Consider the following 41003-nt stretch of genomic DNA (forward strand, 5'->3'; position numbering starts at 1 on the left):
CATTCTCACCGAGAGCTTCAACTTCGAGAGCCTGTATGCGGGTGTCGCCGCGGGGGCCATTGCGTGTGCGGTGCTGATGGCCAACAACATCCGCGACATCGAGCAAGACAGGGTGGCGAAGAAGCGCACTCTGGCCGTGCTGCTGGGGCAGCGCGGGTCGCGTATCGCGTTCGTGGTCTTCCTGGCGGTCGCCTATGCGGTGCTGTTGCTGCTTTCGTTCCTGTTTCCGCTGGCGCCGCTGGTGTTCTTCACGCTGCTGCTGGCGCTGCCGGCCTGTCTCATCGTGCTGACCGCGAAGACCCCGAAAGAGCTGATTCTGGCGCTCAAGCTGACCAGCTTCACCGGGCTCCTGTTCGGTGTGGGGCTGGCGTTGGCGCTGGCGTACTAGCCGTCATCAAGCGCAGCAGTTCCTCTCCGGCCAGAATGCCGCGGCTGACCGTGACGGTGAGGTTGTCGGCGACGTAGCCGGCATCGTGCAATTCACCGTGCGCCGGTCTGAATGCCAGATCGGCCTGTTCGAGCATCGGTGCGTCGAGCAGCGAGTCGCCAGCCGCGAGCACCGTCGAGGTGCCGGTGCGACGCCGAACCTCGGCCACTGCCTCGCCTTTGGTCACGCAGTCGGGAACGCAGTAGAGCTTGCGGCCCTGCACGGAGACGGTCCATCCGCGGGCGGCGTTCGCTGCCGTCAGGTCGTCGAGCCAGGCTTCCGGCATGAGGTCACGATCGACGATCGCGTAGACGAAGAGGTCTTCGGCGTTGGCGGTTCTGGCTATCCACGGCGCGGTGGTCGCGTCGCCGAGCAACGCCGTCACCTCGGCGAGGGGCGCGGCCGCGGCGGCCAGGCGTCGGCGTACGGCGGAGCTCCACGCCGCATCCATCGCCCCATCGACAAGCAGGACTCCGCCATTCGTCGTCACGGCATAGCGGGGTTCGGGGCCGGCCAGCCGCACCCGCCGGTACTGGGCGACCGTGCGGGTGGTGACCGGTACGAACTCAGTGGTCGTACGCAGCTGCAGCAGCAGGCTTTCGGATGCCCGGGTCATGAACGAGATCGGCACGCCCTCGTAGAGCTCGCTCACGATCATCCGGGGCGCATCGGCGTCTGCCGTGTCGAGCCAGAACGCTCTGGGCGAGTAGATGAGGGTGCGGTCGAGGTCGCACGCGACCACGGCGCGGGGTGCGCGCGGGCCAGGCTCGTGGTTCACAGGTCGGCTCCCGTGCCGCTGGCGAGCGGGTTGATCAGCCCGACGCAGCTGTACGGCAGATCGGCGACCTCTTCGACCGGCACGCCTCGTTGCGCGGCGAGCAGCAGCACATGTGCGATGTCGTTCTGGGCACCCGACCGCACCAGCACCTTCCATGGCACGCGGCGCAGCAGCACGCGGGTGGTTTCGCCGACGCCCGGCTTCACGAGGTTGATGTTGTCGATGCCGTAGCGGGCGCTGATCTGCTCGACCGCCGCCCAGCCGGCCCACGACGGGGTCGGGCGCTCGCCGGTGGCCGCGTACCCGCCCGCGGCCCGCACGCCAGCCGCGACCTCCTCGGCCACACCCGCGGCGCCGAACTCTGCGCAGACCGCATCAAGAAACGCGTCTGAGACGTCGTTGTCGCGCAACCCGTCGTAGAACTTGGCACCGTGAAAGTCGTTCTCGCCGATCAGCTCTCGATTGAACACCGTTCGCGAGACCAGCCCTGACACCGTCGAATTGAGGCACGCCGACGGAATCAGAAAGTCGTCACGCGTGCCGTAGATCTCCACGCAGTGCCCCGGGTCTGCGAGCACCGCCAGCTCGGTGCCGAACGTCGCACCATCGGTCACGGCGAACAGCTCGAGCGCCGCGCTGAGTTCGCGGGCGATGGCGCCTTTGCCGGTCCAGCCGTCGAGGAACATGACCTGTGCGGGGTTGTGGTGCGCTCTGAGGTAGCGAAGCGCGTTCTGGTCGAGACCCACCCCGCGCACGATACTCATCGTGTAGTGCGGCAGGTCTGCGCCGTGCATCCGTGCCGCCCACCGCTTGATCAGAATGCCGATCGGCGTTCCGGCGCGCGCAAGCGACACCAGTACGGGCTGGCCGTCACGGGCTTCGAGCACCAGTTCGGTCACCACGCCGACGGCCACGGCCAGACGCCGGGCCGACCGCAGCAGCGCCTCCTCGTACAGCTGCTGGTACTCGGGCGAGGGCACGTATTCGACGGGCAGCGTCTCGGCGTAGTTCGTCTTTCCGCTCTGGATGCTCTGCTCCCGTTCAGCGGCCGGAGCCTCCAACCGCGCATCCCCCAGGTCTTTCAGCAGCCACACAACATCGTCGGCGCTGTACGAGCCGAACGCGGGCCCGGTGAGCGGAACAGGAAGGGGCGGGGCGGGGGTGGCTGAGGTCACGGGCGGGCTGTCTCCTCGGAGTGGGCGGGTGCGGGGTCGGCTGCGCGGTGAGGTTCAGCGTCGGATACGGGGTGCAGTGCACTTTCTGGCGACGACGTGAGCAGCGCGACGATCACGTGGTCGCACACCCGGCGGAGCGCCTCGGCCACACCGTCGGCGGCGAGCATCCGGTGTCGGTCGGCCTCAGGTTCGGGCAAAAAGACGATGGTGTCGAACCGCCGGCCCGCGCGTGTGAGGTTGTAGGCGAACCTCGGGCCGAACCCATCGCTGGTCAGGTCGTGGCTCTCAAAGGTGACGGCGCTCGCGATGGCATAGTCGGGCCGGTCGAGCGGTGCGATGGGGGAGCGCGTGGTCGTCGAGAAGTGGATGCTGGACGGACTCGTGACGACGTCGGGCGGGCTCGATGCGAGATGGTCTGCGACGGCGAGGGGGAGCGCAATGAACTCTTCAGAGCCGAGCAGGAGAGTGCGTGTGCCCGCGAGCAGGGGGAGAAGTTTCGCCGCAATGGCCGCGGCTGCGTCGTCGTGCATGCCTGGCCGTGCATCCACGCCGAATCGGGCGTTCTCCAGACTCGCGACCGCCCCGTGGCTCTCACCCGCGGCGTTGAGTACCGTCACTTCTCCGCTTCCGGGCGTCACGGCGCCGGGCGAGAGGGCAGCGAGCACGGCCGCGGCCCGGGCAGAGACGTCGGGCGGCAGCTCGATCGAACCGAAGCCGAGCGCCACGACGGCGATCGAGGTGTGCAGCGACTCGGCGAGGGCATCGAAACGTCGTCGGTCGGCCTCCGAACGCAGGTCGATGAGCGACGCCACGACCCAGCGCGACTGCGGCACGGCCGCGTGCAGTGCCCGAATGGTGTTCACAATGGTGGTGCCCGTGCTCAGCTCGTCGTCGACCAACACCACGGTTCCTCCGGGCTTCAGCCAGTCGGGCCGCGCCGGGTAGAGCTGGTGACTCGTGGCGTGCGAGTGCTCCTCTTCGAACCCCGCGAACGGCACCCGGTCGCCCGCCGCGTGCCGAGTCGAATGGATGTAGTACGCCCCAATCGTCTCGGCAACACGCTGCCCGAGCCCGGTGGCGGTTTCGGCGTACCCGATCGTGGTGACCTCCGGATGCTCGACTCGCGCCTCGGCCACGTCGGCCCTCAGCGACGCCAGCTCCGCGCCATCGTGATTCCCGTCGGCAGGCGGCCGCAGCAGCGCTGACAGCCGGTCGTAGAGCGGCCGCGGCGGCGGGGCGCCGTCGAGTTCGGCGGCGACGAGCAGCCCGAGCAGCTCGGCGGCGACGATGGCGAGCCCTGGCACCGTGGGAACGTGTTTCGCGAGCACGTTCGATACGAGCAGCTGGGCTCGCCGGGGGTTCTGGCGAAGCGCGACTCCGACGAGCAGTTCGACGGGCACGAGGCTCCGCCGGGCATCCGAGACGACCCGGATGCCCACCTCTCGCTCGGCGAACGCGCTCGTCGAGGCGGCGGGTGTCTGGGGCTCGCCGGTCATCGCATACTCGTTTCGAGCAGGTCGACGAAGGTGGTGCTCTCGGCGGCGACACCGAAGGCATCGGCGCGCAGCAGTGTCTTCTCTGCCCAGGCCTGATGGGGCTTCATCTCGTTCATCTTGTTGCGGTAGGGCGACGCGCTCGCTCCACCACCGACGTTACCGGCGATCGACAGGGCGTCGAGGTACTCTTCGTGGCTGACGACGGAGAGGGCGTGCACGACCGGCACGTGCGTCGGGTGGATGACCGTTTTGCCGAGCAGACCGTTGGCTTGGTCGAGCGAGATCTCGCGAATGAGCCCGTCGAGGCCGCCGAGCATGAGGCGTTTGCGGAGCTCGGGCTCGTTCGCGTCGACGAAGGGCGTGAGGCGCAACTGCGGCCGCAGCATGCGCTCAGAGGTGTCGAAGTGCTCCCAGACGGGCCCGGTGATGACGAATCGATCGGAGGGTCGGCCGAGAACGTTCACGATGTCGGCGATCACAGCCGAGACCACTTTGACGTCGTAGACCGTCAGCTCGCGCGAGCGGCGGAGCCCGAACACGCTCGACAGGTCGGTGGCGCCGATGCGCACGGCGAGAATGTCGTCGCGGTGCTTCTGCAGAACGTCGACGATGCCAGAGAGCGCGCACGTGCGGGTCTCGGTGTGCACCATCGACGGCGATTCGAGAATCGGCATGATGCGAAGCCGCCGGCCGCCGCCGGCGCCCGACTGCTCGTACTGCTCGTGGATCTGATGCAGCGCAGCGAAGAACCGGTCGGCGTAGCCCGTATCGTTCTCGAACTTCGGAATCACGAAACCGCTGAGCAGGCCGAGGGCCGGCCCGCAGAGCTCGGCCATGCGAAGCATCTGCTCTGGAGTGCGCACGCGGATGAACAGCAGCGGCAGGTCGGCCGTGGCTGTTTCGTCGGCAGGCCCGTCGCCCGGCCGACGGCCAGTCTGCTCGAGCAGGCTCTGCAGCGCAGTGGCGACGTTCGTCTCGGCAAAGGTCACCGCCGAATCGGCGATCGAGTCTTCGAGGCACAGCACCATGCTGATGCAGCCGCGTGCGGCCTGTTTTCTCACATCGGCGGCGATCGCTGGTCGGTCGCCCGGGCAGTAGAGCGTTGCGCCGAGCGCCGCGGCGAGCAGGTCGGGCGGCGAAGCGATGTGCAGTTGCTGCGGGAGCCGGTGAAAGAGCGTGCCCGCTTCGGCCTCGCTGACCGAGCTGAAATGGCGCACGGCCTACCTCATCCGGGGTTGGCGTGGGTCGACATGGGCGGTCAGCTGGTAGCCGAATTCACGGTGCAGTTCTGCCGGGGTGAGCCCGCGGGCAACCGGCTCGGCGCGGAGTTCGATGAAGGCGTTCACCCGCAGCAGGGTGAGCGCGAGCATCCGGGAGCCGGCTGCAGTGCCGGTCGCTGCGCCTGTCGCCGCGCCTGCGGGCGGTGCGTCGGCTGGCACGGTGAAGCTCGAGCCGTCGAAGAGTTGAATGCCGAGCGGTTCTGATCCGTTGCCCACGAAGAGTGCGCGGCGAAGTTCGTGCAGGTGTCGCAGCGCCACGATCGCGTCGCCGTCGTCGAAGCCGACGAGGGCCCGGTTTCCGCCGGTCATGACGCTGGTGCCCACCGATTCGAGAGCGCTCGACGTCAGGGTGAGCGCGCCGGTCACGCGGGTGCTGCTCTCCCACGCGATGGCGTAGGCGCCGGAGACGATGAGGCTGCCGATGGCCGAGCGCCGGGCATCCAGTCTCAGCACCGGATGCTCGCCACCGAGCTCGCGAACCTCGTCGATCGTCGGGGCGGTGAAGGGTTCTGGCTGGCGCGGTCGGCTGGGGCGCCGGTTGGATGCCAGCGCCGTGGCTGAGCTGACGGGAGCGCCGAGAGACAACCCGCGACTCGGTGAGGCGGTGTCGGTCGACCGCGTCGAAACCGGTTCGGCGGCGGCGTTCTCCGGCCCCGCGGGCGTGACCCGCCGCCGCAGGTAGGGCAGGTCGCGGCGCACGGCCGCGGTGTTCAGCGCCACGGCCTAGAGCTCGATCTGGTAGTCGCGCGCCACCCCGGTGAGGCCGTTGGCGTAGCCCTGGCCGATGGCGCGAAACTTCCAGTCGGCGCGGTGCCGGTACAGCTCACCGAACAGCATCGCGTGTACGGTGCGGTTTTCGGTGAGCGGCACATCGAAGCGCACGAGTTCACGGCCGTCACTGGTCGCCACGCGAACGTAGGCCGAGCGCACGGCCGAGAAGTCGGCGGCGCCCCGAACATCGGGATCGACGTAGACAAGAAATGCGATCTTCTCGACGGCCTCAGGAACGAGCCCGAGGTCGACGTCGATCTCTTCGATGTCTGAGGTGTCGACGAACTGCACAGACCCGTCACGGCTCTCGAGCTGGTTGAAGAAGACAAGATGGTCGTTCGAGAGGGCCTTGTCGCTCGCATCGCACATGATGGCGAGCGGCACGAGCTCGGCGCGTGGCCCACGGCTCGGGATGACCTCCCATCCGAAAGCGACGACCACCTGTTGCAGGCCGGGGTTCTCTGCCGTGAGAGCCGCATTTGCCCCCGGAATGAGCGTCGCCATCAGCGACCGCCCAAGGTGAGGCCCGCATCGGGGGCCTGAAACTTGTCGGCCAGAAACCGGCCGTGGGTCGACAGCTCTTCGATCGCCCCGATGCGCACCTGGTTGAGCATGTCGCGCACGGTTTCTTCGAGGAGGCCGAGCTGTTCGGCAAACAGCCTGGTGGCATCGGAACCGTCAGCCCGATCGCCCTCGGGCAGGGCGAGAAAGGCATGCAGTGGCGTGGGAATGTAGTCGCGAACCATCGCCTCGAGCAGTACCCGTTGCTCGGTCGACGCGCCCTGCGACGCAATCGTGAGGGTGAGGTTCTGCAGCAGGTCGCCGATCTGGCCGAGGCGCGACGACAGCACAGTGGGCAGCTCCCGACCGGCCCGCCGCACCGAGTTTCGCAACTCGGCAAGAGCCCGGGCCGTCTGGCCGTCTTCGCTCTGCTCATACTCGGCGAGGGCGCCAGCAGCGAGCCCGCTCTCTTCTGCGGGCAGGCCGTCGCCGGGCGCGACAATCGCCGTCGGCGAGGGGGCGCCGAACAGCGAATTCACGAAGCGGCCGAACGTCATCGTGTCACCTCAGCGAACTTCCCCCTGCTCGCCCTGCCGGCTGCGTTCGAGGTAGGGCTTCGCGCGCTGGATGCCCGTCTCGAGTGCCGCCACGGTGCCTTCCATGTTCTTGGCTGCCGAGGCGCGGAAGGTGTCGATCGCATCCATCGTCTGAAAGACGTTGTCGAACGCCTTCTGCAGCGTTTCGACGCTCACCCCTGAGGTGCTCGCCTGCTGCTGGATGCGCACGGTCTGGTCTTTCAACATCTCGGAGGTCTTCAGGATCATGTTGTTCGTGGTGGTGTTGATCGCGTCGATCTGGTCGAGCACCATCTTCTGGTTCGCCAGCGCCTGAGCCACGATGACGGCCGTGCGGAGCGCGGCAATGGTGGTGGTGCGGGCGCGATCGACGCCCTTGATCAGCTCGAGGTTGTTCTTGCGGATGAGATCCATGGCGAGGTAGCCCTGCACCGAAACTGCCAGCTGGGTCAAGATGTCCTGGTGGCGCTGCCGAATGGGGAACAGCACGTCGGCTTCGAGCTTCTGCGCCTCGTCGACCTGGCCAGAGGCTCGGCTGGCTGCGATCTTGTCGACGGTCGCGGCATCCAGAGCCTTGGCGAACACAGCGTACTCGCTGAGTGCCTGCATGGTCTCCCAGAGCTGTACTTTCTCCCCGGCGAGCGACGCGTTGTCTTTCAGCAGCTCGTCTTGCCCGGCCATCAGCGACTTGATGATCTTGTCGAGCTGCGTCTGCGCCGACTCGTACTTCTGAAAGTAGCGCGCCAGCTTGTTGCCACCAGGGATGAAGCCGAGAATCTTGCGCCCGACACCCAGGTCGGCCGCGTTCGGCGTGAGCTCTTCGACCGTGGTGCGGAGGTCGCCGAGGGTGTTGGCCACGGTGATCTGCGCGCTGTTGCCGCTGCGCTTCGCGCCCGCCACCGAGGTGGAGGAGCGCTCGAGCATGCGCGACGAGTACACGCCCGACTTCACCATGTCGGCGCCGCCGATCTGGGAGATGCCCTCGACCTTGGTCTGGAACTCAGGGCTGCGAGGGTCGAGGGCGCTGACCTCGGCCACGAACTCCCGCGCCTGGCGGGCGATGTCGCTCTGGCGCTCGGCCGCGACGGGAACCATGCCCGGCGCCTCGTCTGCCTCGACGAGGGCGGGTGCATCCGGTGCCCGCAGCACAAGAGTCGCCTGAGCGACCTCGTTGTCATCGGGCGGGGTGAGAGGTGTACTCATGAGAGCCTTCCTAATCCAGCTGTACGCCGAAGTCGTTCGCGATGCCGGCGAGCCCGGTGGTGTAGCCCTGGCCGACGGCCTTGAACTTCCATTCGGCGCCGTTGCGGTAGACCTCGGCGAAGACCATGGCGGTTTCGGGGGCGGCGTCTTCGCTCAGGTCGAAGCGCACGATCTCCTGGCCGTCTTGGTCGACGACGCGGCAGTATGCGGCGCGAACCTGGCCGAAGTTCTGGCGGCGCTCGTCTGCCTGGTCGATCGACACGGCGATGATGATGCGCTGCACATCGGCCGCGACGCTTCGCAGATCGATGTTGATCTGCTCGTCGTCGCCGTCGCCCTCGCCCGTGCGATTGTCGCCCATGTGCTTGACCGACTCGTCGGGGGTGGCCGGCTGGTTGTAGAAGATGAAGTCGGCGGATGAGCGTACTTTGCCGCTTGCGCCCAGAAGGAGCGCTGACGCGTCGAGGTCGAACTGCTCGCCGCTGGTGGTGCGCGGATCCCAGCCGAGGCCGACCGTGGCGATGGTGAGCCCGGGGCTGGTCTTGGTGAGCGAGAGGTTGTTGCCCTTGGCGAGAGTGAGTCCTGCCATGTGTATCAGTGCTCCTTGTTGTGTGTTTCGATTCAGGGTTTAGCTAGTTCAAAGTTTTAGCTGGTTCAGCGATTTAGCTAGTTCAGCGTTTCAGCTAGTTCAAAGTTTTAGCTGGCTCAAAGCGCTTTGGCTGCGGGCCCCAGCAGGTCCATCACCGAGCGGCCGTTGGCACGCTCGCCGATCGCCTTGAAGCTCCAGCCCGCACCTTCGCGGGAGACCTTCGACATGATCATCGCGGTGTGCGTGCCCGAGTCGGTGAGCTGGTAGCGTGCCACCTCGGGTGCGCCTGCGACAGAGTCGTCGACCACCCGGCTGAAGGCGTTCTCGACCTTGTCGAACGACTGCTGGGTGTAGCTCGAGATGACGAAGACGATCTGCGAGACCGCGGCCGAAACCTTCGAGAGGTCGACCAGGATGGTCTCGTCGTCGCCGTCGCCGGCGCCCGTCAGGTTGTCGCCCGTGTGTGTCGCCGAGCCGTCTTTGCTCGCCAGCTGCTGGAACCAGACGGTGTCGAGCACGCGGCCCGACGCATCGAAGAAGATGGCTGACGCGTCGAGGTCGATCTCCTCTGCGGCTTTCGCCCGGCCGAACAGGCCGCGCTTGACCGGGGCTGCGCTGTCCCAGCCGAGCCCGAGGCGGATTTTCGTGAGGGCCCCGCCACCCTGTTTCGTCAGTGAAAGCGACTGGCCTTTTTGCAAGCTCAGACCCATGATGTGTTCTCCTTGTGTTGTGCATTCGGAGCGTTGAGGTACTCCCCCACGCTAGAGGATACGACGTTATTTTGCGTTCTGGCCGCGCAATTCGTGCGCCTTACCGAGCAGCTCGATCAGCTCGTCGTCTTCGGCCGCTTTCGCGCTGTACTTGGTCGGCAGCGTCTTGATGGCCGCCTCGCGAGCCAGCATGCGGTTGTACGTCTTGTCGCGTGCGGCTGTGTCGTTGTCGAAGTCGTGCTCGACGAACTTCTTCGCCTGGATGCGGGCATCACTGATGACAGTGTTCGCCTTGCCGGCCGGGCTGAAGAGAGAAGCCAGAACGGTGATGGCGAGAACTCCGATGATCACGATCAGCGAGAGCTCGGTGCTGATCTCGAACACCGGAATGTGCTGCCCGCCGTTCAGGAAGGGCAGGTTGTTCTCGTGCAACGCGTGCAGTACCAGCTTCACGCCGATGAAGGCGAGAATCGTGGCGAGACCGTAGCTGAGGAAGATCAGACGGTCGAGTAGCCCGTCGATGAGAAAGAACAGCTGGCGGAGCCCCATCAGCGAGAACGCCGTGGCGGTGAACACGATGTAGGTGTTCTGGGTGAGACCGAAGATGGCCGGTACAGAGTCGAGCGCGAACAGCAGGTCTGTTCCGCCGATGGCAACCATGACGAGCAGCATCGGGGTGAGAACCTTCTTGCCGTTCTCGAGGGTGAAGAATCTGTCGCCGTCGTACCGCTCGGTGGTGTGGAACAGTCGCTTTGCGAGTCGGATGATGACGTTGTCGGCGTCATCGCCCTCTGACTCGGGGCGCAGCAGCTTGATGGCGGTGAAGATGAGGAACCCGCCGAACAGGTAGAACAGCCACGCGAAGGAGTTGATGGCCGCGGCACCGATGAAGATGAACCCGGTGCGGGCGATCAGCGCGAAGACGATGCCGAAGAGCAGCACCTTCTGCTGGTCGGCGCGCGGTACCCGGAAGCTCGCGATGATGATCAGAAAGACGAAGAGGTTGTCGACTGACAATGCCTTCTCGGTGATGTACCCCGCGAAGTATTCGGTACCGAGGGTCTGCCCCCCGAACATCAGCAGGCCGACGCCGAACAGGATGGCGATGCCCACGTAGATGGCCGACCACTTGGCGGCCTCCTTCAGAGTGGGCTCATGAGCTTTTCGTACGTGAACGAAGAAGTCGAAGGCGAGCAGGGCCAGAATACCGACGACGGTGAGCAGCCAGACATAACCGGGGATTTCCATGAGAGACGTTTCTCCTCGTGAGCGAGACGGTGCGGGTGAAGGGGAGGGGGTAATTTAGTTGGTGTGCTCCCACTATATTAGTTGGATTGATCCAACCAAACCAACAACGTGGTTAGACAGGTTATGTTCAGGTATGGCTGAAGACGGTATGGAGCCCGCCGAGACGGTCGAGCCCGTCAATGTGGGTGAGTCGATCGAATCGACACTCGCGCTCATCCAGCGGTGGTCGACGAGGGCAGACAACCGCCGCACGCTGCACGACGCCGAGGGCGCCGCACTCTCGAGTACCGACGCCTGGCTCCTCGAACGCCTCGTCGGCTCCAAGCCGACCCGCATGTCACGGCTCGCCGAGTGGTTGAGCGTCGACAAGTCGACGATGACCACAGAGATCAGGCGCCTCGAAGCGGCGGGCCTCGTCGTGCGCGAGCCCGACCCGGCCGATCGGCGAGCCGTGCTCGTGACCGCAACCGCTGCGGGCAGAGTGGCGATCGAGCGGCACCGCCGCATCGCGCAGGAGGTCTACAACACCCTCGTCGGCAAATGGAACGAGGAGGATCGCGCAGACTTTTCGCGCCTGCTACAGCGGTTCAGTGACGAGCTCTCGTGGGTCACCGACGCGGTCTGGCGGCACAACGAATCGCTCTGACCCGAATCACTTCTGCGGAGCATCCAGATCGGAGGCATCAACCACGGTGTCTTCGTTCTCTTCGTCAGAGCCCGCCTTCTCCGGCAGACGCTTGGCCTGCTTGGCCTCACCGTGACGTGCTTCGTAGAGGCCTTCAGCCAGCTGCTCGCGGGGCTTCCGCAGAAAGATGTACGAGGCGCAGAGCGAAATGACGGCCGCAACCGCTGCCGCAATGAAGGGTGTCATCTGGGTCAGGAGAAGGGCTGCGAGCACCACGGCGAAGATGCCGAGGCGAATCAGCGTATAGACCAGCCACGTGCGTCCAGTTTTCACATGCACAGTTTATGCGACCGGTTCTGATCACTCGCTGTAAGGCTGCTCTGCACATAGTTGACACCGGCCGCGAGGGCATATTCAAGGCGTAAGGTTTGTGCATGGCTCGTCTCCTGGTTGGTCTTGTCGCGATTGCGGTGGCTTTCTACGTGTACGCGCTCGTCGACTGCCTGCTGTTCGCGCGAGTGCGTGTACGAGGGCTGCCCAAAGTGGCATGGGTGCTCATCGTGCTGCTGTTCCCGGTCATCGGTGGGGTGTTGTGGTTCTTGATCGGTCGCGGGCGAAAGAGCGCCGGCAAGCAGCCCGTGTATCGCACGGTCGGCCCCGACGACGACCCCGAGTTTCTGGGCGCTCTCCGCGTCGACCCGGTGTCTGAGGCGCAGCTGCGCGACCTCGAGCAAGCCCTCGCCGACGTCGATGACGACCCCGACAACAAGAAGTCCGACAACGGCAGATCAGAGCGGTGACGGCCGGTCATCAACCTGGTGCGGCTGAATCGGGCGCATCGGCGGGTGCGGGTTCGGGTGCGTCACCTGTGCGCGAGTCTGTTGTCAGCCCTGCGGCCGACTTCGCCGTCGCACTGCTCCGCGAATTCGTCTCGCTCGGCGTGACCGACGCGGTACTGACCCCCGGGTCGCGCTCGCAGGGGCTGGCTCTCGCACTCGCCGCGTTCGACAGTGCACGCATGCTCGACCTCCAGGTGCGCATCGATGAACGTTCGGCAGCCTTCACTGCTCTCGGCCTCGGGGTTGAGACCGGGCATCCGGCAATCGTCGTTACAACGTCGGGAACGGCCGTCGCCAACCTTCTGCCTGCCGTGCTCGAGGCCAGCCACTCGGGCGTTCCGATGCTGCTGCTGACCTCTGACCGCCCGAGCGATGCGCGCGGCACCGGCGGCAACCAGACCACGTGGCAGCCCGGCCTCTTCGGCCGTTTTGTGCGTCTGGCGGTCGACGTGGATGCTCCCACCGGCGACCCCGCCGAGCCCCGCCGTGCTGCCGACCTCGCCCGCGCCGCGGTGGATGCGGCCCTCGGTACCCACACCGGCACCCCCGGGCCGGTGCACCTTAACCTGCAGTTTCGAGAGCCGCTGTCGGGGCCGATGCCCGCCCTCTCGGCGTTGTCGGAGCCGTTGTCGGTGCAGGTGCAGCCGTCGGTGCCGGTGCAGGTGCCGGTGCAGGTGCGATTGCCTGCTGACGTCGCGGCCGCCGAACTCGTTGCTCCTGCCGCGCTCAGCGCCCCCATCGAACTGCCGCGCGGCCCCCGCACTGTTGTCGTGGCCGGTCACGGCGCCGGACCCGCCGCCGAAGAGCTGGCCCACCAGGGCGGCTGGCCGCTGCTCGCCGAAGCATCGAGCGGATCCCGCTACGGCCGCAACCTTGTCATCGCCTACCGCGAGCTGCTGAACGACCCGGGCCTCGGCGGCCTCGTGCAGCGCGTCATCGTGTTCGGGCACCCGACACTCTCGCGTGAGGTTCCGGCCCTCTCCCTGCGCGACGGCGTCGAAACCATCGTCGTGACCCCGGCGGCGCTCGCGCTCTCCTCGCCGGCCACTGCCCGCGAGCGGTTCGCAATCGCGCCCGAACCCGGCGGTGAGCCCGCCGCGCCCGAACCCGCGCTGACACTCTCGCACCTTGCCGCATCCGCACCCGGCGGTGAGCCCGCCGCGCTCAAACCCGCGCTGACACTCTCGCACCTTGCCGCATCCGAACCCGCGTCCGCCGTCCCTCCCGACGTGTACAACCCGGGTCACCGCGTCACCACTTTCCTCACCGAGGCCAGCGTTCCGCCCGCCACCGGCGACGTGCTCGACGCCGAACGCGAATGGCTGCGATCGTGGGTGCTGACCAGCCGTTCCATCGTCGATGCACAGAGCGACGACGTGGCACCCCCCAACGTCGAAGCTGCCCGATCACCGAACATCGCCGATCGCCGCGACTACCGCGTCACCGAACTGGCCGCGCTCCGCACCCCGATCAGCCGCCGGATGCTCGGGCTCGCCGTCTGGCGGGCCACCTGGCCGCACGACCGTCTGATCCTCGGCGCCTCTCGCTTGATTCGTGACCTCGACCGCGCCGCCCCCGGCAAGAAGATCACCGTGCACGCCAATCGCGGCCTCGCCGGAATCGACGGCACCATCGCCACCGCCACCGGCATCGCCCTGGCCAGCCAGCGCTCACGCTTTCCGGGCGTAAAGGCCACCGCCACCGCCACCGCCGCCGCCAGAACAGCCACCGCCAGCGGAGTCGGCGTCACCCGGGTGCTGCTCGGCGACCTCACCCTGCTGCACGACGTGGGGAGCATGCTGTTCGGTGCGGGGGAGCGGCGACCGCGCATCCAGCTGATCGTCGCCAACGACCAGGGTGGAACGATCTTCGACACCCTCGAGGTGGCCGCGACCGCCGATCGAACTGCCTTTGACCGTGTGATGATCACGCCACACACCGCCGACCTCGAGGCGCTCGCGAAGGCGTACGGCTGGCACTACACCCGCGCCACCACCCGCGCCGAACTCGACGCCGCCCTCACGGCCCCCGTCTCCGGCCCTACCCTGCTCGAAGTCCCCCTGCAGCGCTGACCCGCACACCGGCGCGCTTCGCGTCGACCAGCACACCGACGCGCTTCGCGTCGACGCGAAGATGGGGGGCTCGGGTGGGTGCGCAGTACGCTGGGGCGATCCAATGGAGGGCGTCATCATGGCATCGTCGAAGAAGTCGGGCTCGAAAGCGAAAGCGAAAGCGTCGGGCGGCAGGGTCGCCGCCGATGCAGCTGACAGGTCTGACAGGGTTGCGGGCAAGGCACCTCTGTCGGGCTGGGTGGATGCCCCCGCCGACCTCCTGCACGCCGGAGCCGGTTTCGTGCTCGCCGACACCGACCCGAGCGCCGCCCCCGGTTATCGCGGTGACAAGATCGCTGGCCAGCGTGAGCTCGTCGCATCCGGTGCCGAACTCGAGTCGCTGCAGGAGAAGCTGTTCGCCAACAGCCTCTCGGGTGACAGTCGCTCAGTTCTGTTGGTTCTGCAGGGCATGGATTCGTCGGGCAAGGGCGGCATCGTCAGCCACGTTGTCGGCTCAGTGAACCCCGAGGGTATATCGCATGCCAGCTTCAAGAAGCCCACAGAGGAGGAGTTGCAGCATGACTTTCTGTGGCGTATTCGCAAACGCCTGCCTGCCGCCGGGCAGATCGGTGTTTTCGACCGTTCGCACTATGAAGACGTTCTGGCCGGCAGAGTGCTGAACCTGGCGAGCCCGTCGGAGATCGACGACCGCTACCGGCAGATCAACGACTTCGAGACCGAACTGGCCGAGCACGGCACCACGGTCGTGAAAGTCATGCTGAACATCAGCCCCGACGAGCAGAAGGGCCGCTTGGCCTCGCGCCTCGAGCGCCCCGACAAGCACTGGAAGTACAACCCCAGCGACATCGATTCGCGCATGCTGTGGAACCAGTACCAGGCCGCCTATCAGAGCGTCTTCGATCGCACGTCGACCGTCACGGCCCCCTGGTACGTCGTGCCGGCGAACCGCAAATGGTATGCCCGCCTCGCGGTGCAGAACCTCTTGCGCGCCGCCCTTCGGGGTCTCGACCAGCAGTGGCCGGCCGCCGACTACGACATCGACGTCGAGAAGGCGCGCCTTGCTGCGACCTGATCGCCTCCGGATGCTCGCCCTCCCCCTCTGCCGACCGGTGCGCCGACCGCTCTGCCGACCGCTGTGATCTTGCGAACACTGACGAGCGGGGGCGAGGGCGGGCGAGGCGGGTTACGCGAAGGCCTCGACCATGGGGCGAAACTTCATGCGCGTCTCGAGAAACTCGCGCTCGGGGTCTGACTCGGAGACGATTCCGGCGCCCGCGTACGCTGTGATGTAGCCGTCGGCGTCGACCTGCGCACACCGCAGCGCGACGGCCCACTCGCCGTCGCCGTCGGCTCCGATCCAGCCGACGGGGCCCGCGTAGCGACCGCGGTCGAACGGTTCGAGGCGTTCGATGAGCCGCAGGGCATCCTTAGTCGGCGTGCCTGCCACCGCAGCGGTGGGGTGAAGCGATGCGATGAGGTTGAGCGAGGTGGAGCCGTCGCCGAGCGTGCCCTCGATGTCGCTCGCGAGGTGCCAGAGGTTCGGAAGTTTCAGTGTGAACGGAATCTCGCTCGCAGCGAGCGTGCGTGCGTGTGGCGTGAGCGCCGACATGACACTTGCCACAGCGAAGCGGTGTTCGTCGAGGTCTTTGGCACTGGTGGCGAGGGCGACGGCCTGGTCGTGGTCGGCTTCGGCGTCGCGGCCGCGCGAAATGGTTCCGGCGAGCACGCGGGCGGTGACGGTGCCGTGGCTGACGCTCACGAGGGTCTCGGGGCTCGAGCCGATGAGGCCGTCGACCGCGAAAGTCCAGCAGTCGGGGTAGCCCAGCGCGAGGTCGGTGATCACCCGGCGCAGGTCGGAACCGTCGGGTAGGTGCCCCACGAGATCGCGCGCGAGTACGACCTTCTCGAGGTCGCCGTGCGTGATACGGCTGACGGCCTCTTCGACGGCGGCGCGGTACGTGTCGGGTTTGGCGGCGCCCGGCAGCAGCGAGATGCGGTACTCGCTGCCAAGCGGGGTCGCGGGAGGAAGCGTGGGCTCGGGCCGGCTCATCGGGGGAGTAGGCCGTGCCTCAGCGCGCGCTTCTGGCTGTGTCCCTGAACGCGTCGGCTCCGGATGCCCGGCCTCTGCCTCGCCCGGAATCACCTGGTCTGGGTGCAGAACGTGCACCGTGGTCATCCAGTGCACTCCGTCACGCTTTCCCACGAGCACGCGCGGCACGATGAGTACGCTCTTCTCGGCGGACTGGGCCGAGAACGCGAACGCCCCGAACGCGACAAGACCCGTGCCCGGGGTCTTCAGCGGGTCGACCACGGTCGCGGCGGCCGCGATCTCGCGCCAGGCCGCCCCCGCGTCGCTGATGCGGTTCTCGCCTGAGAACTCGAGGCGCAGTGCCGTGCCGATGCCGGCGAAGCCCTGGCCTTTTCGTATCCACAGCAGCGGATCGCGCGAATCGAGCATCGGAATCAGCATGCGAATGTCGCCCACCCGCACCGTTTCGACGAGCAGTCGCGGCGCAGATTCAGAAGTTTCGGTCACGCCCCCAGATTACGCCCGCCTCCGTGCCCGCCGCCCCGTCGCCGCCCAGCTCAGTCGGCGAGGCCGATCATGCGGGTGAGGTAGGCGTTACGAAACTGGTGGTCGGGGTCGTAGACCTCGGCCAGGGCCGCGAAATCGGGCAGGCGCTCGTAGAGCGGCGCGACGGTCGCGGACGTGAGGGTGTTCGCCTTGCCCCAGTGCGGGCGGGCGCCGAACGGTGCCAGCGCGGCCTGGATGTCGGGCAGCAGTGCCATCACGGCCTCCGGCTCGTTCTTCCAGGTGAAGTGAATAGCCAGCGAATCCCGCCCGTATGCGGGCGACAGCCACAGCTCGTCGCCCGCCATCGTGCGCAGTTCGGTGACCAGCAGGTGCGGCGCGATGCGCTCGCCGAGTTCGCGCACCACGCTGAGCGCGGCGGCGGCGTGCGCCCGGTCGACGAAGAACTCGCTCTGGATCTCGTCGCCGTTGCTCGGCGTCGAGTCGAGCCTGAAATGCGGCAGCCGCTCAGACCACGGCCCGACAACCCCGCCCGTGACGGTGGTGTTGTCGCTGCCGGCCGGCGACGAAACCGTGAGGGGAGCAGGCGTGGCTCCGAAGAAGTCACTCGGCATCGACGCAGGCTGGCCGTCTCGCACCACGGTCTTCAGCCACACCTGGCTGAGCGTGTCGCCCACCCAGTTCGTGAAGAGGCTCACGCTGTAGGCGCCACTCGTGATCGCTTCGAAGTCGGCGAGTACGGCATCCCACGGCAGATCGACGTAGAGGTCTTGGCGTACGTCGAAGGTGGGCTGGATGTCGAGGGTCACGCGGGTGACCACACCGAACGCCCCGAGGCCCACCACCATGCCGGCGAACGACGGATGCTCGCGCGTGACGCTGACCAGTTCGCCCCGCCCGCTCACGATCTCGAGCCCGCTGACCGCAGTCGACAGGTTGCCGTTCGTGTTGCCCGAACCGTGGGTACCGGTCGACACCGCTCCGGCGACGGAGATGTGCGGCAGCGACCCCATGTTGTGCAGCGCAAAGCCTTCGGCTTGCAGAAGCGACGCGACAATGCCGTACCGGGTGCCGGCGGCCACCGTCACCGTTCGGCCGTCGGCCGCGATCTCGATGGCCGGGGGCAGATCGACGAGGCTGATCAGATCGCCCGCCGAGTCGGCGATGGCGTTGAACGAGTGTTTGGTTCCGAGCGCACGAACGCGCTCTGCGGAGGCGACGATCTGCTGCACCTCGTCGACCGAACCCGGCGTGTGCAGGCGCGGCGCCGTGAACTCATAGTTGCCGGCCCAGTTCAGCCCTGCTGCAGTTGTCATGCCACTTCACTTTCGCCGTTGAGGATGTGTGTCACTCAAGCATGACGCATTTCCGAGGTGGGGGTCTGCTGGGGGCATCCTGAGCCTTTGCCGTGCGCTTCTGAAGGCACCGTAAACTGAAACCGTGTCTAAGGCCGACCTCAGTAAGCAGCCCGCGCAGGTTTCTGCGATGTTCGACGATGTGTCGACCCACTACGACCGCACGAACAACGTGCTCTCGGCGGGTAACGCCCTGCTGTGGCGGGTGGCCACCACCAAAGCGGTGGCGCCGAAACCCGGTGAACGCATTCTCGACCTCGCTGCCGGCACCGGCACCTCGAGCGCATCACTGGCGGCGAGCGGAGCGACGGTCGTCGCGGCCGACTTCTCGCCCGGAATGATCGAGGTGGGCAAGCGCCAGCAGGCCGGCAACACCAACATCGAGTTCCTGGTGGCCGACGGCATGAACCTGCCCTTCGGCGACAACGAGTTCGACGCGGTGACCATCTCGTTCGGCCTCCGTAACATCATGGAGCCGAGAACCGCCCTCGCCGAGCTCTATCGCGTGACCAAACCCGGCGGCCGCATTGTCATCTGCGAGTTCAGCACACCTCCGTTCGCGCCCATTCGCCTCGGCTACGGTGCGTACCTGCAGCGGTTCATGCCGGCCATCGCGAAGCTGGCGAGCTCGAACCCCGATGCCTACATCTACCTCGCCGACTCGATCAAAGACTGGCCCAACCAGAGCACACTCAGTGGGTGGATGCGCGACGCCGGTTTTGAGGGCGTGGGCTACCGCAATCTGACGTTCGGCATCGTCGCACTGCACCGCGGCACCAAGCCGGCCAGCACAGAGGCAGCGTCGCTGCACGACGAGTCTGCTACCCACCCGTCAAGCGGGCCCACCACTCGGCAGCCGGTTCAGTAGGCTTGACCCCGTGAAGCCGACCAATTGGTCCCTGAATTCTTCCAGGGGCACCAGCCTGTCGAAGGGTGCGCGACGAAGCCCTTCGAGTTCGGCCTCGTTCTCGTTGACCGAACGACTGTTTGCGACGGCCGACGACCGCAAGGCCGCGAAGGCGGTCGATGAGGGCCTCGTGCGCCTCGAGGAGCGCCTCGTAGCCGAGACCGTCTTCCACGACGGCATGGCCGAAGTGTCGGCCCGGTACCTGCTCGACGCCGGTGGCAAACGTGTGCGCCCCATCCTCGCGTTCCTCACCGCGCAGCTCGGCGACGGCGTCACCGACGACGTGGTGACTGCGGCCACCTCGATCGAGCTCATCCACCTCGCCTCGCTCTACCACGACGACGTCATGGATGAGGCGGAGCAGCGCCGGGGCGTTCCCACCGCGCACAACGTGTGGAGCAACTCCATCGCCATCCTCACGGGCGACCTGCTGTTCGCCCGTGCGAGCAAGCTGCTGTCGATTCTCGGTGAGCGGGCCATCCGATTGCAGGCCGACACGTTCGAACGCCTGTGCCTCGGCCAGCTGCACGAGACCGTCGGCCCTCGCCCCGGTGAAGACGCCATCGAGCACTACCTGCGCGTGCTGGCCGACAAGACCGGTTCGCTCATCGCGGCGTCGGCCCAGCTCGGTGTGCTCGTGTCGAACGCGCCAGAGGTGTACCAGCAGGCCGTGTTCGACTTCGGCGAGAAGATCGGTATCGCCTTCCAGCTCGTCGACGACGTCATCGACCTCGCCCCGCCGAGCGATGCCACGGGCAAGACCGCCGGCACCGACATTCGCGCCGGTGTCGTGACCCTTCCGCTGCTGTATCTGCAGAGGGATGCCCCCACCGACCCCGGGGCCGCCGACCTGCTGCGCCGACTCGACCCCGAGCTGATCGCAGACACTCCCGCCGCGGAGGTCGACGCCCTGATCGCCGAATTGCGCGGGCATCCGGTGACCGCCGAGACCATGGTTGCCGCACGTCAGTGGGCCGCCGATGCCATCGCAGCGCTCGACGTGCTGCCCGACGGCACCGTCAAGAAGACCCTGCTGCGGTTCGCCGACACCATGGTCGAGCGATCGAGTTAGCCGAGCTTTCCGAATAACCCTGCGCGCACCGCCACCCCGCTCGGCGTGCGTGTCATCGACAACGTAAGGAACCACCTCCCCATGACCAAGCTCCGCCTGGCCATCGTCGGCGCAGGGCCGGCCGGAATCTACGCCGCCGACCTGCTGATCAAAGCCGAGCGTCACTTCGACGTCTCGATCGACCTCTTCGACCACCTGCCTGCGCCCTACGGCTTGGTGCGGTATGGGGTCGCCCCCGATCATCCGCGCATCAAGGGCATCATCGGCGCGCTTCGCGAGGTGCTCGACCGCGGCGACATCAGGTTCTTCGGCAACGTTCGCTACGGCGTCGACCTCACGCTCGACGACCTGAAGAAGCACTACAACGCGGTGATCTTCGCCACGGGCGCGATTCGGGATGCTGAACTCGACATTCCCGGAATCGACCTCGATGGCTCGTACGGCGCTGCCGAGTTCGTCAGCTGGTTCGACGGCCACCCCGATGTGCCCCGCGAATGGCCGCTGAACGCCCGCGAGGTGGCGGTGCTCGGCAACGGCAACGTAGCGCTCGATGTCGCCCGCATTCTGGCCAAGCATCCCGACGACCTGCTCGTCACAGAGATTCCCGAGAACGTCTACGAGGGCCTCCAGAAGTCGCCCGTCACCGACGTGCACGTCTTCGGCCGGCGCGGCCCGGCTCAGGTGAAGTTCACTCCGCTCGAGCTGCGTGAGCTCGGCGAGGTGCCCGATGTCGACATCGTCGTGTACGACGAAGACTTCGATCTCGACCCCGCGTCTGAGGCGGCCATCGCCACGAACAAGCAGGTGATGGTCATCAACCGGGTCATGAACCAGTGGCGCACGAGGCCGGCCGGCACGGCGTCGAGGCGGCTGCACCTGCACTTCTACGCCCGGCCGATTGAGGTTCTCGGGGCCGATGGCGCGGTGACGGGCATCCGGTACGAGCGTACGAAGCCCGATGCTGCGGGCGGCGTCACGGGTACCGGCGAGTTTCGCGAACTGCCGATTCAGGCGCTCTATCGCGCGGTGGGGTATTTCGGTTCACCACTCGACGGGGTGCCGTTCGACTCGCTGCACGGCGTGATTCCGAACCGCGAAGGGCAGGTTCTGGATGACCATGACGAGGTCATTCCCGGTGTCTACGCCACCGGCTGGATCAAACGTGGCCCCGTGGGCCTCATCGGCCACACCAAGTCTGACGCCATGGAGACCCTCAGCCACGTCGTGAACGATGCCGCCAATTGGTGGAGCCCGGCCGAGCCCGGCGAAGAGGCCATCGTCGCCCTGCTCGAGTCGCGCGGCGTGGTGTACACCACCGTCGAGGGCTGGCACCACCTCGACCAGTACGAGCTCGGGCTGGGCGCTGCGGCGGGCCGTGTGCGCATCAAGGTCGTCGCGCGCGACGAGATGGTCGCGGTCTCGAACCAGACGGCAGAGTAGGTTCGCCCCCTTTCACCGAATCAACCCGGCGACCCCCGGCACAGGTGTGAGGTGACCGTGGATCACTGACCGCGGATCACGCGCCAGACCGTAGCCCTGACGTTCTCGTTGGCAAAGGCGAACTCGCCCGTACCCTCCATTTCAGGCATACCGATGGTGACCATGAGTTCACCAGAGGGCGAGAACCGGATGCCCTGCCATTGCCTGGCCGGTTTGCCCAACGGCTCGCAGACCTCGGTCAGTGTCTCTGAATCCCAGAATCTCACCATGTGGTCTGACTCCGTAACGAACCAGTCGCCCTCCTCGCTTGTGAATACCGACTCCGCAGCCTCCACGACGGAATGCCGTTTGACGAGCGAAAAGGGTGAGAGGTTCCAGAAGTCGATCGACCACCCTTCGAGTGCGACCACGAGAATGCCCGAGCCGAGGATGGCCAAGTCGTTCGTGCCCAGCGTGCCCCTGGCCTGACCGCCGTACTCCACCCTTCCTACCTCGTGCACCACCGTGCCCGAGCGCGCGTCGAGAGCCTGCAGCCGCCCGTCGCCGAGCAGAACCACGATGGCTGTGGTGGAGGGTGCCCAGGTGAAGGCGTCGACGTCATCGACCGTGTACTGCGAACGATCGCGCATGTTCCAGACGCGCAATTCTCCCTCTGCCGCCATCGCGAAGTAGTCGCCGGTGGGCGAGAACGAGAACGCCGGGGTAGACATGCCAGTGGTCTCTGTCAGTACCCGCCACAGTCCGTCGGTTTCTTTGCTGACCAACATGCCGTCATGGGGGCTCACAACAACCGACCCGCCGGGTTCGACCGCGATGAGGGGCTGAATGAGCGGTACCGGTGCGCTCGCGGCACTCTCTCGTAACACGTCGGAGTGATGGGCGCGCAGGGTCGCAGTGCCGGATCGCCAATCGTATGTGAAGAGCGTGCACGCGACGTCAGCAACGACGAGCTCGTGCTCGTTCACAAAGGCGACGTCGCTGATCGACGTACTCAACACGATGTCTCGGAGGGGCTGCAACATCAGCGGTTCTTCTAGCGGTGGCATCGAAGAAGACTACCGCCAAATCAATGCAGATCTGAGCAAAGCTCGGCGAAGAGTGTCAGCGAAAGTTGATGAACTGCACCGCGACCTCGAGGTCGGCGCTCTTCAGCAGGGCCATGACGCCCTGCAGGTCGTCGCGGCTCTTCGAGGAGACACGCAGCTCGTCGCCCTGGATCTGCGACTTGACGGTCTTCGGCGACTCGTCGCGGATGAGCTTCGAGATCTTCTTCGCGGCCTCCTGCTCGATGCCGTTCTTCAGCTCGGCCTCGAGGCGGTACTCCTTGCCGCTCGGGAACGGCTCGCCGGCGTCGAGGCTCCGCAGGCTGATGCCGCGCTTGATGAGCTTGGCCTCGAAGACCTCGAGAATGGCCTTCACGCGCTCTTCTGAGTTGGCCTTCATGAGGATCTTCTCGCCGCTCCAGTCGATCGAAGCGCCGATGTTCTTGAAGTCGTAGCGCTGCTCGACCTCTTTCTGTGCCTGGTGGAGGGCGTTGTCGGCCTCCATCTTGTCGACCTTGCTGACGATGTCGAAGCTTGAATCTGCCATGCACCAATCGTACCGGCTGTCTCCCGGGCTCCGGATTGTAGGGTGGGCGAATGCCTTCCCGTCGCCGTCGTCGTCGTGGTCGTCGTCGTGTCGTCCCTCACCGTCGCGGCCTGTTCATCGCCCTGGTCTTTACGGTCGTGGTCGTCGTCTTGCTCGTCGCCGGCATCTTCGCCGCCGGCCCGCTCGGTGAGGCACTCCGTACCGTAGGCAGTCTCGCTGCAGGCATCGGTTCTCCGGATGCCCCCGCCACCCCCGTGGCACCGCCCGAGTCACCCGCGGTCAGTAGATCGGCATCGACACCCGCGGCGCTTGCCGGCCACGCGGGCGAGGTCGACGCTGAATGGGCCGGCCGTACCGCGGCTGCCACGGGCATCCCGCTGCGTGCCGTTCAGGCCTACGCGGGCGTCGCGATCGCCAGCCAGAACAGCGGATCGACCTGCCATCTGGGCTGGAACACCCTCGCCGCCATCGGCACCGTCGAATCGGCCAACGGCACCTACGCCGGCAGTACCATCGGCGCTGACGGCACGGTCAGCCCGCCCATCTACGGCATCGCGCTCGACGGCGCCGGCGTCACCCGCATTCCCGATACCGACGGGGGTGCCATCGACGGCGACGCCGAATGGGATCGCGCCGTTGGCCCCATGCAGCTCATCCCCGAGACCTGGCGCAACTGGGGCACCGATGCCTCGGGCGACGGCATCGCCGACCCGCAGAACATCGACGATGCCTCGCTCGCCACCGCCAACTACCTCTGTTATCACGGCCGCGACGTGAGTGTCGCGAGCGAATGGATGGCCGCCATCACCTCGTACAACGACGCGACGTCGTACCTGCTGAAGGTGTCGCAGTACGCCAATCGCTACGCGTTAGAGGTGGCCTCCGTCACCGGCTGAGGGCACCCGCAGCCTCGTTGCCAGCCTGCCGACAGCCCCCACAGAGCCCCCGAACGGCCTCCAGGGAGCCGCCGATTTCGTCAGACGCCCGATGACAAGTATTCTTGTGCGAGCGCCTTCGGTTGTGTTTTTCAACGTGGTCGGGTGCGCCTTGGCAAGTTACCCTAGCGGCCAAAGGGATCTGACTGTAAATCAGACGGCTGAGCCTTCGGGGGTTCGAATCCCTCACTTGCCACCAGCAGAAACAACGGCCTCCACGCGAAAGCGGGAGGCCGTTGTTCGTTGCCAGGTCGCCACCGGCAGCCGCAGGGCGGTCGTTCAGAACAACCCGTCAGATCATCTGAAACACAATGGCGGGGTGCCGCGACACCAGCGAGTTCATGAACCCGCGAATGCTGTCGCTGTCGACGAACACTTCAACGGTGCGGGTCAGCGGGCTCTGGCTGAGCAGGGATTCGAACAGGAGGGTGCCCACACCTTCCCGGCGAAACTGCTCAACCACTTCGACGCAAATGAGCCGGATGCGATGGTGCGGGCGGCGGGCATACCTGATGACCCCCTTCAGGGCCGCCTTCTCGCCCGACTCTGACGCGGCGAATACCTTGACCGAGCCCAGTAGAACGCTCGCCCGGTACTCGAACTCGACGACATCTTCGGTCAGTTGTAGATTCTCAGGCATTCGAGCAATTTAGTCCCCGAATATCTAAAACTGGAAAGTATTGATGCTGTTCAGGTCATCGCGTATTATGTGTGCCTTCGAAGCCGATGGATGCCCTGCAGCACTACGACGAGGGGTACCTGTTCTGCGAGCGGGCGAAGTATTCGTCGCTGCTGGTCAGGGCTGAACGAAGCCCCGAGTCGCCGATCTGCAGAGCCAGCCCCACCCAGGTGTTGAGCCCTACCGGGTCGGGTGCGCGCCCGAGGTAGCGCTGGTACATGGCAGAAATGCGCTCGCTGATGGTCTCGGTCGAGCGCCAGAACTGTGACACGACCCAGGCGGTGCCGTACTTGTTGATGTAGGTGACCCAGTACGCGATCTCGTCGCTGCCTGCGTTCCGATGCAACAGGTTCGTGTAGAGAGATGCGACGAACCCGGCGTTGTTGTTGCCGTGCTGCTGGAAGTACTCGAGCGACGAATAGAACGAAGTTTCGATGTCGTCAGTGGTGATTGAGCCGCGGTGCATGGCTGCCAACCAGTTCTGTGGCCCCGACGGGTCGGGTGAACGGCCGAGCACGCTCTGGTAGGCGGCCGCGATGCGTATGAGTCGGTACTCGTCGCTGTTGACGAACCCGTTGGCCACCCCGTCGCGCGGAGCCCCGTTGGCGAGCTGCGTGGCCCAGCCCTTCGTCTCGCCCGCCGACGGCGTGCGGCTCAGGTAGTCGTTGTAGAGAGCCACCACATAAGACGAGCTGGCGGTCACCGTGGGTAGTGGCGCCCCGAGAACGGTGGGGTTCAGCGATGCGTCGGTGTTTCGAAAGTCGACGTGCTGGTGATTGCAGGAGTCGGCGAACTGGTCGATGTTGGCCAGGTTCAGGCTGTTGCCCGCGGCGGTACGGCACTGCGACTGGCCAGCGTTGGTGCCGTTGGGCACCACATTGTCGAGAAACTGCAGAAGCAGAATGTTCTGGGCGTTCGAACCGTTCAGCCCGACGCCGCCCACGTTCGCGAAGTCGATTGCCTCGCCCGGCACCACACAGTGCACCGAGTAGGTGGGGGGCCCGCAGTTCAGGTTCGAGCCGATGCACGGGCGTTGCAGATCTGAGACGCGGAGGCTGCCGAACCGGTTGATCACCAGCACCAGAACCTGCAGTACGCGAACATCGACCGCGCATCCGCCGAGCGTCTGGCCCTGCGAGACGGGCACGATCTCACGGTCGTAGATGGTGGTGGGGTCAGTGGTGAACGCGCCTGAATTGTGTGCCGAAACGAGTGCCTGCGCGAGCTGTTGCGGGCTGTTCGAGACGGTGGATGCGGCACTCGCCGGGGGCGCACCGACCGCACTGAGCGTGGTGATCACCAGCGCAAACGCCACGAACAGGGCAAATACCGAGCGCTTCATCTTCATGCGCCTAAGCTTTCATCTCGACGGGGCGAACTTCTTCGGCCCGAGCAATGTGGTGGGGTAGAGGTAGAGAAATGCGGTTCAGGGCACCGAAAACGGCGGCAGCACGAACGGCGACGCGGGTCGCTGGAGCAGGCGTGGCAGTGGCAGCGCTTCTCTTACTGGCCGGGTGTGCCGGTACCAGCTCGACCGGCGCGGGCGCCAGCGTTCCGGGGTCGAGCGTGCCAGGCGAAACGCCCACGCCCGCACCGTCGACGAGTTCGATCACACCGACTGACACTGCTGTACCCACTTCTTCCCCCACACCGTCTGCGGCGCCCACCCCGACACCTTCGACGTCGGGTGCGGCTCCAACCGCAGAAGCTACGGTGGTTCTCGCGTGCCAAACCTGGCAGGTGAGTCTCACCCAGACGTCGTCAGCCTACCCGGCAACGCAAGACAAGGCGAGACAGCTTGCTGTCGAGGCCGCAGCGAGTGACCCGCAGTGGCAGCCGATCGCCGACGACATGACCACGCTGGTTGCCCTCGGCACCGACACCAGCTCGGCCGCGGTCACCAAGGGCCAGGCCACGTTCACCGATCTCAGCAACCAGTGCCGCAGCGTCGGCGTGGTTGTGAACGGCGGTTGAACGTGAGCACCAGCATCGAAGCGAAGGCCGACCCCAACGCCGAACTACTCGAGCTGGCCCGCCGCGTGGGCACCGAGGCTGGCGCCCTCGCAGCCCGGCTGCGCGCGGAAGGCGTCGAAGTGGCCGCGAGCAAGTCGTCGACCGAAGACATCGTGACGTTCGCCGACCGCGAGGTCGAGGCCTTCATGCGCCGCTCCCTGGCCGAGGCCCGCCCGAACGATGGCTTCTTCGGCGAAGAGTCGACCGACGTCGCCTCGCCCGGCACATCTGGCCTCACCTGGGTGGTCGACCCCATCGACGGAACCGTCAACTACCTCTACGGAATCCCTGCCTACAACGTGAGCGTCGCCGTGGTCGAAGGCGATGCTGACCCCGCCACCTGGCACGCGCTGGCGGGCTGCGTCGTGAACCCCGCCGTGGGTGAGGTCTTCACCGCCTCGGATGCCCGGGGGGCCTACCTCGGCAGCACGCGGTTGCGCGTCAACGACCCCATCGACCTCTCGCAGGCCCTCGTCGCGACCGGGTTCGCGTACAGCTCCGAGGTGCGGGCCAAACAGGGCCTCGTCATCGCAGCGCTGCTCGGCCAGGTTCGCGACATCCGCCGTATCGGCGCGGCAGCCCTCGACCTCTGTTACGTGGCTGCCGGCCGCTACGACGCCTACTTCGAGCGCGGGCTGAACCCGTGGGATCACGCGGCAGGAGCCCTCATCGCCGCCGAGGCCGGGGCACGTGTTCACGGGTTCGGCGGGGCGCCGGCGGGGCGCGACTTCACGCTCGCGGCCGAACCGGTGTTGGCGGCCCGGCTCGAGCCGATCATCCGGAGCCTGTTCGACGACGCGGGACTGTAACAGCCGCGTCGCCGAACAGACGAGGGGTCAGACCGAGCGGAGCCAGACGGTGGTGTCGGGCAGCAGAACCGCCTCGCCGACCGGCTCGCTCGCCAGCAGGAGCTCGCCGAGCGATTCGAGCGGTAACTCGATGGGCACGGTGCCGGTGTTGGCGATGACAGTGATCGAACCGTTCGAGAAGGCCACGACCTGGGGTCCGAAGCCGAGGGTCTCGATCCACTCGACAGTGCCGAACCCGAGGTCGTGCTCGGCGCGAAGGGCCAGCGCGAGCTTGTAGAGCTCGAGGGTCGAGCCGGGAACGCCGCTCTGCGCGTCGCGGGCGTAGGCATCCCAATTGCTGGGCTGCGGCAGCCATGAGGCGCCGGCGGGGCCGAAACCGTAGCTCGGCTTGCCAGCCTCCCACGGGATGGGCACGCGGCAGCCGTCGCGCCCGTAGCGCTCGCCGTGCGTGCGAAACCACGTGGGGTCTTGGCGGGCCTCGTCGGGCAGGTCGATCGACTCGGGCAGGCCGAGCTCCTCGCCCTGGTAGATGTACGAGCTGCCCGGAAGGGCCAGCATCACGGCGCTCGCGGCGCGCGCCCTGCGAAGGGCGGCCGCGGGCTCGGGCAGGTCGACCGACTTCGGGCCGATGCCGTCGCCCTGCAGGTGCCCGGGGCCGAGCGAGAGGCGGGTCGCGTGGCGCACCACGTCGTGGTTCGACAGCACCCACGTGCTGGGGGCGCCCACCGTGGCGAACGCGGCGATCGACGTGTCGATCACAAGGCGCAGCTCGGGCGCCGACCATGCGGCCGACAGGTAGGTGAAGTTGAACGCCTGGTGCATCTCGTCGTCACGCACCCAGCGGGCCAGCTTGCCGAGCGGCTCGACCCAGGCTTCGGCGCAGAGCACGCGTTCGCCGTCGTACTCGCTGAGCACCTTGTTCCAGTCGCGGTAGATCTCGTGCACGCCGTCTTGCGCCCAGTAGGGCGGAGTGGGAATGCGGTCGAGGTCGTGGGGGTCGACCTCGATGGGCACGGCGCCCCCGCCCATGCTGCCGGCCTCGGCGGGAGGGGTGTAGTCAGGAAGCCCGGCCTCTTTGATGAGGCCGTGCGCGACATCCACCCGAAACCCGTCGGCCCCGCGGTCGAGCCAGAAGCGCAGAATGTCGCGGAACTGCGCGCGCACCCACTCGTTCTCCCAGTTCAGGTCGGGCTGGCTGATATCGAAGATGTGCAGGTACCACTGGCCCGGCGTGCCGTCGGGGTTCGTGATGCGGCTCCACATGGGGCCGCCGAACACGCTCTCCCAGTTGTTCGGGGCGATGTCGCCGTTCGGGCCGAGGCCGTCGCGGAACATGTAGCGGTCGCGCTCCACGCTGCCCTCCGGCGAGGCCAGGGCATCCTTGAACCACTGGTGATCCCACGAGGTGTGGTTCGGCACGAGGTCGACGATCACCCGGATGCCCAGCTTGTGGCTCTCGTTCAGAAGGGTGTCGAAGTCGGCGAGCGTGCCGAACCGCGGGTCTACGTCGCAGTAGTCGGCCACGTCATAGCCGGCGTCGTGCTGTGGAGAGGTGAAGAACGGTGACAGCCAGATCGCGTCGACACCGAGCTCGGCGAGCGAACCGAGTCGGCTCGTGACCCCGGCGAGATCGCCGAGCCCGTCGCCATCGGAATCAGCGAACGAACGCGGATAGATCTGGTAGATGACGGCAGAGCGCCACCACTCAGAACCCGTCGTCGTCAGTGTTTCGCGGTCGAGGCCGGCGAAGGTGATGGTTTCAGTGGGCTGGCCGATTTCGGGATTGGGCTCAGGGGTCATACGCAAACCCTAATGGCGTTGAGAGGCGCCTCGATGATGCTATTCTCTTACGGTGCCAAAAGCTGCTGATTTCGAGCGGATTCTGTGCGCCCCCTTAGCTCATTGGTAGAGCACTTCCTTGGTAAGGAAGAGGTAGTGGGTCCGATTCCCACAGGGGGCTCCGTGGTTGTTACCGGGGCCTTCGGCTCCGTGCAAGCACCGGGTCGCCGTCGTAAGATGGTTGCATGGCGGGGTAGCTCAGTTGGTTAGAGCACACGGCTCATAATCGTGGTGTCGCGGGTTCAATTCCCGCTCCCGCTACGAAGCCCCCGAGATCTCGCCGTCTCGGGGGCTTCTTTCGTTCCCGGGGGAGGGCCACTCTGCCTAGGGTGAGTAGGTGCTTGCCTATGAGGTGTAGGTTGGGAGCATGGCACGCATGAACTTGAGCCCCTCCGTGGTCGTGGCGGCGGCGGCCGACCTCGCCGACGCGAGCGGATACGACGCGGTGACCGTCTCGGCGCTCGCCCGGCAGCTGGGCGTGCAGCCGGCCAGCCTCTACTCGCACGTGCGAGACCGTGCCGCGGTGCTCGAGGGCGTGCACCAGTTGGCGCTGGCCGACCTCGCCGACCGTATCGCCGCATCCATCGCCGGCCGATCGAGCCGAGACGCGCTCGTCGGCCTGGTCGAGGCGCATCGGGGGTTCGCGCGCGAGCATCCGGGCCGGTGGGATGCCCTTCAGCGCCCCGCCGCCCTGAACACGGTGCACTCCGAGCCTGCCGCACGGCTCGTGCAGCTGATCTGGGCCGTACTGCGCGGCTACGCGGTGCCCGCCGACGAACTGGTGCACGCGACCCGCCTCGTCGGAGCCACCCTCAACGGCTTCATCGCCCTCGAACGTGTGGGCGCGTTCGCCCATCGCAGCCCGGAGGCCGAGGTGTCGTGGCTGCGCGCAATCGACGTACTCGATCAGGCGCTTCGCTCGTGGCCCCGAGGCGAGACGGCTGCCGAGACGGTGACGGCCGCCGAGACGGTGACGGCGGCCGACCCTTCGACCACCGCCGAGCATCCGGCCCCCACCGCACCCCACCAGGAGAGCACCCCATGATCACCACACCGCTCACCCTCGACCTCGTGCGCGGCGCCGCCGAACTCGAGACGACCGCCCGCGGCGTCAGGCCGCACCGGCTGCCCGAGTGGGTTCGGCAGCAGTTTCCCGACGGCCAGCTGCTTGCGGTTGAGAGCCAGCCCTCTGGCGTGCGCGTGGCGTTCAGCACACGGGCGAGCAGGGTTGAGCTGGTCTCTCACCCGACCAGGCTGGCGTACCGCGGTGTTGTCCGCCCGCGCGGGCGCATCGACGTGTTCGTCGACGGCGTTCTGGCGCTCGCCGATGTGCTCGACGGCGGAGACACCATCGAGCTCGATCTCTCGACCGGCGCCACGACGGTGCTGCCGGGAGCGCCGCACACGACGATGCTCGAGGGCCTCGGTGAGGGGGAGAAGCTGGTCGACCTGTGGCTTCCGCACAACGAGTCGATCGAGTTGGTGAGGCTCGGCACTGATGCTCCGGTGGTGGCTCAGCCCGGGCATCCGGCGCTCTGGGTGCATCACGGCAGCTCGATCAGCCACGGCTCGAACGCGGCAGGCCCCAGCGAGACCTGGCCGGCCGTTGCCGCGCGCCTCGGCGGGGTGGAGCTTCGAAACCTCGGAGTGAGCGGCAGCGCCCTGGTCGACCCCTTCATGGCCCGGGTCATCCGCGATGCGCCGGCCGACGTCATCAGCGTGAAGCTCGGAATCAACGTGGTCAACTTCGACGCGATGCGCGTGCGGGCGTTCGTGCCGGCGGTGCACGGCTTTCTCGACACGATCCGCGACGCCCACCCGACCACGCCGCTGGTGCTCATCTCGCCCATCTTCTGCGGCATTCACGAGCACACCCCGGGCCCCGGAGCCATCGACCCCGCCAGTATGGCCACCGGTCAGGCCGCGTTCATGGCCACCGGAACCCCCGGCGACGAAACGCTCGGCCGCCTCACGCTCAGCGTGATCCGCCGCGAGCTGCGTTCACTTGTCGAGCGCCGGGCTCAGGATGCCCGCCTGCACTACCTCGACGGTACAACCCTCTATGGCGAGGCCGACACCGCCGGGCATCCGCTGCCCGACAACCTGCACCCCGACACCGTTACTCACCGCCTCATCGGCGAACGTTTCGCCTCGTACGCGTTCGGTGCGGCGGGCCCCTTCTCGGCTTTCGGCCCCGCTGAATCAGATTGACTGTGATAGCTTGTTCACATCACGATCAGCCCGCTCGCCTCACGGCTCGGGCTGATTTTCTTTAAGCCGGAGACTCATGGTCGAGTACACCAAGACGTGGTTGTCAGTAGAAGACCAGGCCGCCAAACTCGGTCTGCGGGGAGTGAGCTTCGGCGACGGCACCAGTTGTCTGTCATTACTGAGCGCAGTCGGCTACTACCGGCTCACCGGCTATCTTTATCCCTTTCGTGAATCGCGGGCATATCGTGACTCCGCCGGGCGCGAGCGAGTCCGGATTCTGAGCAGTTACCGCCCCGGCACCTCGATCGAATACGCATCCCAACTCATCGATTTCGACCGTCGGCTCCGGATGCTGGTGCTCGACGGCATCGAGAGAGTTGAAATCTCATTCCGAATGCAGCTCGGGTACGTGCTCGGAAGAGTGTCGGCGTTCGGTCATCTTGACTCAGCAAACTTCGTTGGAGCGTTCACGCAAGAGCGTCTCGACGCGACGAGCGGCGAGTCGCTGCCGAGCAAACACGAAGAGTGGATGGCTCGAGTACGAGAGCGCCAAGCCAGCTCGGATGAGGCATTCGTCACGCACTTTCGTGAGAAGTATGACGACCGGATGCCGATCTGGGCGCTGACCGAGATTCTGGAGTTGGGTCAGCTCGGTCGTCTGTACAGCGGGCTCAGCAACTCGATTGCCTCGGAGATCTCGGCCGCGTATGGCGCGCCCACCAAGAAGATGATGAGCAGCTGGATCTCAAGCATCAATTACGTGCGCAATGTGTCTGCCCATCACGCACGACTGTTCAATCGCAAACTCGTCAGCGCACCCGCACGCCCCGCGGTGGGCCAGGTGCCACTCCTCGATCATCTGCGCGCTGCTGTCAGCTCAAAAGAGGTGTTCGGCCTTTACAACGTTCTTGCAGTGATTGCATTTCTGCTGCGAACCATTGAGCCCGACTCCGGGTGGAATGAACGCATGGTCGAACTGATGCGTGAATTCCCATCGTCAGGCCCTGTCTCGTTGCGCTCCATTGGCATTCCCGCACTGTGGACTGCACTCGACCTTTGGCGAGAGTGACCCGGCCTTGTGTCACCTGTGGGGCCCGAGAACGAGCGAACACCGGCCGCCGTTTGTGAGACCGGCGCGAGAGTCTTTGCTCTTCGCGTCGGTCTCACGTGCCGGCGCGTACAGGCAGGGGAGCGAGGACGCAGCGCAGCGTGCTCGCGCATCAACTGCAGGCGGTGCCGATCGCGGTGAAGTCGCTCTGAACGGTGGTGGCAGCCGAGACGACCGCGCCCGATCCGCCAGAGGGGTCGTTGATGTACTGGGTGACCGCGGCGATCATGGCCTTCAGATCGGTGTCGGCGGTGGTGGCGACCGCGAGGATGCGCGGGTTGCTGATCTGCGAGACCCCGGCGTCGAACGCGTCAGCAACGGCCTGCAGGCTCGTGACGGCCTGTGTCGGATTGGAGGCGATGTCGTTGAGACCCTGCGTGAGACCGGAGGTCGAGCTGCTCAACGACGACTCCAGGATGGTGCACGCCTCGGTGGTTGACTGACCCGACGCGTCGGCGGGGCCGGAGGAGGTGGGCGACGAGAGGTCGGTCGGCAGCGACGACGCGAACGCGTTGCCCTGGTCGATTGCGTTCTTGGCGGTGGTACCGATGGTGGCGAAGGCAACGATGATGATGATCGTGGCGATGATGCCGCCGAGAATGCCGAGATAGCCGAGAATCAGGCCGGCGAGGGCGAGCCCGCGCCCTTTCTCGCCGGTCTTCTTGATCTGGCTGAGCGCAATGTGGCCCGTGATGACAGCGGCCAGCGAGACGAAGAAGGCGGTGACGAGCGACACGATCGCCAACACGTTGTATTTGTCGTTTGACGGCGCAGGGGCCGCATACTGGTTCGCCTCGTAGGGCGGAACCGGGGGAGGGGTTTCAATGCTCACAACGAACTCCTAGTTAGTTTCCGTTTGGCAACTCTTTCATGAGAGGGCGCTCAGGGGCAGCAGCAGGCGAAAAGACGCGCCGCCTTCGGGAGCCGAACCGGCCGTGAGTTCGGCTCCGAGCCGGCCCGCGAGGCGCGCGGCGATCGACAACCCGAGCCCCGAACCGACGGGCCGGTCGTCGCGGTACTTCGCGTGCAGCGTTCCCCGCTCGAACACCACCGCCAGGTCGTCGGCGCTGAGCCCAGGCCCGCCGTCGCGCACCTCGACGAAGGGCACGCCCCGTTCGAGACCGACCGCGAGAACAATGGATGCCCCCGCCGGTGTCACCCGCACCGCGTTCTCGACCAGCCCGTCGATGATCTGGCGCACCCGCTGTGGGTCGGTCACAGCCGTGAGTGTCTCCGCTACCGCTGCCGCTGTCGAGCCCATCGCAGGCCTTCCTGAGGCTTCGAACACCAGCACGATGCCGTCTGACTCGCAGCGGGCCCGCCACGCGAGCTCTGCCGAGCGGGTGAGGGCCACGAGGTCGAAGGGGTGGGCATCCAGTGCGAAGTCGTCGGCCTCGAGGCGCGCCAACTCGAGCAGGTCTGACACGAAGCGGTTGAGACGCTCGGTCTCGCTGACGAGGGTCGCACCGACGGTGGGCAGGTCGGCGGGCGAGACGAGGCCGTCGGCCAACGCTTCGGCGTACCCGCGGAGGGCGGTGAGGGGGCTCCGGATGTCGTGCGAGACCGAGAGCAGAAACTCGCGCTGGCGGGTCTCGCTGGTCATGAGTGCCGTGTCGAGGGTGCCGAGGGCGGCAGTGACCTCGGCGACCTCGCTCGCCGATCGGGCGGCGGCCGGAGGCGCCGGAACGTTGCGCTCGCCAGCAGCCAGGCGACGAGCGGTGATGGCCGCTTCGGCCAGCGGGCGGGAGAGGCGGCGGGCCAGCCACAGCCCGAGCAGCACGGCGAACACGAGGCCGGCGGCCAACGCCACGCCGAGGCGCAGCAGAGCGACACCCGACGCCGCGTCGACCGTCGCGAGCGACCGCGTGAGCACGATGGCGCCGCCGTCGCGGATGGGGCGGCCCTCGAGCAGGGTGCGGCCAGCGGCCCGGTCGGTGGCGGCAGCCGTGCTGGCCGCTCCCGTCTCGACAGGCTCCGGGGTGCCCGGATGCGCACCGGCCGCCAGCGTCAGCGAAACCGACTCGCCCGCCACGAGCCGCGCCACGACCGCCGCGCTCACGAGTCCGGCCGTGTCGCCGCTCACCACGCCCGACGCGCTGACCACCACGACTTCGCCCTCAGAGGTGCCGTCGAGCCGCCGCTGGCGCTGTTCGAGCGTCAGCGAGGCGAGGGGTGTCGCGCTGAACGCGTCGGCCTGCTCCGCGAGCTCCGAGCGCGCCTGGTCGACCGCCGCCGTGCGAATCAGCGGAAACGCCACTCCGCCCGTCACCAGCACCGCGACGACCGCGACCGCCGTGGTCACGAGCGTGATGCGCCCGGCGAGCGACGCGGCCCACCGCTTCACGTCGACGCACCCACAGCCGCGCCCACCACTGAGTACCCCACCCCGCGCCAGGTGCGCAGCGGGCTGTCGGCACCGAGTTTCGACCGCAGCTGCGCCACATGCACGTCGACCGTTCGCGCTCCGCTGTAGTTCGCCTGCCCCCACACTGCCGCCAGCAGCTGATCGCGCGTGAACACCTGCCCCGCGCTCGCCGACAGGTACGCGAGCAGGTCGAACTCCATCGCGGTCAGCTCCACCGGGCGCCCGGATGCCCGCACCGACCGCTCGCGTTCGTCGAGTTCGATCGTTCCCACGCGTCGCACGGTGCTGGCCAGAACCCCGTTCGTGCGCCGCAGGATGCCCCGGATGCGCGTCACCAGCTCCCGCGGCGAGAACGGCTTCGTGAGGTAGTCGTCGGCGCCCAGCTCGAGCCCGAGCAGCCGGTCGACCTCGTCGTCGCGCGCGGTCACGAAGATCACCGGAACCCAGTCGCCCGCCTCCCGCAACCGCCGGCAGACGCTGATGCCGTCGAGCCCCGGCAGCCCCACGTCGAGCACTACCGCGACCGGCCGCCGCCGCCGGATCTCCTCCAGCGCTCGCTCGCCGTTGCTCTCGGTGTGCACGCCGAACCCGGCCTGCGTGAGGTAGAGCCGTTCGACGTCGGCGATCGCCTTGTCGTCTTCGACGATCATCACCAACCCGAGTTGCTCAGCCATAGCTGAAATCTAGGCGCTCGCCCCGGCAACGCCCTGCGAATCGGCCGCATCCATTGCATTCGCCGTCGTTCGGGCCGATCTCTTAACACTGCTCGAACATTCGCCGTACCGTCTGCTGGTGTGGGCTTGCGACTCTGGATGCACGCTGTTCCGCATCCCGAAAGGCAACACCATGACTCACTCCTCTCTCACCCCGCCGTCAGCCGCCCCGCGTGACGCCGCCGAGACCCCGAGCGGCTCGCCCGGCTCGCCGACCCCGCGTCGTCGCCGCCGCGGAACCGTCGCCCTCGTCAGCGCGATCGCCATCGGCGGGGTGGTGGCCATCGGCTCGATCGGCGCCACCTCCGCGTTCGCCGCAGACCAGGGTTCGCTCACCGCAGCCGCCACCTCGACCGCCACGCCCACCCCTTCGGCATCGGGTGCAGCCAAGGCGAAGCCCACCGGCGTTCGCGCCCGCGGCGAGTTGCGCCGCGAGATCTCGGTCGATGTGCGCTCGGGCACCGACTTCGCCACGCGCGCGCAGAAGATCGCGACGACGCTGGTCGGGCATCCGACCGCCTTCGCCAAGCTGCCCGCCGACCTGCAGGCCGACCTCACGGCGCTGAAGAACGCCCAGGGCGCCGACGTGGCCACTGACGCGACCGCCATCAAGACCAAGGCGCTGGCCGGCGGCTACGGCGACCGTGTGAAGGCGTTCGCCGCGCGTGTCGAGGCGCGCGTCTCGTCGCACGCTGCGGCGAGTTCGGGCTCGGGCACCGGCTCGTAACTCCGGGCCCCTCCGATCGGCGCCCGGCGCCGAATACACTCTGAGGCCCCCGTCAAGCCCCGCACGCCCCGGCACAGTGCCGGGCGCGCGCGGCTGGGGCGGGGGCACAATGAGTGTGAGGCACCACGTGCCGGAGGAGTGTCGACGTGTCACAGCTGACGCCGCCCGAGAATCGGGCCGAGGCCCTGCGATTGCTTGCGCTCCTCGACGCTGAGCGCGCCGACTCTGCGGGGTCGTCTGTCGCCCGCTATGGCGCGCTCGCCGAGGCGCTGACGGGTGCCTATGCCGGTCGCCAAGACCCAATAGATGCGCTCTGGTGGCGCGCGCACCCGTTGCAGTCCACTCCCGCTGGCCACGCCGACCCTGCCTCGGTGCGCGCCCAGCTCGAGGCCGCCGCGTTCTCCCGCCGCCCCGAAGGCGAGGCCGCTCTGGCCATCGACGTCATCGACCCGGTCTCGGGTGAGCACACCTCCGTTTCTGCGCCGTTCGCCGCGCTGGTGGCCCTCGACGAGCAGCTGAGGGCCGATGCCGCCGCCCTCGACGCAGCGATTCTGGATGCCCGCCCGGCCATCACCGCAGCCGAATCCCGCGCCGCCCACCGTGCCGCCGGTTCGAGCGCAGACCTCGGCCCGAACGACCCCGCCGGCGCCCCAGCGCCCGAATCCCCCTTTGGCGCAGAGGCCGCCGCCGGGCATCCGGAAACCGGCAGCGACTCAACCGGCAACGCCACCCGCACCTCCACCCGCAACACAACCCAAGCCCGCACCCCCACACCCACCCGCACCGCCGAGAGCTGGCGTCGGCGCTCGCTCATCTGGATGAGCACCGCCGCCGCCGTGACGGTGCTCCTTCTGGCCGGAATCGCGCTCGTCGTCGTTCAACAGCTCAACCCGTCGGGCACCGGGTTCGCGCTGTTTCCGGGTTCGGGCAGCACCACCTCGGCGGGCTCCGGCATCGGCGCGAGCCCTTCGGCCACCCCCGGCGACTTCGCTGGCCGGGCCGGTTCGAGTCTCGGTCTGACCATCTTCGAAGACCCCACCCTGGCGCCGTCGATTCCGCCCGCGGGCATCGATCCGTATTACAAGCCGGAGTCGCTGCGCCTGCTCGGCGTCGCCGACAGCGACCTCACGGTGTACGCCGTCGAGAATCGGCTCGAACAACCGTGCCTGTTGGCGGTGTACACCGACGGCACGCAGAGCGCCACCTGCGTCACCCGCGACGAGTTCAACGCGATGGGCATCGAGTTGCGCATCACGAACCTGCGCGTGACGCGAGCGAGCGAGCCGCAACCCACTTCTGCCAGTCAAGACGTGGTGTTCTGGAACCCCGACGGAACCTACGGCGTCAGCTCCACTCTGGCCCGCACCGGCAGCACGGCGGGCATCCGGTCGTCAGCCACGCCGACACCCACTCCGACCGCAGGCACCCCGACCGTCACCCCGACACCCACCCCGACCCCCAGTGAATAGACTTGTCGGGTGACTGTGAACCCCGAACTGCAAGGTCGCGTCTTCGAGAGAACCCCGGGTTACCTGGTGGGGCGCGAGAAGATCCGCGAATTCTCGAAGGCCGTCTTCTCGACCAGCCCGCTGAACTTCGATGTCGAGGCCGCGCGTGCCGCCGGGTACGCCGACCTCGTGGCTCCGCCAACATTCAGTGTCGTAGTGCAGGAGCTGACCCTGGCGCAGCTGTTGTCGGCCCCGGATGCCGGAATCGACTTCTCGCGCGTCGTACACAGTGACCAGCGCTTCACCTCTACCCGGCCCATCGTGGCCGGCGATGAGCTGACCGCCGTGCTCACCGTCTCGAGCGTCAAGGTGCTGGCCGGAAACGCCCTCGTCACCGCCGAGTCCCGCATCGAAGACACCGCGGGCGAGCACGTCGTCACGGCCGTCTCGACGCTCGTTGTGAGGGCCGAGTAGTGGGCATCGACTTCAGCGCGCTCAGCGTCGGCGACGTGGTGGGCGAACACGAATTCACGCTCAGCCGCGATTCGCTCGTGAGGTACGCCGGAGCATCCGGCGACTTCAACCCCATTCACTACCGCGACGACGTCGCCACCTCGGTCGGGCTCGACGGGGTGCTGGCTCACGGCATGCTCACCATGGGCATGGCCGTTCAGCCCATCATCGAGTGGATCGGCGACCCCGCCCTCATCGACGACTACGGCGTTCGCTTCACGCGGCCCGTGCTCGTCGACCCCATGTCAGGTGCCCTCGTGCAGGTCACAGCGAAGGTCGGGCAGCTCGACGCCGAGGCCGGCACCGCGCGCATCGACATCGTTGCCACTGCGGCTGGCGCCACGGTTCTCGGCAAGGCGCAGGTTCGCGTGCACGCGCCGCGGGCCGCCGACCCCGCCTCCGCCGACTCCGCCGCCGGCCCCGGCGCGGCGTAGGTCGCGGAACCCACTCCGATGCCCGACACCCGGTTCGATGCCGCCCTCGCCCCGCTGACGACCCTGAACGTCGGCGGCCCCGCCACCGAACTGGTGCTCGTCACCGACCCCGCCGACCTCGTGGCCACCTGCCTCTCGGTGTGGTCGGGCGGCGGCGAATGGATGATCCTCGGCGGTGGCTCGAATGTCGTCGTCAGCGACGACGGGTTCGCCGGAACGGTGGTGCACATTGCCACGCGCGGAGTCGAGGTGCTCGAAGCAGCCCCCGGTGACCCGGCTGGCACGGTACGTGTTCGGGTGCAGGCCGGTGAGCCGTGGGACTCGCTCGTAGCCTTCACCGTACAGAACGGATTCAGCGGCATCGAAGCCCTGTCGGGCATCCCGGGCTCGACCGGAGCGTCGCCCGTACAGAACATCGGCGCGTACGGGCAGGAGGTCGCCTCGGCCATCGCAGCCGTGGAGTTTCTCGACTACGAGACCGGCGAGCTGCAGCGCTTGTCGGCGCACGACCTCGGGTTCGGCTACCGCACCTCGGTGCTGAAGCGCGGGCGGGAGGGCGTGGTGGTGTCTGTCGAGCTGCGCCTGGCTGCGCCCGATGGCGGCGGCTCTGCGGCGGGTGCCGGTGGTACGGCGGTTGCGGGAGCCGGTGCCGACGCGCTCGGGCAACCCGTGCTGTACCCGCAGCTCGCGAAGGCGCTCGGCGTCGAGGTGGGCGACGCAGTGGCTGTGGGGCAGGTTCGTGACGCGGTGCTGCGCTTGCGGGCATCCAAAGGCATGGTGCTCGACCCGGCAGACCCCGACTCGGTCAGCGCCGGATCATTCTTCACCAACCCGATCGTGAGCGAATCGTTCGCGCGCACCCTGCCGCTGAGCGCCCCCCGCTGGCCGGTCGTACCCGCCGCACCCGCACCCGCACCCGCCGCACCCGAACCCGCACCGCGCGACAGTGCGCACGACGGCGCAGACTCGGCACGGCCTTTCGCTGCTGCGGCCGACGACATCGAATACCAGGTGAAGCTCAGCGCGGCATGGCTCATCGAGCAGGCGGGAATCCGCCGCGGATTCGCCCTGGCCGGGTCGTCGGCCGCCATCTCGAGCAAGCACACGCTCGCCCTCATCAACCGCGGCGGAGCGACCGCCGAGCAGATCTCCGAGCTCGCCCGCTTCGTGCAGTGGCGCGTGCAGGCCGAGTTCGGCGTCAACCTTTCGCCCGAGCCCGTGTTCATCGGCTTCGGCCCGGTCGACGACGTGCTCTGACCCACCTCTTCAGACGCCACTCTTCCGGCACACTCTTCCGGCCCGGCCCGGCCCGGTGCGGCCCGGATCGGGTCAGATGAGGCCCAGCTCCATGGCCCGAGTGACCGCACGGGTGCGGTCGGTGACCCCCAGCTTCTCGAAGGCGTGCTGCAGGTGTGTCTTCACGGTGGCCTCGCCGATGAACAGCGTGCGCGCGATCTCAGGGTTGCTGCTGCCGGCCGCGACCAGCCGCAGTACCTCGGCCTCGCGGCTGCTGAGTTTCGGCAGTACCACCTTCTCTTCGCGCATGCGGTTCACGAGCATCGACGCGATGGATGGCGCCAGCACGGTCTGGCCAGCGGCCACTGCGCGCACCCCCGCGAGAATCTCCTCCTGTGGCGCCGCCTTCACGAGGTACCCGCTCGCACCCGCCTCAATGGCCGCCAGAATGTGGTCGTCGGTGTCGTATGTCGTGAGCACCAGCACGCGCATGCCCGCCGCGTCGGCCTGCGCCGCGAGGACGCGCGCGGTCGCCTCGGCGCCGGTCAGGCCCGGCATCCGCAGATCCATCAGCACCAGGTCGGGCCGCAGTTCGAGCGCCAGCCGAACCGCCTCGAGCCCGTCGACCGCTTCGCCCACCACGTCTATGTCGCCCGCCGACCGCAGCAGCGCCACGATTCCGCTGCGCACGATCGGGTGATCGTCGGCCACCAGCACCCGAATCATGCCCGCACCTCCGCGGCAGCCGGAGCAGTAACCCCCACAGAGGCCTCCGCCCCCACAGAGC

At 67.2% G+C, this 41003-nt stretch carries 43 protein-coding genes and 3 tRNA genes (1 of these 46 cut by a window edge); 22 read left to right on the top strand and 24 right to left on the bottom strand.

Annotated features, from left to right (window positions below; translation table 11 throughout):
• Positions 1–388, top strand: the final stretch of a protein-coding gene (locus QN358_RS05700) for a 1,4-dihydroxy-2-naphthoate polyprenyltransferase (RefSeq protein ID WP_323511828.1). 569 nt of this gene lie to the left of the window's left edge; only the last 388 of its 957 coding nucleotides appear in the window; its start codon lies beyond the left edge, outside the window; the stop codon is at positions 386–388.
• Here QN358_RS05700 and QN358_RS05705 read toward each other — a convergent pair.
• The 11 genes from QN358_RS05705 to QN358_RS05755 all read right to left on the bottom strand — a co-directional run bounded on the left by QN358_RS05705 (position 339) and on the right by QN358_RS05755 (position 10753).
• A complete protein-coding gene (locus QN358_RS05705) occupies positions 339–1205 on the bottom strand; it encodes an HAD family hydrolase (RefSeq protein WP_323511829.1) in 867 nt (288 codons plus the stop codon). The two genes, QN358_RS05700 and QN358_RS05705, sit on opposite strands and share 50 nt — an antisense overlap.
• Positions 1202–2380, bottom strand: a complete 1179-nt coding sequence (locus QN358_RS05710; RefSeq protein ID WP_136641230.1) for a cysteine protease StiP family protein — start codon at positions 2378–2380, stop codon at positions 1202–1204. The genes QN358_RS05705 and QN358_RS05710 overlap by 4 nt, the downstream gene beginning before the upstream one ends.
• A complete protein-coding gene (locus QN358_RS05715) occupies positions 2377–3876 on the bottom strand; it encodes a phosphoribosyltransferase domain-containing protein (protein WP_323511830.1) in 1500 nt (499 codons plus the stop codon). The genes QN358_RS05710 and QN358_RS05715 overlap by 4 nt, the downstream gene beginning before the upstream one ends.
• Complete coding sequence (locus QN358_RS05720) at positions 3873–5093, bottom strand: HpcH/HpaI aldolase/citrate lyase family protein (RefSeq protein ID WP_136641228.1); 1221 nt, start codon at positions 5091–5093, stop codon at positions 3873–3875. The genes QN358_RS05715 and QN358_RS05720 overlap by 4 nt, the downstream gene beginning before the upstream one ends.
• Before the next feature lie 3 nt (positions 5094–5096).
• On the bottom strand, positions 5097–5876 hold the full coding sequence (locus tag QN358_RS05725) for a hypothetical protein (protein WP_136641227.1): 780 nt from the start codon (positions 5874–5876) through the stop codon (positions 5097–5099).
• A 3-nt stretch (positions 5877–5879) separates the two neighbouring features.
• Positions 5880–6431, bottom strand: a complete 552-nt coding sequence (locus QN358_RS05730; protein WP_323511831.1) for a TerD family protein — start codon at positions 6429–6431, stop codon at positions 5880–5882.
• Positions 6431–6985, bottom strand: a complete 555-nt coding sequence (locus QN358_RS05735) for a hypothetical protein (protein WP_136641225.1) — start codon at positions 6983–6985, stop codon at positions 6431–6433. Before QN358_RS05735 ends, QN358_RS05730 begins: the two co-directional genes overlap by 1 nt.
• A 9-nt stretch (positions 6986–6994) precedes the next feature.
• Positions 6995–8206, bottom strand: coding sequence for a toxic anion resistance protein (locus tag QN358_RS05740; protein WP_323511832.1), 1212 nt, complete (start codon positions 8204–8206; stop codon positions 6995–6997).
• A gap of 10 nt (positions 8207–8216) precedes the next feature.
• Positions 8217–8795, bottom strand: a complete 579-nt coding sequence (locus QN358_RS05745) for a TerD family protein (protein ID WP_136641223.1) — start codon at positions 8793–8795, stop codon at positions 8217–8219.
• A 116-nt stretch (positions 8796–8911) separates the two neighbouring features.
• Positions 8912–9505, bottom strand: coding sequence for a TerD family protein (locus tag QN358_RS05750; protein WP_136641222.1), 594 nt, complete (start codon positions 9503–9505; stop codon positions 8912–8914).
• A 66-nt stretch (positions 9506–9571) separates the two neighbouring features.
• Entirely contained in the window at positions 9572–10753 is a 1182-nt protein-coding gene (locus tag QN358_RS05755; protein ID WP_136641221.1) for a TerC family protein, read from the bottom strand.
• 133 nt (positions 10754–10886) lie between these two features.
• Between QN358_RS05755 and QN358_RS05760 the strand changes: the two genes are divergently transcribed.
• Positions 10887–11399 (top strand): MarR family winged helix-turn-helix transcriptional regulator, encoded by a 513-nt coding sequence (locus QN358_RS05760; protein WP_136641220.1) that lies wholly within the window; start codon positions 10887–10889, stop codon positions 11397–11399.
• 6 nt (positions 11400–11405) lie between these two features.
• Here the strand turns inward: QN358_RS05760 and QN358_RS05765 are convergent, their stop codons facing one another.
• Positions 11406–11711 carry a DUF4229 domain-containing protein gene (locus tag QN358_RS05765; RefSeq protein WP_161580361.1) on the bottom strand — a complete coding sequence of 102 codons (306 nt, stop codon included), beginning with the start codon at positions 11709–11711 and terminating at the stop codon, positions 11406–11408.
• 101 nt (positions 11712–11812) lie between these two features.
• Here QN358_RS05765 and QN358_RS05770 point away from each other — a divergent pair, with 101 nt between their 5' ends.
• The 3 genes from QN358_RS05770 (at position 11813) to QN358_RS05780 (ending at position 15361) form a co-directional block, all read left to right on the top strand.
• A complete protein-coding gene (locus QN358_RS05770) occupies positions 11813–12178 on the top strand; it encodes a PLD nuclease N-terminal domain-containing protein (RefSeq protein ID WP_136641218.1) in 366 nt (121 codons plus the stop codon).
• A 68-nt stretch (positions 12179–12246) separates the two neighbouring features.
• On the top strand, positions 12247–14289 hold the full coding sequence (gene menD, locus QN358_RS05775) for a 2-succinyl-5-enolpyruvyl-6-hydroxy-3-cyclohexene-1-carboxylic-acid synthase (RefSeq protein ID WP_323511833.1): 2043 nt from the start codon (positions 12247–12249) through the stop codon (positions 14287–14289).
• 103 nt (positions 14290–14392) lie between these two features.
• A complete protein-coding gene (locus tag QN358_RS05780) occupies positions 14393–15361 on the top strand; it encodes a PPK2 family polyphosphate kinase (protein WP_323511834.1) in 969 nt (322 codons plus the stop codon).
• 111 nt (positions 15362–15472) lie between these two features.
• Here QN358_RS05780 and QN358_RS05785 read toward each other — a convergent pair whose 3' ends face one another.
• Entirely contained in the window at positions 15473–16747 is a 1275-nt protein-coding gene (locus tag QN358_RS05785; RefSeq protein ID WP_416351959.1) for an isochorismate synthase, read from the bottom strand.
• Positions 16748–16875: 128 nt separating this feature from the next.
• Positions 16876–18138 (bottom strand): FAD-binding protein, encoded by a 1263-nt coding sequence (locus tag QN358_RS05790; protein ID WP_136641216.1) that lies wholly within the window; start codon positions 18136–18138, stop codon positions 16876–16878.
• Between the two features lie 124 nt (positions 18139–18262).
• On the opposite strand from QN358_RS05790, the gene QN358_RS05795 reads away from it, so the two are divergent.
• The 3 genes from QN358_RS05795 (at position 18263) to QN358_RS05805 (ending at position 21596) form a co-directional block, all read left to right on the top strand.
• The gene (locus QN358_RS05795; protein ID WP_136641215.1) at positions 18263–19045 is read left to right on the top strand and encodes a class I SAM-dependent methyltransferase; all 783 of its coding nucleotides are present in this window, start codon (positions 18263–18265) and stop codon (positions 19043–19045) included.
• Positions 19046–19100: 55 nt separating this feature from the next.
• Positions 19101–20156, top strand: coding sequence for a polyprenyl synthetase family protein (locus tag QN358_RS05800; RefSeq protein ID WP_136641330.1), 1056 nt, complete (start codon positions 19101–19103; stop codon positions 20154–20156).
• An 81-nt stretch (positions 20157–20237) separates the two neighbouring features.
• The gene (locus tag QN358_RS05805) at positions 20238–21596 is read left to right on the top strand and encodes an FAD-dependent oxidoreductase (protein ID WP_136641214.1); all 1359 of its coding nucleotides are present in this window, start codon (positions 20238–20240) and stop codon (positions 21594–21596) included.
• A 62-nt stretch (positions 21597–21658) separates the two neighbouring features.
• Here QN358_RS05805 and QN358_RS05810 read toward each other — a convergent pair whose 3' ends face one another.
• Both QN358_RS05810 and QN358_RS05815 read right to left on the bottom strand, forming a co-directional pair.
• Positions 21659–22642 carry a hypothetical protein gene (locus QN358_RS05810; protein ID WP_323511835.1) on the bottom strand — a complete coding sequence of 328 codons (984 nt, stop codon included), beginning with the start codon at positions 22640–22642 and terminating at the stop codon, positions 21659–21661.
• Positions 22643–22697: 55 nt separating this feature from the next.
• The gene (locus tag QN358_RS05815; protein WP_136641212.1) at positions 22698–23186 is read right to left on the bottom strand and encodes a YajQ family cyclic di-GMP-binding protein; all 489 of its coding nucleotides are present in this window, start codon (positions 23184–23186) and stop codon (positions 22698–22700) included.
• Between the two features lie 50 nt (positions 23187–23236).
• Between QN358_RS05815 and QN358_RS05820 the strand changes: the two genes are divergently transcribed.
• Together QN358_RS05820 and QN358_RS05825 are read left to right on the top strand one after the other, a co-directional pair.
• A complete protein-coding gene (locus QN358_RS05820) occupies positions 23237–24082 on the top strand; it encodes a lytic transglycosylase domain-containing protein (RefSeq protein WP_136641211.1) in 846 nt (281 codons plus the stop codon).
• Positions 24083–24235: 153 nt separating this feature from the next.
• Positions 24236–24320, top strand: a tRNA-Tyr gene (locus tag QN358_RS05825).
• Between the two features lie 93 nt (positions 24321–24413).
• Here the strand turns inward: QN358_RS05825 and QN358_RS05830 are convergent.
• From QN358_RS05830 to QN358_RS05840, 3 genes are all read right to left on the bottom strand, one after another.
• Positions 24414–24761 carry a hypothetical protein gene (locus QN358_RS05830; protein WP_136641210.1) on the bottom strand — a complete coding sequence of 116 codons (348 nt, stop codon included), beginning with the start codon at positions 24759–24761 and terminating at the stop codon, positions 24414–24416.
• A 103-nt stretch (positions 24762–24864) separates the two neighbouring features.
• Complete coding sequence (locus tag QN358_RS05835) at positions 24865–26148, bottom strand: DUF4214 domain-containing protein (protein ID WP_323511836.1); 1284 nt, start codon at positions 26146–26148, stop codon at positions 24865–24867.
• A 4-nt stretch (positions 26149–26152) separates the two neighbouring features.
• Complete coding sequence (locus QN358_RS05840; RefSeq protein WP_136641208.1) at positions 26153–26467, bottom strand: hypothetical protein; 315 nt, start codon at positions 26465–26467, stop codon at positions 26153–26155.
• Between the two features lie 73 nt (positions 26468–26540).
• Between QN358_RS05840 and QN358_RS05845 the strand changes: the two genes are divergently transcribed.
• Together QN358_RS05845 and QN358_RS05850 are read left to right on the top strand one after the other, a co-directional pair.
• Positions 26541–26774 (top strand): hypothetical protein, encoded by a 234-nt coding sequence (locus QN358_RS05845; protein WP_136641207.1) that lies wholly within the window; start codon positions 26541–26543, stop codon positions 26772–26774.
• A gap of 2 nt (positions 26775–26776) precedes the next feature.
• Complete coding sequence (locus QN358_RS05850) at positions 26777–27622, top strand: inositol monophosphatase family protein (RefSeq protein WP_237280274.1); 846 nt, start codon at positions 26777–26779, stop codon at positions 27620–27622.
• Positions 27623–27649: 27 nt separating this feature from the next.
• Here the strand turns inward: QN358_RS05850 and QN358_RS05855 are convergent, their stop codons facing one another.
• Positions 27650–29422, bottom strand: a complete 1773-nt coding sequence (locus QN358_RS05855) for an alpha-amylase family glycosyl hydrolase (protein WP_136641206.1) — start codon at positions 29420–29422, stop codon at positions 27650–27652.
• 88 nt (positions 29423–29510) lie between these two features.
• On the opposite strand from QN358_RS05855, the gene QN358_RS05860 reads away from it, so the two are divergent.
• The 5 genes from QN358_RS05860 to QN358_RS05880 all read left to right on the top strand — a co-directional run bounded on the left by QN358_RS05860 (position 29511) and on the right by QN358_RS05880 (position 32741).
• Positions 29511–29582 (top strand) — tRNA-Thr (locus QN358_RS05860).
• A gap of 66 nt (positions 29583–29648) precedes the next feature.
• A tRNA-Met gene (locus QN358_RS05865) sits at positions 29649–29722 on the top strand.
• A gap of 106 nt (positions 29723–29828) precedes the next feature.
• The gene (locus QN358_RS05870; RefSeq protein WP_323511837.1) at positions 29829–30506 is read left to right on the top strand and encodes a TetR/AcrR family transcriptional regulator; all 678 of its coding nucleotides are present in this window, start codon (positions 29829–29831) and stop codon (positions 30504–30506) included.
• Positions 30503–31672: a GDSL-type esterase/lipase family protein gene (locus QN358_RS05875; RefSeq protein WP_323511838.1), complete on the top strand. Its 1170-nt coding sequence runs from the start codon at positions 30503–30505 to the stop codon at positions 31670–31672. The genes QN358_RS05870 and QN358_RS05875 overlap by 4 nt, the downstream gene beginning before the upstream one ends.
• Before the next feature lie 76 nt (positions 31673–31748).
• Positions 31749–32741 (top strand): Abi family protein, encoded by a 993-nt coding sequence (locus QN358_RS05880; RefSeq protein ID WP_323511839.1) that lies wholly within the window; start codon positions 31749–31751, stop codon positions 32739–32741.
• Positions 32742–32892: 151 nt separating this feature from the next.
• On the opposite strand, the gene QN358_RS05885 is transcribed toward QN358_RS05880, so the two are convergent.
• Genes QN358_RS05885 through QN358_RS05895 form a run of 3 tightly spaced genes read right to left on the bottom strand, consistent with a single transcriptional unit; the run spans position 32893 to position 35819 of the window.
• Complete coding sequence (locus QN358_RS05885; protein ID WP_323511840.1) at positions 32893–33612, bottom strand: DUF4190 domain-containing protein; 720 nt, start codon at positions 33610–33612, stop codon at positions 32893–32895.
• A 36-nt stretch (positions 33613–33648) separates the two neighbouring features.
• Positions 33649–35124, bottom strand: coding sequence for a sensor histidine kinase (locus tag QN358_RS05890; protein WP_136641201.1), 1476 nt, complete (start codon positions 35122–35124; stop codon positions 33649–33651).
• Positions 35121–35819 carry a response regulator transcription factor gene (locus tag QN358_RS05895; RefSeq protein ID WP_136641200.1) on the bottom strand — a complete coding sequence of 233 codons (699 nt, stop codon included), beginning with the start codon at positions 35817–35819 and terminating at the stop codon, positions 35121–35123. The genes QN358_RS05890 and QN358_RS05895 overlap by 4 nt, the downstream gene beginning before the upstream one ends.
• A gap of 172 nt (positions 35820–35991) precedes the next feature.
• Between QN358_RS05895 and QN358_RS05900 the strand changes: the two genes are divergently transcribed.
• From QN358_RS05900 to QN358_RS05920, 5 genes are all read left to right on the top strand, one after another.
• Positions 35992–36585 (top strand): hypothetical protein, encoded by a 594-nt coding sequence (locus QN358_RS05900; protein ID WP_136641199.1) that lies wholly within the window; start codon positions 35992–35994, stop codon positions 36583–36585.
• Between the two features lie 146 nt (positions 36586–36731).
• Positions 36732–38054, top strand: coding sequence for a hypothetical protein (locus QN358_RS05905; RefSeq protein WP_136641198.1), 1323 nt, complete (start codon positions 36732–36734; stop codon positions 38052–38054).
• Between the two features lie 9 nt (positions 38055–38063).
• Positions 38064–38507, top strand: a complete 444-nt coding sequence (locus tag QN358_RS05910) for an FAS1-like dehydratase domain-containing protein (protein WP_136641197.1) — start codon at positions 38064–38066, stop codon at positions 38505–38507.
• A gap of 5 nt (positions 38508–38512) precedes the next feature.
• Positions 38513–38980, top strand: coding sequence for a MaoC/PaaZ C-terminal domain-containing protein (locus tag QN358_RS05915; protein ID WP_136641322.1), 468 nt, complete (start codon positions 38513–38515; stop codon positions 38978–38980).
• Between the two features lie 18 nt (positions 38981–38998).
• On the top strand, positions 38999–40237 hold the full coding sequence (locus QN358_RS05920; RefSeq protein ID WP_136641196.1) for a UDP-N-acetylmuramate dehydrogenase: 1239 nt from the start codon (positions 38999–39001) through the stop codon (positions 40235–40237).
• A gap of 72 nt (positions 40238–40309) precedes the next feature.
• Here QN358_RS05920 and QN358_RS05925 read toward each other — a convergent pair whose 3' ends face one another.
• Positions 40310–40942, bottom strand: a complete 633-nt coding sequence (locus QN358_RS05925; RefSeq protein ID WP_136641195.1) for a response regulator — start codon at positions 40940–40942, stop codon at positions 40310–40312.
• Positions 40943–41003 lie beyond the last annotated feature (61 nt).

It is taken from the genome of Subtercola sp. RTI3 (genome assembly GCF_035018625.1).
GTDB lineage: Bacteria > Actinomycetota > Actinomycetes > Actinomycetales > Microbacteriaceae > Subtercola > Subtercola vilae.

What these genes read in the sequence shown, in the direction of transcription:
- QN358_RS05785 (WP_416351959.1), bottom strand. Translation starts at nt 16,747, where the DNA reads ATGCTCGATTCGCGCGATCCGCTGCTGTGGATACGAAAAGGCCAGGGC.
- QN358_RS05790 (WP_136641216.1), bottom strand. Translation starts at nt 18,138, where the DNA reads ATGACAACTGCAGCAGGGCTGAACTGGGCCGGCAACTATGAGTTCACG.
- QN358_RS05715 (WP_323511830.1), bottom strand. Translation starts at nt 3,876, where the DNA reads ATGACCGGCGAGCCCCAGACACCCGCCGCCTCGACGAGCGCGTTCGCC.
- QN358_RS05755 (WP_136641221.1), bottom strand. Translation starts at nt 10,753, where the DNA reads ATGGAAATCCCCGGTTATGTCTGGCTGCTCACCGTCGTCGGTATTCTG.
- QN358_RS05900 (WP_136641199.1), top strand. Translation starts at nt 35,992, where the DNA reads ATGACTCACTCCTCTCTCACCCCGCCGTCAGCCGCCCCGCGTGACGCC.
- QN358_RS05835 (WP_323511836.1), bottom strand. Translation starts at nt 26,148, where the DNA reads ATGAAGATGAAGCGCTCGGTATTTGCCCTGTTCGTGGCGTTTGCGCTG.
- QN358_RS05810 (WP_323511835.1), bottom strand. Translation starts at nt 22,642, where the DNA reads ATGCCACCGCTAGAAGAACCGCTGATGTTGCAGCCCCTCCGAGACATC.
- QN358_RS05780 (WP_323511834.1), top strand. Translation starts at nt 14,393, where the DNA reads ATGGAGGGCGTCATCATGGCATCGTCGAAGAAGTCGGGCTCGAAAGCG.
- QN358_RS05740 (WP_323511832.1), bottom strand. Translation starts at nt 8,206, where the DNA reads ATGAGTACACCTCTCACCCCGCCCGATGACAACGAGGTCGCTCAGGCG.
- QN358_RS05855 (WP_136641206.1), bottom strand. Translation starts at nt 29,422, where the DNA reads ATGACCCCTGAGCCCAATCCCGAAATCGGCCAGCCCACTGAAACCATC.
- QN358_RS05750 (WP_136641222.1), bottom strand. Translation starts at nt 9,505, where the DNA reads ATGGGTCTGAGCTTGCAAAAAGGCCAGTCGCTTTCACTGACGAAACAG.
- QN358_RS05920 (WP_136641196.1), top strand. Translation starts at nt 38,999, where the DNA reads ATGCCCGACACCCGGTTCGATGCCGCCCTCGCCCCGCTGACGACCCTG.
- QN358_RS05875 (WP_323511838.1), top strand. Translation starts at nt 30,503, where the DNA reads ATGATCACCACACCGCTCACCCTCGACCTCGTGCGCGGCGCCGCCGAA.
- QN358_RS05735 (WP_136641225.1), bottom strand. Translation starts at nt 6,985, where the DNA reads ATGACGTTCGGCCGCTTCGTGAATTCGCTGTTCGGCGCCCCCTCGCCG.
- QN358_RS05815 (WP_136641212.1), bottom strand. Translation starts at nt 23,186, where the DNA reads ATGGCAGATTCAAGCTTCGACATCGTCAGCAAGGTCGACAAGATGGAG.
- QN358_RS05770 (WP_136641218.1), top strand. Translation starts at nt 11,813, where the DNA reads ATGGCTCGTCTCCTGGTTGGTCTTGTCGCGATTGCGGTGGCTTTCTAC.
- QN358_RS05730 (WP_323511831.1), bottom strand. Translation starts at nt 6,431, where the DNA reads ATGGCGACGCTCATTCCGGGGGCAAATGCGGCTCTCACGGCAGAGAAC.
- QN358_RS05870 (WP_323511837.1), top strand. Translation starts at nt 29,829, where the DNA reads ATGGCACGCATGAACTTGAGCCCCTCCGTGGTCGTGGCGGCGGCGGCC.
- QN358_RS05805 (WP_136641214.1), top strand. Translation starts at nt 20,238, where the DNA reads ATGACCAAGCTCCGCCTGGCCATCGTCGGCGCAGGGCCGGCCGGAATC.
- QN358_RS05880 (WP_323511839.1), top strand. Translation starts at nt 31,749, where the DNA reads ATGGTCGAGTACACCAAGACGTGGTTGTCAGTAGAAGACCAGGCCGCC.
- QN358_RS05895 (WP_136641200.1), bottom strand. Translation starts at nt 35,819, where the DNA reads ATGGCTGAGCAACTCGGGTTGGTGATGATCGTCGAAGACGACAAGGCG.
- QN358_RS05745 (WP_136641223.1), bottom strand. Translation starts at nt 8,795, where the DNA reads ATGGCAGGACTCACTCTCGCCAAGGGCAACAACCTCTCGCTCACCAAG.
- QN358_RS05820 (WP_136641211.1), top strand. Translation starts at nt 23,237, where the DNA reads ATGCCTTCCCGTCGCCGTCGTCGTCGTGGTCGTCGTCGTGTCGTCCCT.
- QN358_RS05925 (WP_136641195.1), bottom strand. Translation starts at nt 40,942, where the DNA reads ATGATTCGGGTGCTGGTGGCCGACGATCACCCGATCGTGCGCAGCGGA.
- QN358_RS05830 (WP_136641210.1), bottom strand. Translation starts at nt 24,761, where the DNA reads ATGCCTGAGAATCTACAACTGACCGAAGATGTCGTCGAGTTCGAGTAC.
- QN358_RS05760 (WP_136641220.1), top strand. Translation starts at nt 10,887, where the DNA reads ATGGCTGAAGACGGTATGGAGCCCGCCGAGACGGTCGAGCCCGTCAAT.